This is a genomic window from Pseudochelatococcus sp. B33 (genome assembly GCF_053570585.1).
In genome coordinates, this window is the sequence record NZ_JBSEFH010000013.1 from 113,377 (window position 1) to 169,284 (window position 55,908).

The following is a 55,908-nucleotide window of genomic DNA, read 5'->3' on the forward strand; positions in this document are numbered from 1 at the left end:
GAGACGATCACCAGGATGATCACCAGGACGATCACCAGGACGATCACCATGAAACGAGCGAGGCCGCGCTGTGAAACTTCGTGAACTGACCAGGCCGTGGTCCGCCTTCAGCTACGGCTTTCTCGACGAATCCGCGAAACGGGAAATCCGCCGCCGTATCCTCAAGGCCATCGCGGTGCCGGGCTATCAGGTGCCCTATGCCAGCCGCGAGGTACCGATCGCGCGCGGGTGGGGGACCGGCGGGCTGCAGGTGACGCTGACGCTCCTGAAGCCGGGCGCGGTCGTCAAGGTGATCGACCAGGGCGCCGACGATTCCGTCAACGCCACCAGCATCCGCAAGTTCGTCAGCCGTGTCGGCGGGATTGTCGAAACCGAGGATACGACGCAGGCGACGCTCATCCAGTCGCGCCATCGCGTTCCCGAGGAAAAGCTGCACGAGGATCAGATCCTCGTGCTGCAGGTGCCTAATCCGGAGCCACTGCGCCCGGTCCAGCCGGATATGTCCGTGGCCCGCGAGATGCACGCTGACGCCGATTACGGCCAGCTATGGCTGATCCTGTACGAGCAGCTCGTCAGGTCGGGCAGGATCATGCAGGGCTCGAGCTATCCGAGCATGGTCAACGGCCGCCATGTCATGACGCCTTCGCCGATCCCGCGCTGGGACGTGCCGAAGCTCAACCGGGCGGATCACCTGACGATCCTGTCGGCGGGACGCGAAAAGCGCATCTACGCCGTGCCGCCCTATACCAGCGTCGAACCGCTGGTGTTCGACGACGTGCCCTATCGCGTCGAGGACCATCAGGACAAGACCTGCTGGCGCAGCGGCGTCAAGGGATACTTCATGAACGAACTGCCGCAGGAAGACGGCTCTTCCCTTTACGAGCTCTCCGACAGCCATTTCGGCATCAAGCATATCCGCAAGGCGGAAGGGGGGGAGATCGAGATCGGAGAGACCTGGTACAAGAACGGAAGGATGGCCCGATGACTGCTTTTGGTGTGGTTGCGCCGAGGGGTGTCGAGCGCCAGCCGCCGCGGCTGATGCAGACCAGACCGATCCTGACGATGCGCGCCGTCGCGCGGCGCTATGGCGATGTGCAGGCGCTCGCCGATGTCGACGTCACCGTCTATCCGGGGGAGGTTCTCGGTATCGTCGGTGAATCCGGTTCGGGCAAGTCCACCCTGCTCAGGATGATGAATCTGGAGGATACGCCGGACGCCGGCACCTACCATCTGGCGCTTGCCGGCCACGAGGGCTGCAACCTCTTCACCCTCGACCGCTTCCGGAGGCGGATGCTGCGTGCGATCCACATCGGCATCGTCTACCAGAATCCGCATCTCGGATTGAGGATGAGACATACCAGCAGCGGCAACGTCGCCGAGCGGCTGCTGATCGCCGGGAAACGCAATTTCGGCGAACTGCGCCAGCGCGCGCGCGAGGCGCTGGAGGCATCGGAATTTCCGATCGCACGCATGGACGCGCGGCCGACGACGCTCTCCGGCGGCATGCAGCAGCGTGTGCAGCTCGCCAAGGCCATCGCGCTCGAACCAGCGGTGTTGCTGCTCGACGAGCCGACCACCGGCCTCGACGTCAGCGTTCAGGCGCTCGTCCTCGACACGCTGAAACGGCTGCAGCGTGAACGCGCCATCACCATGGTCCTCGTGTCCCACGACCTCGGCGTCATACGCACGATGGCCGATCGCGTCATGGTGATGCGCCGCGGCGAGGTGGTCGAGGAAGGGCTTGCGGATCAGATCTTCCAGGACCCCCAGCACGAATACACGCAACAGCTCGTGCACGCCAAGCTCTGAGGGAGAGCGCCATGAACATCCACGCCTCCACGGGACGCCCGCCCGCACCGGTGCTGCGCGTCGAAGGGCTTTCCAAGCAGTTCGACATGCACCACCTGAAGCGCACCCTGTTTGCCTTCGACAATATCGATTTCCGGCTCGACGAGGGCGAGTTCATTCTGCTCACGGGTGAGAACGGTGCGGGCAAGTCGACGCTGTTGCGCACGCTCTATCGCTCCTACTTGCCGCAGGCCGGCCATGCCTATTATCATACGCACGAAGGCGTGATCGACCTCGCCGCGGCCGCCGACGTCGATATCGCCGTATTGCGCCGGCGCGAAATAGGCTTCGTGACGCAGTTCCTCAATGCCCGTCCGCGTGTGGCGGCCGAGGAGATCGTCGCCGAGCCGCTACGGCTCGCCGGCACGCCCCATGCCGAGGCCCTGACGCAGGCGCGCCGATGGCTGACGGCCTTCGGCGTCAAGCCGCAGCTCTGGCCGGCCTATCCTTCCACCTTTTCCGGCGGGGAGCAGCAAAAGGTCAATCTCGCCCGTGCCCTGATCCTACCGCAGCGTCTGCTGCTGCTCGACGAGCCGACGGCGTCGCTCGACCGCACCGCGCGCCGGGCGCTGGTCGCGCGGCTGGCGGAACTCAAGGCGTCCGGCGTGGCGATGATCGGCGTCTTTCACCATCCGGAAGACGTCGCCGGACTGATCGACCGGGAAATCAAGCTGGAAACCATAGGGATCGCAGATGAGGCGGACGATGTGGCTGAGTGACTTCGAAATCGTGCTGGCAGACCGCGTCATCAAGCGCGGCGCCGTGAGAATCGAGGACGGATGGATCGCCGAAATCCGGGAAGCGCCGGTGGCGGGCGCGGATTTCACCGGTGGCGGACGGCTGCTGCTGCCGGGCTTCATCGACATGCATGGCGACATGATCGAGAAGGAGGTCGAGCCGCGACCGAATGTCCGCATGCCGCTCGAACTCGGCATCTATGAACTCGACAAGCGGCTGGCGACCAGCGGCGTCACCACCGCCTACGCGGCGCTTTCCTTCAACGCCGGCAACATTCAGGGCCACATCCGCTCGGAAGACAATACGCGCTGGCTGATCGAGACCCTGACGGCGATGAAGGGCGAGCTGCTCGTGGACCATCGCGTCCACGCGCGTTTCGAGATCACGTTCCCCCGCGCGCGGGGGGTTGTCGAGACGCTCCTGAAGCAGGGCGCGCTCGATCTGATCTCGCTGATGGACCATACCCCCGGCCAGGGCCAGTATCGCGACATCGAAAAGCACATCGCCTATATAGCGGCGGCGCGGAAGATCAGCACGGCCGAGGCGGCCGAAATCGTCAGCAGGCGCATCGCCCAGCGGGAAGAGGCCGGTGACAGCCTGGAGGCAGTGCGCGGACTTGTCGGCCTCGCGCGCGAGCACGGCGTCGTCCTCGCGTCCCATGACGACGACAGCGCCGAGAAGGTCGCACTGCTGCATGGGCTGGGTGTTGCGATCAGCGAGTTTCCCGTGACGATCGAGGCGGCTGTCGAGGCGCGGCGCCTCGGCCTGGCGACCGCCATGGGGGCGCCGAACGCCCTGCGCGGCCTTTCGTATTCCGGCAATCTTTCGGCGCGTGAAGCCTTCGCCGCCGGCCTGCTCGACATTCTCGCCAGCGACTATCATCCGCCGGCGATCCTGCCGGCGGTGCTCGCCCTCGGCGAGACGGCTTCCGGTGGCCTGCCCGCGGCAGCGGCGCTGGCGAGCGCCAACCCGGCCGCGGCTCTCGGCCTTTCGGATCGCGGCCGGATCGGGGAGGGACTGAGAGCAGATCTCGTCATCGCCGAAAGGGGCCGCATACCCCGCGTGCGGGCAACCCTCAGGGAAGGGCGGCCCATCTGGTCGGACGGGGCCGTCGGCCCCCTGCCCACGGCACCCGCCTGACAATGGCGGGCGGGTACGGGCCGGCGCGATCCACCTCTGCCCCCTTTTTGCTGATTATTTATTCCGCAAATAATGTAAACATCCGCTTATAGCGAATGAATTTCTGTGAAATCCAATCATACTATTAGTAGTGACATAGTTTTAATAATTCTGTCATCGATCTCATATATATTTATCAGCAAATGAAAAATTTTAATTCCCAAATTAAATTTGGGAGGATGCGCCTTTTAATCAAATGAGGTCGAGTATATGCTTGAGCTGTGTTCCCTGAAGAAGACATTCGGGCATACGAATGCCGTTGATGACGTTACGCTGAAGGTCGAGGCCGGTCAGATGGTCGGCGTCATCGGACGCAGCGGGGCGGGAAAGTCGACGCTGCTCAGGCTGATCAACCGTCTGGTCGAGCCCTCGAACGGGAGCATCCTGTTCGGCGGGCGCGACGTCACCAGGCTCAGGGGGCGGGAGCTGCGCCTCTGGCGGGCGTCCTGCGCCATGATCTTCCAGCAGTTCAACCTCGTGGAGCGGCTGGACGTTCTCACCAATGTCCTGATCGGCCGCGTTGCCCATCAAAATCCCTTGTCGACGCTGGTGCGGCGCTTCGGCAAGGAGGAGACGGCCATGGCGGTGCAGGCGCTCGACCGCCTCGGCATGCTGCCCCAGGCGCTGCAAAGGGCAGGGACCCTCTCCGGCGGCCAGCAACAGCGCGTCGCCATCGCCAAGGCGCTGGTGCAGCAGCCGCAGATCATGCTCGCCGACGAACCGATTGCGTCGCTCGATCCGGCCAACGCGACCCGCGTCATGGAAGCGCTGCGCAAGATCAACCGCGAGGACGGCATCACCGTGCTCGTCAACCTGCACACGCTCGACACGGCCCGCGCCTATTGCGACCATATCGTCGGGATGCGTGCCGGCCGTCTCGTCTTCGAAGGCGCGCCCGAAGAACTGACGCAGGAACGGCTGAAGGACATCTACGGCATCGACGGCGCGCTGGACGAGTCCGTCACCTCGACGGCCATCGCGCCCCGGCCCGTCGCGTCCCAGCCCATGGCACCCTCTGGCATCGACCGCGGCTTGCAGACGGCGGTGGCCTGACCCGCTTCCGGCTCCGGCAATAGTACCGGCCGGGACTACAATCTGGAGACCTATGATGAAGAACGTCCTCTTGACCGTGGCCGTGACGGCCACGCTTGCCCTTGCCGGGCCCGCCCACGCGCAGGACTGGAAGGAGAACTACAAGACCATCCGCTTCGGCATCCTCTCGGGCGAGAACGAGAAGGACCGGATCAAACGGCATGAGAAATTCGAGGCCTATCTCGAAAAGCAGCTCGGTGTCGACGTTGAAATCTTCACCGCCGGCAATTACGACGGCGTCGTTCAAGCGATCGCCGCTGACCAGATCGAATTCGCCGAGTTCGGCTCGTCCTCCTATGCTGCGGCCTGGACTGAAACCCAGGGCGGCGTCGAGCCGATTCTCGCGGAAGTGAACGCAGAAGGCTCGAGCGGCTATTTTTCCGTCGTCACCGTACGCTGCGATTCCGGCTACAAGTCGATCGAAGACCTGAAAGGCAAGGTTCTCGCCTTCGCCGATCCGGACTCCACCTCGGGTTATGCCGTACCTTTCTTCAATCTGCTGCAGCAGGGCTACGATCCCAATACCTACTTTTCCGCCATCCCCTTCTCCGGCTCGCATGAAACGGGTGTGATGGGCGTCTACAACAAGCAGTATGACGCATCCGCCACCTCCATCCGCAGCCAGGCTGCCGGCACCCCGCAGAACATGGTGGAGAAAGGCATGGTCCCCGCCGATTCCATTTGCTGGATCTGGACTTCACCGGAAATCACCAACGGTCCGGTCACCGCCCGCAAGAACCTGCCGGCCGAGCTGATCGAAGCCGTCAAGATTGCCATCAGGGACCTGCCGAAGAACGACCCGGAAGCCTTCGAGGAAAAAATGGGTGGAAGGAGCGACGCCGTCGGCTATGTGGATGTCAATCACGATCGTTACCAGTGGATCGTCGACATGCGTGAATGGCTGCGCGAGCAGCGCCGCAAGGGCTGAGGCTCGATCGAGCGACGCCGGCTCTGCCCGGCGTCGCCTGTCTACCGGAATCAAGCGCCATGTCTTCGATCGCCCAAACAGCTGTTTTCGAGACGGAATATGCGCAGGCGCGCAAAAGCGCCCGCCGCGCTCAGGTCGTCGGCGTGCTCGCCGTTGCGGGCGCCACGCTCATATCGGCCTATATCGGCGGTTTCTTCGACTCCATGCCGGTCACGCTCGCTTCCGGCGAGCGTGTGTCCATGCCCAAATTGTGGGCGGGCTTGCCGCGGCTCGGTGAATATCTGGCCAAGACGATCCCGACGCTGCGTCTTGAAAGTCTCGGCTCCGACCTTGCCGCCTGGTTCTGGCGCTGGAAGCTGTGGTTCGCGCTGCTCGGCGAGACTGTGCTGATCGCCTATGCGGCGACCGTTCTTGCCGTCTTCGGTGGCTTCATCATGAGTTTTCTGGCCGCACGCAATCTCAGCCCCGATCCGTGGCTGTGCTTCCTTGTGCGCCGCTATCTCGAAATCATCCGCACCGTGCCGGATCTGGTCTGGGCGCTGATCTTCGTCTTCTGCCTCGGCGTCGGGCCGTTGGCCGGCGTGCTGGCGATCGCGCTCCATGCAACCGGTTCGCTCGGCAAGCTCTATTCGGAAGCCAACGAGAATATCGACATGCGGCCGCTGGAAGGCATCAAGGCATCGGGTGGCAGCTGGCTGCAGCAGATGCGCTACGGCGCCGTGCCGCAGGTCATTCCCAATATTATCAGCTATACCCTGCTGCGCTTCGAGATCAACGTCCGTTCCTCCTCGATCATCGGCTATGTCGGCGCCGGCGGTCTCGGCCAGGAAATCCGCACCGCCATGTCGTTGCAGGAGTATACGGACCTCTCGGCACTGTTCGTCATCATCCTCGCCACCGTGATGATCATAGACTTCGCCAGCGAGAAGCTGCGCCACTGGATCATCGGCCTTTCGGAGCACTGGACATGACCGACGTTTCTCCCGCCACCGGCAAGGATCCCGTCGATGCGGCAAGGCTGAAACTTCCGGCCGCCTTCCACAGGCCGCTCTCCGGGCGCATCATGCGCCTCGTCATCGTTGCCGGGCTGATCGCTCCGATGATCTATAGTCTCGTTGCCTTCGGCGTGACGCCGGAACGGATCGCCGTCGGCCTGTCGCGGCTTGGCAACATCCTCTCCTTCATGTTTCCGCCCTATGTGTGGACCACCTGGACGGAATGGCGCGAAATCCTCAAGGGCTTGCTGGAAACGGTAGCGATGGCCTTCCTCGGGACGTTGCTGGCGGCGGTCGTGTCACTGCCCCTCGCCCTGCTCGGCGCCAGGAACATCATGCCGTTGGGCTGGCTGCGGCTGACGTCGCGGCTTGGCTTCAACGCGCTGCGCGCCGTCGAGCAGGTCATTCTGGCGCTGATCTTCATCCGTGCCTTCGGGCTCGGCCCGCTTGCCGGCGTCCTCGCCATCGCGGTCTCGGAGATCGGCCTGTTCGCCAAGCTTTTCGCGGAAGCCATCGAGAACACCTCGCGCAAGCCCGTCGACGGCGTCAAGGCCTCCGGGGCCGGCCGCCTGCAAACGATCCGCTACGCGATCCTGCCGCAGTCGCTGCCGGTGATCCTGTCGATCGTCCTCTATGAATTCGAGTCCAACACCCGTTCCGGCACGATCCTCGGCATCGTCGGCGCCGGCGGCATCGGCTTCCTGCTGGCGGACCGGATGCACGCCTTCCGCTGGCCCGAGGCATGGTCGATCATCTTCCTCATCATCGCCACGGTCTATCTGATCGACACGATTTCGGCCCACCTCCGCAAACGCCTCATATGACTTCCACGATGGCGACAGAAGGAAGCGGCTTCATCGTTCGGACCAAACGATCATCTCCGAGCGGTGAGCGATTTTTTTCTCCTGCGCGGACATGATTTATGAGGCAGCTCCGGATTCGGGCGTGGCTGCCTTCCGTTCATCGAGGGCCGGGACGCGGAGACCGCGCTGAACGGCCGGCCGCGACCCGATTTCAGCAAACCAGCGGGCGATGTGCGGATATGGAGCAAGATCGACGCCGATCTTCGACGAGGCGGCGTTGATCCAGGGCCAGGTCATCACGTCGGCAATGCCGAACTGACCGCCAACGACATATGGCTCCGGTTCCAGTTGGCCGTCCAGCACCCGCAAGACGCGGGCCGTCTCGCGCTCGAAACGGGCGATGACCTGAGGGAGCGTTTCTGCCACGAAGACCTTGTAGTTCCAAAGCTGACCGAGTGCCGGCCCGACATGCGCCGCCTGAAACAGCATCCATTGCAGCGTGAGCCCGGCTTCGGTTTCGTTCCGCGGCTTCAGCACGCCTGAGCGATCGGCAAGGTACAGCAGGATCGCGCCGCTCTCGAACACTGTCCGGTGCCGGTCCGGGTCGACGATCACCGGAATCTTGTTGTTGGGATTGAGCACGAGGAATTCAGGCCGGAACTGATCGCCTTTCTCGATGTCCACGATGTGAACATCGTAGGGAAGCCCCGTTTCCTCGAGCATGATCGAGGCCTTGTGGCCGTTCGGGGTCTGGTAGCTGTAAAGTTGAATGGGCGTCATCTTGCAACCAATTTGCTGGCAATGGCCGCAGCTCATCCGCTGCTCCTGGCTATCTAGTGGTTTGCATGGAGGAAAGCACGTTGTGGTTCCACCAGCGGCGCTTGCAGAACCGCAAGCGGAGATCTGTCCCGATATGGCATGGACGATTGGAATGAACCTCGACTTGTGCCGGAGACCGGCATTGCATGCCTACCGCGCTCATGGCGCGGTGAAAGGACCAGAAACCAGGACAACGATGGCCGCCGTCAGGATGAGCGCTCCCACTGACGTCATACTCGTCCCGATAGGTCTTGCCGGCGATCCGCTCCAGTGATCGCGCGCTTGCAATTGGCAAGATATAAAATCCGATCTGATATCTGATCGATGGTGGCAAACTATGCTATTGTAAGCCGGGTCGGGAAGCAGAGACGGGATGGCCATGTTGAAAGAAAGTTCGGGACGTCGGCAAAGGGGGCCGGTGCGCAGGCCGGCACGCCTTGGGGACGAGGCCTATGACGCGATCTACGAATGGATCATGTCCCTGAAAATCCCCCCCGGCGGCCGGATTGCCGTGGACAGCCTCGCGCGGGAGCTTGGTATCTCGCAAACCCCGATCCGGGAGGCTCTCTCACGGCTTGAGGCCGAAGGACTTGTGGTGAAGACCCATCTGGTCGGCTACAGCGCTGCCGGGCAGATCGATCGCCGGCGCTTCGACGAACTCTATGAATTGCGCCTGCTGCTCGAGCCATTCGCCGCCGGCCGGGCGGTTGAATCGATGACCGATGAGGCCATGGGACGAATCGAGGCTCTCCATCATGCGCTGCAGGGCATGGACGCGCTCCAGTCGCGTCAGGCTTACAGCGAGTTCGCGAGGCTCGATGGTACGTTCCACCAGTTCATTGCATCGCTGGGGCGCAATTCGCTGGTGGAGGACGCGCTGAACCGGCTGCACACCCATATCCATCTGTTCCGCCTCGCTTTCCATGCGCGTGCCACCACGGATGCCAACGGGGAGCACGAACGCATCATCGCCGCCTTGCGGGCCGGTGACGGGCGCGGCGCCGAAGAGGCCATGCGCGAGCATCTGATACGGTCGCGCGACCGTTTCGTCACCGCCTTCATGCAGTGACAGGTGCATGGTCACGGTTCGACCTCCGCCGCGCCGGCCGCAGGGTTGCGGCTGCCCGATAGCGTCTTCCAGGTGACGATGACGGCCAGCGCGGAAATGGCGGTCGCGAGCGAGAACACCGTGTCGTAGCCGAGCATGTCGGCGAGGCGGCCTGCGAGCATCGAACCGATCAGATAGACGATGAGTTGTGCGCAGGCGAGGAGGGTGAAGTCGGTGCCCGGCTGGTCCGACGAGGTGACCGACATGAAGAGGCTGTAGAGCGCGACGATCTCCATGTAGCGGATCAGCGTCTGGAGGAACGAGGCCCCGAACAGCGCCCCGATGCCGGGGACGGCACCCAGCGCATGCAGGGCGAAGATGGCGAAGCAGACCGTGCGCACCCCTCCGAGCGCGGCCAGCACGCGCGCGGAGCCGTGGCGCCGCAGGAGCAGCGCGGCCAGCGCCGAACCGCCGAGCCCGACCGTCAGCGCGGCGCCGCCGGAGAGATAGCCGATGATATCGAGCGGCACACCGGCATCGACGAGATACGGCCCCTCCATCGATTTCACCATGCCCTCGCTTGCCCGGTAGACGAGGGCGATCCAGAGCACCTGCAGCGCACCCGGACGGCGCAGGAAGCGGCGGATCGACGGTCGGGCCACGGGCGCGCCTGCCGTGCCGGCATCGCCCTCCCGCATGAACAGGGCGGCGGCGAGCGGCACCGCCGAAAAGGCGGCCATGACGGTCACGGTCGTCACCCACCCGTGGCTGTCGTAGAGCAGCAGCCCGCCGCTCCCGCCGACGACGACGCCAAGCGCCACCGCCCCGCCCTGAATGGCGTTGCCGATCGGCCGGTCTTCCGGCGCGAGATATTTGGCGGCATAGCCGTCCGTGGCGATGTCCTGCGTCGACAGCAGCAGGCCGGCGACGAAGCCGAAGGCGAAGATCGCCCCGACATCCGTCGGCGCGATCATCGTCATGGCCAGGAAGGTGGCGACCATGCCGCACTGGGTGATGCACACCCATCCCGCCCGATGCGCCTTCGCGAACGGGCGGATGCGGTCGACCTGGGGCGCCCAGAGGAATTTCAGGATCAACGGCAGCATCAGCAGCGAGAGCATGCCGATGGCCGTGCGCGATACGCCCTGTTCGCGCAGGATGGCCGGCAGGGCGGCGGCGAAAAGATAGGTCGGGATGCCCTGGGCGAGATAAAGCCCGGCAAGCACGGCAAACAGCCGCCGGCGATCACGCTGCTGCCGCGCGGGATCGATATGAGCGGTCGCGCTCACCGGGCAGGCTCCCGCCCATCGTGGGCGGCCAGAAAGGTTTCAGCCTCACCGCGGTTCCTCGTCACCAGCAGGGGGAAAGTGTAGAGCTTCCCGAACGCGTCCTGCGTTCCGGCGTCCGCGTCCGGCCGGACGATGGCGCAGGCGCGGCAGGCGGCGTTGATGCGGTCTCGCGTCGCCTTGTACCAGAGGTTCTGCGCCTTCTTCTGCGCAGGCGTGAGTTCGATCTTCTCCTCGATGACGACCATCAGCAGATAGCCGTCGCCGATGGCGCCGATTTCCTCGAGCGCGGCAAGGTAGCGCTCGCCATCATCGCCGCTGCGGGGTCGGGCGCCCAACAGTATGACCCATCGTCCGTTTCGGGTGACGGATATGCCCATGCGCCGCCGCTCCTGGCGCAGCGCGCAGAAAAGTGGATACCACTTTTCGTCGACAAAGCTGCGCAAACTCAAGAATCTAGAACGTGGCCTTGTACGACACCGCGATCGTCCGCCCGAGGCCCGGCACTCTCGCGTCGCGCGTCGCGGTGGCGCTCGGGTTGATGTAGTCGTGATCGAGGAGATTGCGCACGGCGACATTGAACTCGTGATCGCTGATGAATTGATTGCCCTTGAATTTCTTGCCGATGGAGAGATTCACGAGTGCCGCGCCGTCGAGCTTCTTGTCGGGGATGCGGTCGCGCCCCGAGAAGAACTCCACCTCGCCGCGGACCGTCAGATCGTTCTCGAAACGCGTCACCAGATAGACGAGGCCGTTGTAATTGGAGGGAATGCGGTTGTTCGGCAGATATTCGTCGGAGCCGATACGGCCGTCGCCGTTCGCATCGTACTTGCCTTCCACATAGCCGAGCGAGGCGCCCACCGTGAACATGGCGTTGAGATCGGCCTCTCCGTTGAACTCGAACCCCCAGATGCGCTCCTTCTGCTGGGAGACGCGGTTGGCCGTGATATCGTAGTTGACGCCGTTGTCCGACGTCGACAGGAACGCGCTGGCGCTGCCGCGGAACTTGCCCCAGTCGCCGCGCAGTCCGGCCTCGAAAGTGTTCACGAGCTGGGGCTCGGGCGCGATATCCGCATAGCTGATCGTGAAGTCGCCCGGATTGGTGCAAGGCAGCAGCGGCCTGACCGTGGTGCCGTAGGCGTCGCAGATTTCCGCGTTGGAATTCAACCCGGCCCGCCGGGTGAAGCCGCCGATATCGGTGAGGCTGTAGCCTTGCGAGAAGTTGCCGAAAGCCTGCAACTCGCGGGTGACGTCGAAGACAGCGCCGGCGTTGAAGGTCCACTGGCTATAGTCGAAGGAGCCGCCCAGGACGTTGATCGCCGGGAGTGCCACCAGATTGGAGCCGAAGAGGGCTGCCGCCGCCGGCCGGCGGAAGTCGTCGACATCCAGATAGAACTTGTCGAAGCGCACCCCGCCCTGAAGCCGCAGCCGCTCGGTGACGGGAATCTCGGCCTGGGCGAAACCGGCGACGGCATTCTGCGTCATGGGAGAAATAACGTCCACGCCGTTGACGAGCTTCTGGGTGGTCTCGTCGAACACGTAGTCGAGACCCCAGGTCAGCTTGCTGCCGCTGGTGATGAAATCCATCGGCGAGTTGACCGTGAGGTTGACGCCGGCGCGCCGGGCTTCGAGCCGCGTCTGATTGAAACTCGCCGTCGGGTCCACCGTCAACGGCAGCAGCGTCGGCACCAGCGGGTTGATGGGAATGTAGACTTGCGAATTGACCCTGGAAAACTTGTTGAAGGGCGATTGCTTGGTGATGTCGTTGTAGAACGCCTTGATTTCCAGATTGCCGAGAGGGAAGTCTCTGTAGGTGTACTTTGCGGTCAGGTATGTTGAATCCTCGATCAGCGGCTTGCCGACATAGGGATCGAGGAAGTTCGGCGCGACGGGCGAGACATCATAGTTGGTGAACCAGTCCGGGTTCTGGCGGGCATAGGTCCAGTCCGCACTCAGCTCGAACCTGTGGGGGCCGTTTTCGTAACCCAGAACGCCGAACAGATTGCCGAAACCGGTGCGGTCGCCGCCGCCCTGGCCGAGCATGGCGTCGGATGCCATCTCCTTGCCGCGTCCGTCGTAGGTGCGCCGTTTCTGCGTTCCCGATGCCGACAGGAAGTAGTCGAAGTTGCCGGACCTGCCCTCCACCTGAACGCTGCCGGTCGGTGCGATCGACTGGCCGATGTTTTGCGTGAAAGCCGAAAAGCCCGTCCGTGCCGTCACCCTGGGCTTGGCGTCGTCACTCTCGCCGCGTCGGGTGATGAAATTGATGATGCCACCCGTGGCGCCGGCGCCGTAGAGGCTCGACGCACCGCCGACGACCTCGACGCGCTCGACGGTGTTGAGATCGATTGTGGCGAGGATGCGCGAGACATCGCGCAGCGGCGTGTTGCGCGGCACCCCGTCCACCATGATGAGAACGCTGCGGCCGCGATAGGTTTCCGAAGCGCCCGAGATGGTCTGGTTGCGCGGCGCGTAGCCCGGCACCACACGCGCGATGAGATCGGCGGCATCCTCGCTGCGGGCGATCGCGTCGTTGATCTGCTCCTGCCTGACAACCTGGACCGACTGCGCCACGCTGGAGAGCGAGCGCTCGTCGCGCCCGGTGACGATGATCTCGTCCAGCTCGAGCCCCGTATCGCCATCGCCGGGGGCAGCCTCTCCGGATAGGGCCGAAGCCTGTCCGCCGCCGACGATCGCGCCTTCGCCGGTCACCTGCCAGTCGATGCCGGTGCCGCTGAGAAGCCGTGACAGCGCCTGCTCCGCCGAGAACGTGCCGATGACTGCCGTCGAACGGACATTGGCGCCCACCTGCGCCGGGAACACCACCTGCAGGCCGGACTGGCGCCCGAACTGTCCGAGCGCGTTGGTCAGCGGCTGGGCGGGAATGTTGAACCTGTGCCGCGTTGCGGTATCGGCGCCTGACACCTGCACGGTCGACGCGGCAGGCATCTGGGCGAGGGCCTGGGCAGGCGCGACCGCAGCCAGGGCCGCAACCCCGAGAAGCAGCCGCGATAAATTCCCCGCCAGCCCGTTTCCTGAATTGGGATCGGCCTTGTTTCTTCCACTATGCGGACGCATCTGCCCCTTGGTCTCCACCCTGTACACGCATGCCAGGCCCTCCGGCATGCTTTTCCAGACGTAGAAACGAACAGGATTCGCGATTTTTCACGCGGCGGCGCGATTCATGGAAAAAAATGTAACCGACGCCTCGAACGGCGTTCACAAACGCGTGATCACGCGCATGTAAGGGGTGACGGACCGCACCTTGGCGCCGAAGGGCTTGACCAGCGCCGCCAAGGCGGCGTCGGGATCGTTGAGATCGAAAAGACCGCTGACGCGGATCGCCGCGAGAGAGCGGTCGGGCACCGAGATCCAGGCCGTGTGGTAGCGCTGGATCATCTCCACGACGGAGCCGAGGCTGACATCGGTCAGGAACACGCGGCCCTGCCGCCACGCGCCGATATTCTCCGCAGACACTGCGCCCACCGTCATGACGCCGCTGCCGCGGTCGATTTCCAGCTGCTCGCCCGGCGACAACCTGCGCGCGGGCTCTCCGGAAGCGGGGAGGACCTCGACCGACCCCCGCAGCAGCGCGACTGTCGTGTCCGTCGATGTCACGCGGACGTCGAACGCGGTGCCCAGCACCCGCAGTTCCAGCCCCTCGGCATTGACGACGAAGGCGCGCGCGGGATCCGGCGCGACATCGAAGAACGCTTCGCCGGCGAGGAGCGTGACAAGACGTTCCCGCCCCTCCACGTTGATCTTGATCGCGCTGTTTCCCCCGAGATCCACGAGCGTGCCGTCGACCAGCCGCACCCTTTCCGTCTCACCCGCAGCGGTGAGATGATCGGCACGCATCCTGACAAGCGCGTCCGGCGCGACGAAAGCCAGAAGCGCGGCGATCGCGAGCCCCGCACCGAGCGCGGCGACGGTGCGGGACCGCCGGCGTCCGGCGGCTCGTCCGGGCATGGCGCGATCCGTGGCCCGACCCATGGCCAGACCCATGGCCAGACCTACGGCCCGATCGGCTGTCGCGCGCCGTGACGGGCCGCGGCTCGGACGCATCGCCACGTCGTTTTCGGCAGCGTCGCGCTTCCTGCTGGCGCCGAGCAGGCCCCATGTCGCGTTCACCCGCTCCCAGGCGCGACGATGGTCAGCCGATGCGGCGAGCCAGACCTCGAACTCTCCGGAGACCGGCGATCCGTTCGGCGTGTCCTTCAAGGTCACCAGCCAGCCGGCTGCCTCTTCGACCAACGCCCGTTCCTCATCGGATCCTCTGTCATACACGAGTGGGTCCCCCGCGAATTCCCATGGCAACGTGCTGTCCCTGCCGTTCCGGATCGATGAGAAGAATTCTAATGGCGCGGTCATTCACAGTCGAGACCCAGCGTAATGGTCGCGAGCGCCGTTCTGATGAGCCGATGCACCGTGGCGGTTGAAACGCCGAGGTGCGCCGCAATCTCATCCAGCGTATAGTTGCCGAAGCGGTGCATTTCGAGCGCCACCCGCTGGTCCTCCGGCAGCTCCGCAACGAGGGCCATCGACCGTTGCACGCCTTCGCAGAACAAGAGTGCCTCCTCGGGAGTGGGCTCGGCTTGCGGCCGTGTCCATGACGGTGCGTTTTCGGCCGCTCCGGCGTTCTCGCGCTTCCTGCGCCGCAGGAAATCCAGCGCGAGGTTATGCACGATCCGGAACAGATAGCTTGCCGGACGCTGGTCTGCCGAACTGCCGGCCGAACCCGGAACGAACCGGATAAAGGCCTCCTGGACGACCTCTTCGGCAATATCGCGCGACCCGACCATGCGCGAGGCGTAGGCGACCAGCACCGCGCGCTGGTCGAGATAGAGGCTCACGCGCCGTTCAGGACCATCCTTCATCGTGCTCTCCCTGACACGACACGCGATATTCACCGCATCGAGAAATCGCTCGACCCGCCGGAACGGAAAACGGGGATCGGCAGTCCGGGATGGACCGCCGTCCTCTATGCCAATTCGTAACCTCTGATTGTCCCGTGCCTCATAGAGCCAGGCAGGCGATCCTGGTGGCCCGGGCAATGGCCGCCACAATATTCTGAAGCAATTTAACACGCAAGCTCAATGAGTTAGATCTATTCTACGTTGTCGATCCAACTCATTGACAAGCTTATCGATCGGGCATTGGAGGATCGCCGGTGAAAACGGCGATACGGATTCAGGCCGTCTCGCTTCAGCAGCCGGCGCTGGCTTCGCCCAAGGCGCTGGAACCTGAATACAGCATCCGGTACAGGCCGTTCGACGCCAGCAGGTCGGCGTGCCGGCCTTCCTCGACGATCCGGCCGTTGCGGACGACCGCGATGCGGTCGGCGTGGGCGATGGTGGCCAGTCTGTGGGCGATGACGAGCGTCGTGCGGCCCCGCGACAGCTCGCCCAGCGATTGCTGGATGGCCCGTTCGGTCTCCGTATCGAGCGCCGATGTCGCCTCGTCGAGGATCAGGATCGGCGGGTTCTTGAGGAATATCCGGGCGATGGCGAGACGCTGCTTCTGCCCGCCCGAAAGCTTGACGCCGCGCTCGCCGATCATCGTGTCGAGCCCGTCCGGCATCGTCGCCACGAGATCGTCCAGCCGTGCGCGGCGGATGGCTTCCCGGATCTCGTCCTCGCCCGCGTCGAGGCGGCCGTAGGCGACGTTCTCGCGGATCGTGCCGGCGAACAGGAAGACGTCCTGCTGGACGATGCCGATGTTCCGGCGCAGCGAGCGCAGGGTCATGTCGCGGATGTCGATGCCGTCGATGGTGATCGTGCCGGAATCGACTTCATAGAAGCGCGGCAGCAACGAGCAGATCGTCGTCTTGCCGGAGCCCGACGGTCCGACGAAGGCGACGGTCTCGCCCGGATTGACCGTCAGGCTGATGCCGTCGAGCACCGGCCTTCCGGGCTGATAGCCGAAGCGGACCTTGTCGTAGCGGATCGCGCCCCTGAGCGTCGCGACGTCGGCGGCGCCCTCCCTGTCGTCGATGTCCGGGCGGGTATCGAGAAAGCGCTCGTAGCGCTGAAAGCCCGCGAAGCCCTTGGGGTAGGTCTCGATGACCGCGTTGATCTTGTCGATGGGGCGGAAGAAGACATTGACGAGCAGCAGGAAGCCGACGAACCCGCCGGGGGTGAGTTCGCCCCGGATGACGAAGAAGCTCCCCGCCAGCATGACGACGATCTGCACCAGCCGCATGGAGAGGTAGCTCAGCGTCGTGGACGCCGCCATCACCTTGTAGGCCTGCAGCTTGGTGTTGCGGTAGGCGCGGTTGTCCTGCGCGAACAGGTGCCGCTCGTGGTCCTCGTTGGCGAAGGCCTGCACCACGCGGATGCCGCCGACGTTCTCCTCGATGCGCGCGTTGAAGCTCGCCACCCGGCCGTAGAGTGCATGCCATGTCGCCGTCATGCGGCTGCCGTAGCGCGTTGTCAGCCATGCGATCAGCGGCATGATCAGCGCCGTGATTACCGCGAGCGGCACATGGACCCAGAGCATCAGGATGAACGCCCCGATCAGGGTCATGATCGCGATGAAGACGTCTTCCGGCCCGTGGTGGGCGACCTCGCCGATCTCTTCCAGGTCCTTCGTCAGGCGGGCGACGAGATGCCCGGTCTTGTTGTTGTCGAAAAAGCCGAAGGAGAGCTTCTGGAGGTGGTCGAAAGCCCTGCGGCGCATCTCGGTCTCGATGTTGATGCCGAGCATGTGCCCCCAGTAGACGACGATCGCCTGCAACCCGCCGGTGATCAGATAGATCGTGAAAAGCCCCGCCATGGCCAGAACGATGAAACCCCATTGGCCCGTCGGCAGCAGATGGTCGATGAACAGCGTCACCGCCAGCGGGAACGCCAGTTCGAGCAGCCCGGCGACGACGGCGCAGCCGAAATCCAGCAGGAACAGCCGCGTATGCGGGCGGTAGTAGGCGGCGAAGCGTTTCAGAAGGTCGATCATGATGTCACGTCGGTCTGGCGTCCGGCGGGAGGCGGAGCCGGTGAACGAATTGCCGGATGAGGTTGCATAGCCGGCCAGCGGCTGCTGTCAATGGCAACTGATCAATCCTTGCGCGCGTCGTCACCGGCAACGCCCCGGCGCCAGTAGGCGACGGCGTGGCATTTTTCACGCGTCAGCCCCGCCTCCTTCAACGCGAACTGGCGGATCGTCCGCGCCTGCGTGTGCTCGCATCCGGCCCAGACGAGCGGCGCGTCCCCACCGTCGTTCAGCCAAGGGTGGCCGCGGATGATCCGCGCGAGACGATCGGTGCTGCCGGCCTCGGTGCCGTTGCGGTGCAGCCATTTGAGGTCGAGGCGGGCGGCGGAGGTGAGCGCCTGTTCCTCCGAAGCATCGGCCACCTCCACGAAAACCGCGGCTTCCACGGATGTCGGCATGGTCTCCAGCAGCCGCGCGATGGCGGGCAGGGCGGTTTCGTCGCCGAGCAGGATGTAGCGGCGGGCTTCACCGATGGAGCCGCCGCCGGGGCCGGTCATGCCGACGATGTCGCCCGGTCGCGCGTGCAGCGCGAAGCCCGCGCCGGGGGCGTGGTCGTCGTCCGGATCGCCGTGCAGCACCATGTCGATGGCGACTTCTCCCCTCTCCGTGTCGATATGGCGGATGGTATAGACGCGCGCCGCCGGTCTCGCTGCGCCCTGCGGCCATCGCGGCCGTCCGTCCTCGCCGTTGACGGGCCATTCCGGGGGCGCGATCCCGGGTGGCGGAAACAGCAGCCGCACGTGCAGGCCGCCGGTGGCGAATCGGCTGAGGTCGTGGCCCGCGAGCACCACGCGTCGCATCAGCGGCGTCACGTTGCCCACCGAGACGACGCGCATCTCGCGGAAATAGGGCAGCAGTTCCCCCACCTTGCCGTCGCCGCTCCAGCGGATCACGGGTTTCGGCTCGCCGGCGAAGGCCAGAACGTGCTCGGCCACGATCTGCTTGAGGAACGACAGCCCGGTGTCGTCGGCGCTCTCCAGCACGACGGCGAGCGCGCCCTCGGTGATCCCGGCGCGGGCCGTGCCGAAGTCGGAGACGAACCGCGCGCCGTCATCGAGGCGCTCCACCGGGACGTGTTCCGCGAGGTGACCGCACAGGCGGTCGAGCATGTCGCGCGGACGCTCCAGCGCGATGCGGGCCGAGGAGACGAGGCGGGGGGTGTTGGGCGTGTCGGTCATGAGCGCTCTCCGTTTCAATGTCCGGCGCCGGCGCGCCCGCGGCCGAGCAGCCAGATCAGGTAGGGGCCGCCGAGCAGGGCGGCGAACAGGCCGAGGGGCAGCTGATAGGGAAAGGCCACCATCCGCGACAGCCAGTCGGACAGGATCATCAGCCCGGCGCCGATCAGCACGCTGCCCGCCATGCAGGGCAGGGCGCGCGTGAGGCCGATGAGCCTTGCCAGATGGGGCGCGATCAGGCCGATGAAGCTCAGCGGGCCGACGAACAGCGCGGCGGTCGCCGTCAGCAGGCCGGCGAGCGCGATCAGCGCCGCATGGCTTTGCCGCACGGGCACGCCCAGCGCCCGCGCGGTGACGGTGCCGAGCGGCAGGATGTCGAGCCAGCGGCTCATGAAGGGAAGCGGCGCGAGCAGCGCCAGCGCGGCGAGCCCCGCCAGCAACGCCTGTTCCGGGGCGGCCATGTTGATTGAGCCGCTGATCCAGCGCAGCAGGGCGAACGCCTGCACGCCGCCGGTGGCGATCACGGCCGTCAGTACGGCCGAGCACAGCGCGCCCATGGCGACGCCGCCGAGCAGCAGGCGCTCCGGCCCGAAGCCGCTGCGGGCGGCGATCGCGAGCATCAGCACGAGGACGACGAGCGCACCCGATGCGGAGGCCGCGAACTGGATGCCGATGCCGGGATTGTCGACGAGATAGAGCGCCGCCGTCAGCCCCACGCCCGCGCCGGTGCCGACGCCGAGGATCTCGGGGCTGGCGAGAGGATTGACCGTCACCCGCTGCAACAGCATGCCGGCGCCCGCCAGCATCGCGCCGCTCGCGCCGGCGATCCCCATATGCGGCGCCCGCCACGCCAGCAGGTCGGCAAACAGCGTGCCGGTGGCGATCGTCCAGCCGTCCGGCCCGCGGCCCACCGTCAGGCCCGCCGCCGCCACGCACAGGCCGACGGCGACGATGACGGCGATGAGCCGCCACGGCCGCACGCTGCGCGCTGCCGCTGCGGACGCGGCCTGCAGCGACGGCCATTCGGCCATGCGGATGCGCGGCAGGAGCCACAGCAGCAGCGGGCCGCCGAGCAGCGCCGTCGCCGCGCCGGTGGGAATGCGTTCGCCCTCGGCGCCCGCCGTCAACTGGATGCACCCATCCGTCAGCCACAGCAGGATCGCGCCGATCAGCGGGGCGGCGATCATGCGCGCCCGCAGCGTGCGGGCGCCGCCGAGATGGGCGAGGGTGGGCGCGGCAAGGCCGACGAAGCCGATCACGCCCACCTGGGCGGTCACGGTCGACGCGAGCCATACGGCGAGCGCGATCACCATGAGCCGCATGGCGTTGAGGGCGAGCCCCAGGCTGCGGCTCGTTGCGTCGTCGAGCCCGAGGATGGCGAGCGGACGCAGCAGCAACGCGGCGCCCGCGGCCACGACGATCAGGCGGGAGGCGATGGCCGCCGTGGCGCCCCAGTCCTGCTGGGTGAGCGCGCCGCCGCCCCAGATGAACAGCGAGAACATGTAGTCGCCGTTGGCGAGGATGAGCGCCGCGCTGGCCGCGGTTGCCGTCAGCGCCGTCATCATGCCGGCGAGCACCACCGAAACGGGCTCGAGCCCCCGCTGCCACGTGAGCGCGAGGATGAGCGCCGCCGCACTGATGCCGCCCGCCAGCGCGACGCCCTCGCGCGAGATCGCCATCAGCCCCGGCGCGGCGATGGTGGCGGCGGCCATGGCGAATTGCGCGCCCGCCGCGATGCCGAGCGTCGAGGGTTCGGCCAGCGGATTGCGCAGCACCCGCTGCAGCAGCAGGCCGGCAAGGCCGAGCGCCGCTCCGGCCAGGAGCGCCACTGCGGCGCGGGGAAAGAGGCCGTGGGTGAGGATCACCCGGCCGATCTCCTGCATGGGCGGTGCCGCGAACGTGGGGTCCGACAGGTGCAGCGAGATCCGCGCCGCGAACAGGGCGGCCGCGAGCAGGGCCATCACCCCCCAGAACAGCCACGGACGCGCGGACGGGCGTGCGGCCGGCAGACGCCCGGTCATGAGATGCTCAGCCACGGGACGCACCCCCACGGGACGCACCCTTTGTGCCACGCAGGAGAGCGTCGAGGAGCCGCGCGAAGCGTTCCGCCGAGGGCAGCGCGCCGAAATGATTGACGGGTTCCATGAACGCCACGCGGTCCTCCCGCACCATCGGCAGCGACCGCCACAGGGCGCTCGTCGCCAGGGCTCGGCGCACCTCCGGGGGCGTCGGCTCCACGGCGATCAGCCGCGCTTCGGGCACGCGCGCCAGCGCCTCGATCCCCACCGGCGCGGCGGCGGAATAGCTCGACGCGCCCTCCCACGCATTGGCGAGGCCGAGCAGGCCGAGCACATTGCCGAACAGGCTGTCGTCGCCGAAGGCGCGGAAATGGCGCGCGTCCCCCAGGCTGGCGACGAAGATCGGGCGGCGCTCCACGCCGGCAAGCCGCTCACCGATCGCCGCGAGTTCACGGCGGGTGCCGTCGATGAGCGACCCCGCCTCGCGCGCCAGGCCGAGACGCTCGCCCAGCGCCGCCGTGGCCTGTTCGGCCCGCGGATAGGGCGGTTCGCCAGGCCGGAACACAGTGGCAGAGAACACCGGAGCGATGCGTTCGTAGATCGGCCGCAAATGCTCGTAGAAGTTCGAGATCAGGATAAGATCGGGTTGGACGATGCGCAGCAGCTCGAAGTTCGGCGTGCCGCGCAGCCCGAGATCGGTGACGCTTTCGGGCGTCGCCGGCACAACCACCTGCCTGCGGAACTGGATGAGCTCCGTCGCCGCCACCGGTGTCACGCCGAGTGCCAGCGCCGTTTCCAGCATCGCCCAGTCGATCGCCGCGATGCGCTGCGGCTGCGCGCCGGCAAGGGCCGGCCGCGCCAATGTCGCGCCTGCCAGAACCAGCGCCGCGCGGCGCGTTATCGCATGGCGGGGCACCGCGTGTCACTCCCCATAGCTGGTAATCACTCCCCATAGCCGATGGGCCGGCCGGATTGCGGATGGGGAAAGATCCCCATGCGGAAGCCGTAGAGTTTCTCCGGCACGGCCGTGCTCATGATCACCTCCGGCGCGCCGCGCGCCGGCGCGACGGAGAGCGTCAGGCCGGGAATGATCACGCGGGAACCGGCGGAAAAGCTGACCCCCCTCCAGTTCGTAGAGGGGGGCGGCCGGATCATCGGAGCTGTCGATGCGCAGCGTCATAAATCGATATGGGCCTTGAACTTGAACACGCGCCGCTCGGCATAGCCGCAGGCGAACTGGGTCTGGCAGCTCGCGACGTATTTCTTGTCGAAGAGATTGGTGACGTTGAGATCGACACCCCAGTTGTCGCGCTTGTAACCGACCCGCGCATCGAACACCGTGGCCGACGGAACCTTCAGGGTATTCTCGTTATCCACCCAGGACGAGCTGACATAGCGGACGCCGCCGCCCAGCACGAGACCCTTCAGCACGCCGCTGTCGAAGGTGTAGTCCACGCCCAGCGCCGCCTGCTGCTCGGGAATGATGAAGGGCGTGTTGCCGATGAGCGCCGCGTCGGCGTCGTCCGTGATTTCGAGGTCGAAGGCGGTGAACGAGGCGAGCACCCGCAGGTTGTCGGTGATGTTGACCTTGGCCTCCAGTTCCACGCCCTTGGAATTGACCTCGCCGATCTGGGTCTCCGCGAGGAACGGCCCGGTGACGACGTTCTGGCGCGTGAGATCGAAGAAGGACAGCGTGAACAGGCCGTCGACGAAGGTCGGCCGGTACTTGACGCCGACCTCGTACTGGTGCCCGCTCTCGGGCTTGAACATGTTGGTGGCGAGCGACGAGCCGACCGACGGCAGGAAGAAGGTCGCGACGCTGGCATAGGGCGTGATGCCGTTGTCGAACTCGTAGGCGAGGCCGGCGCGGCCCGAGAACTTGGCATCCTTGCCCTGGTAGGCCGGCTCGCCCGTCGCCTTGGTGTCGACGTAGTCGTAGCGCCCGTTCAGCGTCACGATCCAGCCGTCGCCGAAGCGCAGCTGGTCCTGCAGGTAGAGGCCGAACTGGTTCTGCTTGATGTTCTGGTCGATGTAAGGACTGCGCAGGCCCTGCAACGCGCCGTAGATGGGAAACACGGCGCTGATGGGGGTTGCCGTGCCCGTGGCCTGTATCTGGTTCATGTCGACATATTTGTAGTCGAACCCGAACAGCAGCCGGTGGCTGATCGGCCCGGTATCGACGGTGCCCTCGATCTGGTTGTCGATGGTGACGGTCGTCAGATCGGTCTTATGGCCGAAATTGATGCGCTCGAGCAGGAAGTCCGGGTCCGTGGGCACGGGGGAAAAGCCCAGGTAGCCATAAGGATAGGGCGCGACTTCCTCGACGTCGGCGTAGCCGAAGCGGAAGTTCTGCCGCACGGCCCAGTGGTCGTTGATGGCGTGCTCCAGCTCATAGCCGACGGTGACCTGCTGGCGTTTATAGAAATCGATGTCCGGCTCGGTGAAATTGGCGTCGCGGCGGATGCGGCCGAAGGGGGCGGGGCGCACGGTGCCGACGTAGGGCAGGAAGCCGCCGCCGCCGTGGTTCTGGTCGAAGAAGGTGTAGTTGCCGAGCACCGTCAGGGTGGTGTCGGCGGAGGGCCGCCAGGTGAAGCTCGGCGAGAAGGAGCCGCGCAGCTCCTCGGCGAAATCCGTATAGCCGTCGCCGCCGATGAAGATGCCGGAGAAGCGGTAGTCGAACGTGTCGGTCAGCCTGTCGCCGATGTCGACGCCGAGATAGGCGGTGCCCGCGTCGTTGATGCCGGTCTCGAAGTAGCGCTTGCGTTCGCCCGTGGGGCGCTTGCTGATGTAGTTGACGATGCCGCCCGGATTGCTGCCGCCGTAAAGCACAGAGGCCGGCCCGCGCAGCACCTCGATGCGCTCCAGGTTGAAGGTATCGACGAAGAAACCGCCGAAGGCGTAGCTGAACAGCGGCAGGCCGTCGAGATAGGTGCCGTGCTGCGTCGCCTGGAATCCGCGTATGAACATCCAGTTGGTGTCGCTGTCCGGCCCGAAGGGCTGCGCGAACACGCCGGCCGTGTAGCGCAGGGCCTCGTCCACCTTCTGCGCGCCCTGATCGTCGATCTGCTGGCGGCCGATGACCGAGACCGACTGCGGGATGGCCTCGATGGGCGTGCTGGTTTTCGAGCCGGTTGCAGTGTTTCTTGCGACATAGCCGTTCACGGGTCCGGTCGCCGATCCGTTGCCCGCCTCCGCCTCGACGATCACCGGTTCGAGCGTGACCTCGGAAGCAGCCTCCTGTCCGAACGCGGTCAAGGGCAGGCAGATCGTGAGCAGGGCAGTCGAGGATACAAGTATAAAACCTAAGCCGGAGCGTGTCGTCATTGGTGTTTTCCCGCACCTCGCCAGAAGCCGGGCACGCTCCCGCGCAACCGGTTCATGGCGGTCCATTTTGTCGCACGTGTCTAGCACCGACCGTGGGATACTGGATTGAACGTTCTTGTGGCGGATCGGACGATTTTGGCTTGTTGAAGGTATGGAGACCCGGCGTTCCGGAGGGCGAGAGAAAGGAAACCGGACAGGAGGCGACATGGTCGCGCTTCCACGCAGCCGGCGTCGTTCCGACCATGTTGCGGAAGATGCGGGTCAGATGCGCCTGATCCGCGAAGCCCGTCATGGCCGCGACATCGGGCAGCGACGCGTCCCGGTCTTCAAGCAGCTTCTTGACCTTCTCTATCCGTGCCCGCATCTGCCAGCGATGGGGCGGGAGGCCGGTCGACGCCTTGAACGCGTGGCTGAAATAGGACTGGGAAAGCCCCGTGAGTTCCGCCAGCTCCTCAAGCCGGATCCGGCGCAGGCAATTGTCCTCGATGTAGGCGACCGCGCGGCGCAACTGCCATTGCGACAGCCGGCTGCGCGTGCGTGGTTCCTTCTTCTCCAGCTGAAGGGCCGCCGCCAGCAGCGCGCCGATCAAACCGTCGCCGTACATGTCGTCGAGCCCGCTCGGCCGCACGCATTCCTCCGCGATCAGGCGGGCGAGCCGCAGGACACGATCGTCTCTGAACATCAGGCGCGGCGCTTCGAGGCACCGGCTGTCGACCTTCTCGCCCATCCGCGCCTCAAGGGTCCGTCTGTCGAAATGGATGTCGAGATGCTTCAGCCGGCGCAACGGTTCGGCGCGCGACCAGATGCGCAGGTCCGCCGGAATGAAGCAGATGGGGTTGCCGCCGCCGCTCGCCGCGCTGTGCACGGACCCGCCGGCAGAATCGACGATGTCGATGCCCGCATCCGGCGCATCGATGCCGGCGGCCTGTTCCAGAACGATGAACAGGCGCGGGTCCGGCGAAACGTATTCCCCCCATGCACCGCCCGGGCAGGCGACCTCCCAGACATCCGCGACGACGCCGCTCCACGAACGCCAGTTGAGGGGAGAGATGACCTCAACCCCGACATGAAAGCTCTGCATCCGGGGACGAAAAGACATGGCAAGAGTCCGCTTTGAGCACAGAATTTTATTTAGAGTAATTATATTTATGGACAGCATGATCCAATCAATGGCTATTCATTACCATAATGAGTGGCGATTGCAAATCTATATTGTACCTTGATTATAATTGATCTAACTACTGCCTTGTTTATTGTTGCAGGCTGGCGCATCACGCGGCTTAGGCGCGGGCAGATCCTCCGCCGCGATCGCCCCGCACCCCATATTGCGCACCGGGGGATCGACCCGTCGTCGCGTGAACGAACGCGTTCGGGAGTTGCCTTGCCGCGCCAGTGCATTATTGTTTATGGATTGAATGAAATCGGTCGCGAGATCTCGCCCTGGATCAGGCGCGTTTCCGGTCGTCTGAATGTCTGGGGTTGGTGAGCCATGAGCGGCTTGGTATCTATGCCCGCGCACGTGGAGCCCAAGGTGGCCGACGTGGCCGTCTACGCGGGCGCCCAATGTGTCAGTTTCATCGGTTCGTGGATGCAGAAGGCGGCCGTCGGCTGGCTGATGTGGGAACTCACCCATTCGCCGGGGTGGGTGGGCGCCATCGCGCTCACCGATCTCGTATCCGCGATCTGGGTTGCCCCGCTTGCCGGAACCGCGGCCGACCGCAGCAATCCCTACCGGCTGATCCTTCTCACCCAGTGGCTGAGCCTCGTCGCGGCTGCGCTGTTGTGGCTGATGATCGTCGGCGGCGCGGCGACGCCTGCCAGCCTGCTCCTGTGGGCGGTGATCGATTCCACGGTGCAGGGCTTCAACCAGCCGGTGCGCATGCTCGTGATTGCCCTGATCGCGCCGGGCAACCGGACATCGCAGGCAATAGCCGCCAACTCGATCGCGGCCAATCTGGCCCGCATCCTGGGGCCGGCAATCGGCGGTTTCGTCATGCTGCACAGGGGGGTGGACTGGGCGATCCTGCTCAACATCCTGTCGTTCGCGCCGTTTTTGGTGGCCATCGTCTATCTTCGGCGGTGGATAGACCGGGCGCCTCCGGCTGAGGAGCGTGCGTCGCTGCTCGAGGACATCGCGTCCGGCTTTTCATACGTTTACAAGACGCCCCGGATCGGGTTGCTGTTCGTGCTCACGGCGCTGTTCGCGCTCCTCGGACGCCCGTTCACGGAGCTGTTTCCGGCTATCGCGGGAGAGATTTTTGGGGGCGGCCCGGAGACACTCGCCCTGCTGATGAGTGCGCAGGGGGTGGGGGCGTTGTTTGGCGCCGGCTGGATGCTGCGGGCGCGCAGCCGGACGTCGCTCGTCGTCATCACCTTTGCAGCTGCTTTCAGCATCGCGGTGGTGCTCGTCGGCTTTTCCCTCTGGCGCGCGACGACATTCGGGCTGACGATGATGCTGTTTGCCGGTTTCTTCCATGTTGTCTGCAATATCGGCATGCAGTCGATGGCGCAGACCATGAGCGAGCTGGACATGCGCGGGCGCGTGCTGTCGCTCTACTGGCTGCTCTTCAAAAGCGGCCCTGCCGTCGGCGCCTTTCTGCTCGGTGTCGGGGCGCATTACGTCGGGCTGCAGACCCTTATCGGCCTCGCAGCCGCGCTGCTGGGCGTCGCGGTGATCGCCATGGCGCCGTCCGTGCGCCGCATCTATCTGCGCGACGACGGATAGGGCGGCGCCGCTCCAAGAGGGCCGGGAATGGCGGCCGACCGCCGCTTCGAGCCGTTGATTCTACATCTGCTTTTCTATGACGCAGAACGTGTTACCGTCCGGATCGGAAAGAACGACGTAGTCCGCGCCCTCGGGATAGCGCCACTCAACACGCCTTGCGCCAAGCGACAGAAGTCTCTCAACCTCAGATTTTTGACTGGATGCGTAGAGGTCGAGGTGGTGGCGCTGGTGGCTCTCGGCATCAGACGAAACAACCGTAATCGCCATCTGCTGGCCCTCGCCCTCGGCCGGAACGAGTATGGCCCAGTCCGGCGACGGCTCCCGTAATGGCTTGTAATTCAAGGCAGCACACCAGAATTGGATAGCGCGAGGGACATCTCTCACTCCCCAGACAATTGAACCGATCTTGAGCACTGGCAGCCTCCATCTCTGCGCTTCGGAGAACCGTGCTGCAATAATAACGCTAACAACGGGGCGAAACAGCGGGCCGTCTGCGTCGACCATGCTACGGCGATTTCGAAGCGGCGTTGCCGCGCCGCATGGCTGTTCCAGACCGATAGACAGATAGTGGCAAAGAAATTGTTTCCTTTTTGTTCTCTTCGGCTATACTGCCCGGCGTAGCTGTGCACAGGGGGAAACCATGTCGGAGCAGGAAGAGAAATTCGAACGCCTGAGAGCTTTGCACGACCGGGACGGAGCGTTCGTCATACCCAATCCGTGGGATGCGGGCTCGGCCCGTCTTCTGACCAGTCTGGGCTTCGAGGCGTTGGCGACCACGAGCGCGGGCTATGCGTTTTCGAAGGGAAAACGGGATTCCTTCGCCGGCCTTGGCAGGGGCGAGATACTCGACAACGCCGCCGAGATCGTGAATGCGACGCATCTTCCGGTCTCTGCCGATCTTGAAGACGGTTTCGGCGCTGCGCCGGCAACCTGCGCCGAGACCATCCGCATGGCCTGCAAAGTCGGCCTGGTCGGCGGATCGATCGAAGATGCAACGGGCGATCCCGATGCTCCGATCTACGATATTTCCCAAGCTGTTGAACGCATAGAGGCGGCTGCGGAAGCGGCACGCGGCCTGCCCTTCGTGCTGACCGCCAGGGCCGAGAACTACCTGTGGGACCGTCCCGATCTGGACGATACGATCAGGCGGCTTCAGGCGTTTTCCGAAGCGGGGGCGGATGTGCTCTATGCGCCGGGGCTCCCCGATATCGATGCGATCAGGACCGTATGCCGCGCCGTGGACAAGCCGGTGAACGTGGTCATGGGGCTTGGAGAGCGCAGCTACTCGGTGGCCGAACTGTCGGATGCGGGGGTGCGCCGCATCAGCGTCGGCGGGTCCTTCGCGCGGGCTGCGCTGGGTGCTTTGATGCGCGCGGCTGAGGAGGTGAAGTCATCCGGCACGTTCACCTATGCGGCAAGCGCGCTCCCTTCTGTTGTCATCACCTCGCTCATGTCGCAGGATAAACCTGCCGACAGGCAGTGACCGGATCGTCCTGCGCCCCGACATTCGCCAGCCGGCCGCGCTGTGCCGGCGCCTCGCTCGGCATGGCCAGGGAACAAAATCCTGCGGACGGCGTTGCCCCGTGATCCGGGCGAGCAGTCGACCGCGCGATACTTCTCGCGAGAGTTGATGCCCAGCCACGGCTGTTCCAGGCCAGTACACCGGGTGGAGGCGTACCGTGGCACCGAGAGCGAACTGGAAAGGATATCTGAAGCTTGTGGAAGTGATCTGCCCCGTGGCGCTCTATACCGCTGCCTCGACGTCCGATCGCATCGCTTTCCACACCCTCAACCGCGCGACCGGCAACCGGGTCCGGCGGCAGTTCGTCGACAGCGGCACCGGCCGGCCCGTCGAGAGGGACGAGCAGGTCAAGGGATACGAGGTCGGCGAAGGCGACTATGTCGTGCTGGAGCCCGAGGAGGTGGCCGCGGCTGTCCCCGACAGTGACAAGACGCTCTCGATCTCGGCCTTCATCGACTGCGGGGATATCGACGATGTCTATTTCGACAGGCCGTACTACCTGGCGCCGGCCGACAAGACGGCCGGGGAAGCGTTCGCGCTCATTCGCGAGGGCATGCGGTGGAAGAAGGTCGCGGCGATCGCGCAGACGGTCCTGTTCCGGCGCGTTCGCACCCTCCTCATCCGTGCCCACAATGACGGCATGATCGCCACCACGCTCAATTTCGACTACGAGGTGCGCCCGGCGGGGGAGGCCTTCAGGGACATTGCCGAGATGCGGATCGAGGGTGAGATGCTCGACCTCGCCGAGCATATCATCGACACCAAGATGGGGAAGTTCGACGCCTCGCGGTTCGATGACCGCTACGAGAAAGCGCTCGTGGATCTGGTGAAAGCCAAGCTCGAAGGCAGGAGGATCGAGCCGCGCAAGGAGCCGAAGCGCGAGAAGGTGGTCGATCTGATGGCGGCGCTGCGTGAGAGCGCGGGCGTCGCCGGCAGGAGGCCGGCGAGGAAGGCCGACGCGAGGAAAAAGGCCGCCCCGGCCGCGCCCCGTCCCCGCAGGAAGGCCGGCTGACCATGGCGCTGGAGACCTACCGGCGGAAGCGCGACTTCGCTTCGACCCCGGAGCCGAAAGGCGGAAGACCGCGCAAGAGCGGCAATAGTTTCGTCGTCCAGAAGCACGCCGCCACCAGTCTGCACTACGATTTCCGGCTGGAGATGGATGGCGTGCTGAAGAGCTGGGCCGTTCCCAAGGGGCCGAGCCTCGTTCCCGGCGAGAAGCGTCTCGCGGTCGCAGTCGAGGACCATCCCCTCGAATACGGCGATTTCGAGGGGACGATTCCGCAAGGCCAATATGGCGGCGGCACGGTCATCGTCTGGGACCGCGGCACCTGGTTGCCGATCGGGGACGCGCACAAGGCCTATGCCAAGGGCGATCTCCAATTCGAGCTCGACGGCGAGAAGCTCCGCGGCCGCTGGCACCTCGTCCGCATGCGCGCCAAGCCGCGCGAGAAACGTGAGAACTGGCTGCTGATCAAGGGGGATGACGAATTCGCCCGGCCGGACGGCGCCGCCGACATCCTCGATGAATGGCCGCAATCCGTGCAGACGGGGCGTGACATCGCCGAAGTTGCCGGCGAAGCGCCGGGCTGGTCCGCGCGGACGGGCCGGATCCGGAAGAGCGGCCGGGCGCGACAACCGGACGGGCCGGAGGCCGGGAAGGCGGCGGATGCGGCGGCTGTCCCCCCCGACCCCGCGACGGTCAAGGGCGCGAAGAAGAGCCCGATGCCGTCCTTCGTCGAGCCGATGCTCGCCTCGCTCGTTTCCGCCGCGCCCACCGGCGAGCGCTGGCTGCACGAGATCAAGTTCGACGGCTACAGGCTTCAGGCCCGCATCGAGGCGGGACGCGTGAAGCTGCTGACCCGCGGCGGGCTCGACTGGACCAGGAAGTTCGGAAAGGCGGTGGTGTCCGCGTTGCAGGAACTGCCGGTCGGGACGGCCATCATCGACGGCGAACTCGTGGTCGAAACCGATTCCGGCGCTTCCGACTTCTCCGCCCTGCAGGCCGATCTGAGCGAGGGGCGGACCGACCGTTCCGTCTTCTACGCCTTTGATCTGCTCTATCTCGATGGCTACGACTTGCGCGCGCTGCCGCTCGTCGAGCGTAAGGCGCTGCTCGAACGGGTGGTGGCGGACGACGGCGGCATGATCCGCTCCAGCGGCCATTTCGACGAAAGCGGGACCCTGGTGCTGCGCCATGCCTGCCGGTTGAGCCTCGAAGGCATCGTCTCGAAGCGCCGCGACGCGCCCTACCGGGCCGGCCGCGGCAAGAGCTGGGTGAAGTCCAAATGCTCCCCCCGGCAGGAATTCGTCGTCGCCGGCTATGTGCCGTCGACCGTCTCGCGCAAGGCGATCGGCTCGCTCGTGCTCGGTATCTACGACGGCGACGATCTCCACCATGTCGGCCGGGTGGGCACCGGCTTCAGCAGCGCGGTCGCCGAGGAACTCCTGCGCCGGCTGGAACGCATCCGTACGACATCGAGCCCCTTTGCCGGGCGCCTGACCGCCGACGAGGCGCGGCAGGTGAGGTTCGTGCGCCCCGAGCTCGTGGCGGAAGTCGAGTTCCGGGCGTGGACGGCCGACGGCAACCTCCGTCACGCCTCCTTCCGGGGGCTGCGTGAGGACAAGGCCGCGCGGGAGATCGTCCGCGAGATCCCGAAGTCCGGCGCGAAGGCGCCCGCGCCGCAGCGCCGAACCGTTCGGCTCACCCATCCCGATCGCCTCTACTGGCCGGACGAGGGCATCACCAAGGAAGGGCTTGCCGATTATTACGCGGAGGTCTGGCGCCACATTGCGCCCCATATCGTCGGCCGTCCGCTCGCGCTGCTGCGCTGCCCGAACGGCATCGCCGGGCAGAAATTCTTCCAGAAGCATGCATGGAAGGGCCTCAACCCCGCGATCGTGCCGGTGGAGGACCCGCAGAACCCTTCCGACGAGCCGCTGATCAGCATCAACGATCTGGACGGGCTCATGGGCCTCGTGCAGTCGGCCGCTCTTGAAATCCATCCCTGGGGCTCGACCGTGACCGACTGGGAGCGGCCCGACCTTCTCGTCCTCGACCTCGATCCCGGTGAGGGCGCGCCCTGGCAATTGGTGATCGATGCGGCGCATGAAGTGCGGCAGCGCCTGACGGACGCCGGTCTTGCCGCCTTCGTCAAGACGTCCGGCGGCAAGGGCCTCCATGTCGTCTCGCCGCTCGCGCCCGTGGCGCGCTGGCCGGCAGTGAAGGCGTTCACCAAGGCGCTCGCCGATGCCATGGCGTCCGACAGCCCCGACCGTTTCATCTCGACGATCACCAAGTCGAAGCGCCGGGGCAAGATCCTGATCGACTACCTGCGCAATCAGCGCGGCGCGACGGCGGTCGCGCCCTATTCGACGCGGGCGCGTCCGGGGGCGTCCGTCTCGGCCCCGCTGCGCTGGGACGAACTCGGCCCGGGGATCGGGCCGGGCTATTTCACGGTCGAGAACATGCCGATCCGGCTGGCGGCGGTCCCCGGCGATCCGTGGGACGGATTCCGTGCCGCCGCCGCGCCGCTGGAGCCCGTCCGGTCCCCCCGGCAATCGTCGGCATGAAGCTACCGCTTCCGCCGCCGGCCTTCGGCGGCGATGCTCTTCCTGAGAGCGTCCATGATATTGATGACATTGCCCGGCTGGGCCTCCGTCCGGCCCCTTGTCCTGGCGGGCCGTCTGCGGCCCTTCTTCTTGGCCGCGATGATATCGAGAAGCTTCGCCTGCACGGGGTCGCCGACCATGTCGGGATGCCATGAGGTTGTGCGCTCCTCGATGAGTTCGCTCACGAGCCTCATCAGGCCGGCGTCGACCTTGCCGTCGCCGATGTTGCCGAAGTACTCCTTCTCGTCCCGCACCTCGTCGCCGTAGCGAAGCGTCCAAAGCACGATCCCCTTGCCGCGCGGTTCGAGCATCACGGCGCGCTCGCGCCGGTAGAGCATCAGACGGGAAATCCCGACGGTCCCCGTCGACGCCATGGCATCGCGGATCACCGAGAAGGCTTCCTCCCCCACCGGGTCGTCCGGCACCAGGTAATGCGGCCGGTCGTACCAGATCCACTCGATCGTGTCGGAGGGCACGAACATATCGATGTCGATCGTGCGGGTGCTCTCGAGCGCGATCGTTTCGAGTTCGTCGTCCTCCAGCAGCACATGGTCGTCCTCGCCGCGCGGATAACCCTTGACCTCGTCGTCCTCGTCGACGGGCTCGCCGGTCCCGGCGTCGACGTAGCGGCTGACGACGCGGTTGCCGGTATCCGCATTGAGGGTGTGGAAGCGGACCTTCTCGTCCTCGCTCGTCGCCGGCATCATCGAGACCGGGCAGGTCACGAGCGACAGCTTCAGATAGCCTTTCCAGAACGATCGCGGCGCCATGCGGAATCCCTCGAAGCGGACGGGAGGAGAACGCCGCGCGGGCGGTTTCGTTCCAGCCATTGTCCCAGGCAAGGGCGCGGCGCGATCTGCCGCAACCGGGAACCGTTCCGGGACGGGCGCGTTATCGCCATGCCAACTTCGTAATGCCAACCGCGTAGCCGGACCGAACACAGGAAGCAGTTGAGGCCCCGCCCATCCTTACCTGGCAAGCTTACCTGGCAAGACCATCCCGTCACACCGGACAAGCAGGAGGTATTCATGAAACTCAATGGCAAGAGAGTAGCAATTCTGATCGCGCCGCGCGGAACCGAAGATTCCGAATTTGCGAAGCCGAAGGAGGCGCTGGAGGCGGCAGGCGCACAGGTCACGATCGTCGGGCTTGCGAAAGGCAAGGCCCGGACGGTGACGAACGATATCGATCCTGCCGGCGAATATGACGTCGGGAAGACCGTTGCAGAAGTCTCGGCGACCGACTTCGATGCGATCGTCATTCCCGGCGGCAGCGTCGGCGCGGACAAGCTGCGCGGCGACGAGAAGACGGTCGCGTTCGTGCGCGGCTTCTTCGAACAGGCCAAGCCCGTCGCCGCCATCTGCCACGCCCCGTGGGTGCTTGCCGAGGCGGACGTGATCGACGGCCGCAAGCTGACGTCGTTCAGGAGCATCCGGACGGATCTGGTCAACGCCGGGGCCGACTGGGTCGATGAAGAGGTTGTGGTCGATCAGGGACTTGTCACCAGCCGCACACCGGATGATCTGCCCGCCTTCGTCGGCAAGGTCGTCGAGGAAGTGGCCGAAGGCAGGCATGCGGAACAGGCCGGAAGCGTCTGAGGCCGGCGCTTCCGGTCAAGCAATCGCCCGTTGAGAAAGGAACATGTCATGGCCAAGGAAAAAACGCTGGAAGATCTCTTCCTCGCCACGTTGAAGGACATCTATTACGCTGAAAAGAAGATCGTCAAAGCGCTTCCGAAATTGAGGCGCGCGGCGCAGTCGGAAGACCTGAAGGCGGCGTTCGACAAGCACCACGAGGAAACCGAGGGGCACATCGAACGCCTGCAGCAGGTGTTCGAGATCGTCGGCAAGCAGCCGCGCGGCAAGACATGCGAGGCGATCGAGGGCATCGTCACGGAGGGCGAGGAGATCATCGAGGAATTCAAGGATACCCCGGCGCTCGACGCCGGCCTCATCGCCGCCGCCCAGGCCGTGGAGCACTACGAGATCACCCGCTACGGCACGCTGAAACGGTGGGCCGGGGAACTCGGCATCGCCGAGGCGGTCAAGCTGCTCGATGCGACGCTGAAGGAAGAGATCAAGACCGACGAGCACCTGACCGGGCTTGCGGATTCTTCCGCCAACGACAGGGCCAAGGCGCGCGAGACGGCCTGAGCCTCGACCGGCTTGCCGGGAAGGTCGGCGCCTCCCTCTGCGGGAGGCGTCGTCGCCGGCGCCGGCAAGGTGAAGCCGTAGCGGGACCAGCCGCCATGTCGACCGCGGAAGTGGAGGCTTTGTCACTGAAGGAGCTGGCTGAGGCCGAGGCCGGATGCATGCGCTGCGACCTCTATCGCAACGCCACGCAGGTGGTGCCCGGCGAGGGACACCGGCAGGCGCGCATGATGGTGGTCGGCGAGCAGCCGGGCGACAAGGAGGACATGGCCGGCCGCCCCTTCGTCGGACCCGCCGGGCGCATCCTCGACGCGGCGCTGGCGGAGGTGGGAATCCCGCGGCAGGCGGTCTTCGTGACGAATGCGGTCAAGCATTTCAAATTCGTGCCGCGCGGCAAGGTGCGGCTGCACAAGCGTCCCAATGCCGGGGAGATAGAACGCTGCAAATGGTGGCTCGGCCAGGAGCGCAAGCTGGTCTCTCCCGCCGTTCTGGTGGCGATGGGGGCAACCGCGGTGCGCAGCCTTCTCGGGCGCCCGGCGTCGATTGCCTCCCTGCGCGGCGAGGCCCGCCGGCTCGAAGACGGCACGCCGATGATCGCGACCGTCCATCCCTCATACCTGCTCCGCATCCGCGATCCGGCTGTGCGGGATGAGGAACGCACGCGCTTTGCCGCCGACCTCAGGCGCGGCTGGGAACTGGCGACGTGATTCATCCAGCGGTCCCGTTCCGGAAGCTGCGCGTCCCGCCGGGAGACGCCGAAAGTCAATGCATGATCGACCATCCGCCATCCGCCTTGCCCGGCGCCTTCATACAGCGGCTTCTCGCCGCTGGTGCCGTCGTGACCGCGGCGCTGGCGCTGTGGTATCTGCGCGATATCGTCCTTCTGGTCTTCGCCGCCATTCTCTTCGCCATTGCGCTGAGGGCGCTCGCCGCCGCGGTCATGCGGGTGACGGGCCTCAACAACGGCTTCTCCTTCTTCATCGCTGCAGTGGCGGTGGCGCTCGCCGTCGGTCTCTTCTTCGCCGTGCTCGGCACCCAGCTTCAGGCGCAACTCGCGCACCTGGGCGATCAGCTGCCCGAACTGCTCGCGCCGTTCGAAGGATGGCTCGGGGTGGGCGACATGGGAGAGTGGCTGGCGGAGCGGGCGGAGGCGGTGATCAACGAGACGACGCTGGTGAGCCGGATCGCGGGGCTGTCGGGGGCCGCGGCGACGCTGCTGGCGAATGTGGTGCTCGTGGTCGTGGCGGGCTTCTATATCGGCAACCGCCCCGGCCTCTACCTCGGCGGCTTCCTGCAGCTCTTTCCGCCGGCCATTCGCGGCCGGGCGGAGGAGACCCTCGGCGCGCTGGGCGCGGCGTTGCAGCGCTGGCTGACGGGCCAGATCGCAGCCATGCTGGCGGTCGGCACGCTGACCTTTCTCGGCCTGTGGGCGCTGGGAATAGAATCGGCGCTGGCGCTGGGCTTCATCGCCGGCGTCCTCGAATTCATCCCGTTCCTGGGGCCGATGCTGGCGGCGGTGCCGGCGCTCGCGCTCGCCCTTGCCGTCGACTCGATGACGGCGATCTGGGTTCTCGTGCTATATGTGGTCATCCAGCAGGTCGAAGGGAACGTTCTCAGCCCACTGATCCAACAGCGCGCCGTGTCGCTGCCGGCGGCCGTCACCCTGTTCGCGATCCTGGCTTTCGGTATCCTGTTCGGCCCGCTCGGCGTGCTGCTCGCCACGCCGCTTGCGGTGGTCTGCCTCGTGGCGGTCAAGCAGCTGTGGGTGCACGCCGCTCTCGGCGAAGAGGTGTCGCTGCCGGGAGATGCCGGCAAGGGGATGGAACGGGTCGGCGCGGAGCGAGTTTCGATGGAAAAGGAGGATTGATCATGAGCACACCTCAGCCGTGGCCCGAGCCGGAGCCCGGACCCGTACCACCACCTGCGCCGGAGCCGTTTCCGCCGGAGCCCGTGCGTGAGCCCGATCCTCCTCCCAGGCTTCCCGACGAAGATCCCCTGCCCAACCCGGACGAGAACGAAAACCCGCCGCAGCACAGCGCCGCGGCGGGGCGGGCGGCGCCCGTCGACGGACGTTCCCTCCCGCTGCTTCGATCGTGAAAGGGCGGCCGCTGTCTTGAAAAACTTGAAAAACAGGTCAAGGGCGTTGATACAGACAGGGAAGGAATCGAAAGAGTCGAGGCGCGCTCGATGCGTGATCAGGACTGCCCGGAAGACCACGACGCCCGTGTGCCCGAAACGGCGCCCGGCGAGTTCGATCGCCTGCTGCGCGAGATCGAGAAGGAAGCGGTGCCGGCGCGGCTTCTGGAACTCGCGCTGGAGCTGCAGGCGGCGCTCGCGGCACGGCGCAGGCGGCGGGAGGGCGAGGAACGCCCCTGAGCCGTTCGACGGCCTTCCGGCGGCAGCGGCCCGGCGGCCACGGCGCCTCCCTCCGGACATAAATCCCGGAACTTCCTGTCCGAGCCCGCATTAAGCCTCTAGAAGCGTGCCCGGCGCGCAATGAGGAGGCCAGTCCGGTGGATGGACTGAAAGATCACCAATCCTCTCCCTCGCAAGCGGAGATCGTCCAGCTCATCCCCGCGTTGCGCGCCTTCGCCCGAACCTTCTACCGCGATCCGCACGAAGCCGACGATCTGGTCCAGGAGACCCTTACCCGCGCCTTGTCGAGCATCTGCCAGTTCCGGCCGGGCACCAGCATGAAGTCGTGGCTGTTCACGATCATGCGCAACGCCTTCTACACGAAGATCAAGGTCGAGAGGCGGGAGGCGCCCGGAGCGACCGACTGCGTCTCGCTGCGGCCGGCGTCCGACCCGACGCAGGAATGGTCGGCACGGGGACGCGAGATCGCCGACGCGATCCAGCGCCTGCCCGAGCAGCAGCGCGAGGTACTGGTGCTGATCGGCGTGCTGGGCGTTTCCTACGAAGAGGCAGCCATCATATGCGGCTGCGCCATGGGCACGGTCAAGAGCAGGCTGAATCGGGCACGGTTGAGGCTGCTGAAGGAGATGGGCGAGGCTTCCAGCGCTTCCTCGCTGGAGCATGACGAGAACCATCCCGTCGGCTCGATCCAGCGGACGTCGTGGCGGTAGCCCAATGCCGATCTTCGCGGACGGCTCTGGAACAAATGCGTCTCCTCCCTGTTCGGGTGGTCGTGAACCTATGGAGGAGGCAAATGAAGCAGATACTCGCCGCCTTGGGCCTGGTGGCCCTCATTACCGGCTGCACCGCGACAGAGCGGGGCGCCGTCATCGGTGGAGCCACGGGTGCGGCGGTCGGCGGCGCGGTTTCCCGCGACGTCACGGGCGCGGCCGTCGGGGGTGCGGTCGGGGCGACAGTCGGCGCGCTGATCGGCCAGGCAAGCGAGCCCGGCTATTGCGTGTATGAGGACGAGTTCGGTTCCCGCTACACCGCTCGCTGTCCCTAAAGCAATTCCAGCAAAGGCGGGAACCGGTTTTGCGGTCGGAATTGCGTAAAAACAAAGAGATAGAGCATTTCTCCGTTTCAACGAAAAGGAGAAATGCTCCAGGGCGGAATCGGCAGAGGCGCGTTCGTCGCGCCTCTGCTCCCCGTCCCTGGCTAGACACTCCCTATTCGTAGGGGAGCTTGCCGAGGGAGGAATAGCGCTCGTTGAGACCGTTCAGTCTCTCCATATCGTCCTTTGAGATCTTGATGTCGAAGACATCGAGATTTTCCTTCATATGGTCCCGTTTGTTGGCCTTGGGGAGCGGCACCGTACCGTGCTGAATGCTCCAGCGGATCGATATCTGCGCCGGGGTCTTGCCGTATCTGTCGGCGAGCGCCCGCAGCGTCGCGTCGTGGAGGCGCCGCGTGCGGGTGAGCGGGCTGTAGGCCTGAATGACGATGCCGTTGTCGGCGGCGTAGCGCAGCATGGCGTCGCTATGGCCGAACGGGCTCCACTCGATCTGGTTGACGGCGGGCGTCTCACCCGTCGCCGCCACCAGCGCGTCGATCAGCTCGGCCGAATAGTTGCTGACGCCGATGTCGGTCGCAAAACCTTCATCTCTGGCGCGTATCAGGCCGCGCCACAGATCCGCGCCGCTGCCCGCTTTCGGCGGCCGGTGGATCAGGATGAGATCGGCGTGCTCCAGGCCGAGTTCGTTCAGGTTCCGGCGGGTCGCTTCGTAGGCGTCCTCCGTTTCCTCCACTTTGGTGACGAGATAGAAATCGGAGCGGGCGACGCCGCTGCGCCGGATGCCCTCGCCGATCCCCGGCTGCGTCCCGTAGTCGCCTGATGTGTCTATGAGACGATAGCCGAGTTCCAGCGCGGTCCGGATCGCCTCTGCCGTATTCTCGGTCAGCTGCCATGTGCCGAGGCCCATGACCGGCATGGCATTGCCGGTGCGCAGCCGCGTCTCGCTCGTGCCGCCGATCGCCGGCGCGCCGTTCTTCGTGGTGCTCATCGCAGTCTCCCTGTGTTTCGTGACTGCTGTCCAAACCGCGTGCGGCGACCGGTGTTCCCGGCGCCAGTCCACTTCTTCACCGCCGGCCGGCGATCTCGTCGTCGGTCAGGGAGCTGAAGAACTGGAAGAGCTGCCAGACGGCCGACAGTCCGGCCAGGACATAGACGAGGCGGGCAGGCCCCGCGTCCTGCCCGCCGAAGACGGCAGCGCCGAGGTCGATCTGGAACAGGCCGACGAACAGCCAGTTCAGCCCGCCGACGATGATGAGAAGCAAGGTGATCATATTCAGGGTGTACATGGGCTCTTGTCCTCCCGAGCAGTGGGTGATGCATGTCCGGCCGGTCATGAATCGGGCTTCGGTCCGACGACGCGCCGGATATCCTCCGGCAGGGAATCGCGGACTTTCGTGATCACCCCTTCGTCGACGTGCCGCGCAACGACCGAGCAGACGACACGCAGCGCGTCCCGTGTGTTGACCGGCCGCGTGAACTTCAGTTCGTCGGCGATCTTCTCCAGGCAGGCGTCGAGGGACCGCGACCGGTCCGGGGTCGCAGCAGGCTTGTACTGGTCGTAGTAGGTTCCGCGCACGATCAGCGGCAGCTGCGCGCCGAGATGGGCGGCGAGGTCCGGAGGCAGCCTGTCGCGGACGGCCCGAAGCACCGCGCCCAGCATGTGCCAGGCGACGTGTCTGTCAGGCCCCATCTCCTCCATGATCTCGTTGAGCCATATGTTCGTCGTCTGGATCGTCTTGTCGAAAACGTCGAGGCCGGTGGCACTCATGGCGGTCTCCTTTCTGCGGTCTCCCTGTCTGTTGGAGCCCAACGAACAGCGAACGGCCGGACTTGTTCCAATCTGTCGCAGCACGCCATGGAACACTGGATCCGCGACGGAGTTCGGTTCAGCAGAGGACGGTGCGAGATGACGCAGGAGAAGGACGGGAAATGGTCGGGCGAGGTCACGCGCCACAGCGACGCGCTCGACCTCGAGGAAGGCATCTTCCAATCGGACGATCCCGAACGCATCGCCGCCTCGCTCAAGCGCTCGGCCGAGCAAAGCGGGCGCAGGAAGGCGGAGCCGTTCCGGTCGGCGATGTCGATGCTGACCTTCTACATCAACCGTGCCGGCAGCAACCTGTCCGAAGGACGCAGGAAGGTGCTGGAAAAGGCGAAGAATGCCCTGCGCAGACAATTCGGGCGCGACCCGCGCTGAGGGCGCAGGGAGGCAGCCGGCGGAACCATCCAGCCGCATCCGCCGTTCCCCTTACGTTGCACGGCCGCGTCCGGCGCGACGGCTGCGACCTTGCCGGGCTGCAGAAGCGAGCGAATAGGACGGACGGACCTCAACGTGGCGTCAGACAACCTCCTCACCCGCATTCCGGTCAGCCTTCGGCTCCTGCCCTGCGTGCTGACCCTCGCGGCCTGCGAGGGCCGGCAGTCGGCGCTGCATCCCGCGGGGCAGGACGCCTCGCAGATCCATGTCCTGTTCATCGTCATGCTCGCCGGTGCCGTGGTGCTCTGGGCGGCGCTGAACGGCCTTTTCTTCTATGTCACGCGCATTCACCGCGGCTCGCTGCCGGTCCGCCGGGCGAATCTGCTCATCGTCGCCGGCGGCGTCCTGCTGCCCACGGTGATGCTCGGCGCGCTGCTCGGCTGGGCGCTGTCGATGATGCCGGCGCAACGGGCGCCGGGCGCCGGGCTGGTGATCCGGATCACGGCCGAGGAATGGTGGTGGCGCGTCGAATACTGGCCTCGGGGCGCGACGGAACCCGTGGTGACGGCCAACGAGATCCGGCTGCCGGCCGGCGAGCGCAGCGAACTGCGCCTGACCGCGGGCCGTTACATCCATTCGTTCTGGATACCGGCGCTCGGCGGCAAGATGGACGCGATCCCCGGCCGCGAAACCGTTCTCACGCTCCATCCGGAGCGCGAGGGCCGCTACCGGGGGCAATGCGCCGAATTCTGCGGCGCCTCGCATGCGTTCATGGCGTTCGAGGCGGTGGTGCTGTCCCCGGACCGTTTCGAGGAATGGCTTGCCCGCGAAGCCGCGCCCGCCCGCCCGCCGGCCGGTCCGGAGGCGCAGCGCGGCGCGGCGCTGTTCCGCGATGAGGGATGCGGCGCCTGCCACACGATCCGGGGCACCGATTTCGCGGGCCCGATCGGGCCCGATCTGACCCATCTCGGTTCGCGCGCCTCGCTTGCCGCCGGCACGCTCAAGGTTGAACGGGCGGATCTGGCGAGGTGGATCGCCCGCAGCCGCGACATCAAGCCGGGTGTCGCCATGCCCGCCTACGACTGGCTGGAACCCGAGGCGCTCCAGGCCCTTGCCGCATATCTGGAGGGTCTCGAATGACCGACCTCAGCCCTCGCGGCCCCTATCCGCCGACCGCAGACATGCTGGCGGAGCCGGTTCCGCCGGAGGTTCGGCGTGAACAGGAACAGCGCCTTGCCGCGGCCTGGCGCACGAAAACGGGTCCGGGCTACCTGTCCTCCGTCAACAACACCGAGGTCGGCAAGTGGTATGCGCTCACCGCCTTCGGCTTCATGCTGGCGGCGGGCGTGCTGGCGCTGCTGATGCGGGTTCAGCTCGCCTTTCCGGGCATGACGTTCCTCGACGCCGATCGCTTCAACCAGTTCTTCACCATGCATGGCTCGGCGATGATGTTTCTGTTCGCCGTGCCGCTTTTCGAGGCGATCGCGATACAGATTCTGCCGGCGTTCCTCGGCGCGCGGGACATGCCGTTTCCGAGGCTCTCGGCCTACAGCTACTGGTGCTTCCTGATCGGCGGGGTTTTCGTCTTCGGCTCGGTGCTGTTCGACGCCGCGCCGAAATCGGGCTGGTTCATGTATCCGCCCCTTGCCACCGAGGACGCGGGCATCGGGTCGGACATCTGGCTGCTGGGGCTGTCGTTCATCGAGATCGCCTCGATCGCGGCCGCCGTCGAACTGATCGTCGGCGTCCTGAAATGCCGGGCGCCGGGCATGCGCATCAACCTGATGCCGCTCTACGCCTGGTATGTGCTGGTGGTGGGCGGGATGGTGCTCTTCGCCTTTCCGCCGCTCATCGCGGGCGATCTGCTGTTCGAGCTCGAACGCGCGCTGGACTGGCCGTTCTTCGATCCCTCGCGCGGCGGCGATCCCCTGCTGTGGCAGCATCTGTTCTGGATTTTCGGCCACCCCGAGGTCTATATCGTCTTTCTCCCCTCGATCGCCATCGCCGCCATGATCGTGCCGACGGCCGCCCAGCGGCCGATGCTCGGCTATTCGTGGATCGTGCTTTCCGCCATCGGCACGGGCTTCCTGAGCTTCGGGCTGTGGGTCCACCACATGTTCACCACGGGCCTGCCGAACCTGTCGCTCGGCTTCTTCTCGGCGGCGTCCGAGGCGGTGGTGATCCCGACCGGAATCCAGCTTTTCGTCTTCGTGGCGACGCTCATGGTCGGGCGCGTGAAGATGAGCCTGCCGCTGCTCTGGATCGCGGGGGCGCTGGCGATCTTCACGGCGGGCGGGCTCACCGGCGTGATGCTCGCCATCGTGCCCTTCGACTGGCAGGTGCACGATACCTATTTCATCGTGGCGCACCTTCATTACACGCTCTTCGGCGGGATGGTGCTGCCCGTGATCGGCGGCATCTATTATTTCTACCCGTTCATCGCCAAGCGGGTGCTCTCGGAGCGGCTGGGGCGATGGGCTTTCTGGCTGATCTTCATCGGCTTCAACATCTGCTTTCTGCCGATGCATCTCACCGGCCTTCTGGGCATGCCGCGCCGGGTCTTCACCTATCCGGGCGATCTCGGCTGGAACAGCCTGAACCTGATCTCGACCGTCGGCGCCTTCATCATCGCGGCCGGCTTCCTCGTGTTCACCTGGGATCTGCTGCGGCCCGGCAAGCCGAAGCTTGCCGTGCGCAATCCGTGGAAGGCCGGCACGCTCGAATGGACCGATACGCTCGGCCAGCCGTCATGGTGGGGGGCGCGTTCGATCCCCTACATCACCGCGCGCTATCCGCTCTGGGACCAGCCCGGCCTGACCGAGCGGATGGATGCCGGGCGCTACTACCTGCCCGACGCCGAGGAGGGGCGGCGCGAGACGATGATCACCTCGGTCATCGACGCAAGGCCCGTGCAGGTGCAGCGCCTGCCCGGCGATACCTGGATAACGCTGTGGGCTGCGGCCTTCACCGGCGCCGCTTTCATCCTGCCCGTGTTCCATGTCTATACGCTTGCCGTCGTCTGCGGCGCCCTGGCGGTGGTCTGCATCTTAGGGTGGCTGTGGACCGGGACCGCGCGCATTCCCGCCGAGGCGATGAAGGACGTGGGGCTCGGCCTGTCGCTGCCGACCCATGCCGCGGGGCCGGCGGCGATCGGCTGGTGGGCGACGGCGATCACCATGCTGGCGGACGCGACCGCGTTCGCCTCCGTCGTCTTCGGCTTCTTCTTCTACTGGACCGCCCGGCCGGACTTTCCGCCCCAGGACGCCGCCCATGCCGACCCGGTGCTGGTCGCGCTGGCCGGGCTGGCCACCGTGCTGTCATGGGGTTCGACGGTCGGCGCACACATGCTGAACCGGGGCCGCCGCCCCGCCGCCGCGCGGGCGGCGCTCGCCGTCGCGGCGGCGTTCACGCTCGCGGGGGGCGGGGCGTTGGCGCTCGCGGTCGCCGATCTGGCGCCCTCGACGCATGTCTACCCGGCGATCGTCTGCGCGCTCGTGCTTTGGACGTGCGCGCATGCGGCCCTGGGCCTCGTCATGCAGCTCTACTGCCTCGCGGGGAGCCTGTGGGGCAAGATCGACAGCGACCACGACGCCGACCTCTCGAACGTCACGCTGTTCTGGCATTTCCACGGGCTGGCGGCGCTGGTGACCGCCGCGGTGATCGGCGCCGCGCCCCGGCTTCTGTGAGGGAGGCATCGATGAGCGGCATCGACAACCGGGAAGACGAGGTCGAGATCGCCGCCGAACGGGGCAGCCTGTGGCGCATCACCTTGCCGCCCCTGGTCTGGGCCGGGCACTTCCTGCTCTGCTACGTGGCCGCGGCGATCTGGTGCGCGAAGGTCGGGGATGCCGGGGGGCTGACCTTCCTGCGGCTCGGCATCGGCGCGGCCACGCTTGCCGCGCTCGGCCTCATCGTCGGGCTGGGCTTGCGCTCGGCCCGGCAGTGGGGACCCGACGACTCCGTGTCAGGCAACGTCCATCGCCCCGAAAGCCGACACCGCTTCCTCGGTCACGCCGCGCTTCTGCTGTCGATCATCTCCTTCGTGGCGGTGGTCTATGTCGCCATGCCGGCCGTCTTCATCGAGAGCTGCCGATGAGAAATCTGCCGATGAAAACTCCGTCGATGAGCGCTCGCCGCGTCGCCGCCTCAGGGGGCCTCCTGCTCCTCGCCGCGATCTGGCTTCTGCCTCTCGACGCCTGGGCGGAGCGCTTTCCCCTGCACATGCTGCGCCACATGCTGCTTGTCGCGGTGATCGCGCCGCTTCTGGTCATCGGCTTTCCCGCGCTTCGCTCCGTCGTCGCGATCTCGCCCCTGGTCGCCGCCGCGCTCGAATTCGGGCTCGTCTGGGCCTGGCACCTTCCGGGCGCGCACGGGCTGGCCTATCGCGCTCCTGCCGTCTTCGCGCTCGAGCAGGCGAGCTTCCTGTTCGCGGGGCTCCTTGTCTGGGGGAGCTGCCTGCGCGCGGGCGATGCCGGTTCATCGCTCGCCGGGGCGGGCGGGCTGCTGCTCACCTCGATGCACATGACGCTGCTCGGCACCCTGCTCGTGCTCGCGCCGCGCGATCTCTACGCCGAGATCTGCGGCGTGGCGCCCGATCTTTCGGCGCAGCAATCCGGGGGAGTGCTGATGCTCGCCATCGGCACGCCCGTCTACCTGCTCGCCGGCGTCGCGCTGGCGTCGCGCGCCCTTTCAGACAACCGGGGGACGCCATGACACGGTTGCGCATCGTCCTCGCCACCCTTGCGGCTGTCGCCGCCCTCGGCCTTGTCGGCGCCGGCGCCGTGGTTACTTTCGGGCTGTTCGATACCTCCGCCCGCGCCGGGCACTGGCGGATCACCGAGTGGGTCCTGCACACCACGTTCAGGAACGATATCAAGCGGCGCGCGCCGCCCGCCTCCGCCGTGCCCGATCTCGCGGATCCGGGGTTGATCGCGCTGGGCGCCCGCCACTACGACAGCGCCTGCCGCCTGTGCCACGCGCGTCCCGGCGAGACCGCGGGAGCGACGATCGCCGCCATGGAGCCGCCGCCGCCGCAGATCGAAGAAGCGGTCCGGTCGTGGGCTCCGGCGGAACTGCACCGGATCGTCGAGCACGGGGCCAAGATGACGGGCATGCCCGGCTGGCCCGCCGGGGGACGCGAAGACGAGGTCTGGGCGGTGGTCGCCTTCCTGATGGCGGTGAAGGGCGGGATGGACGGCGACGGCTACGATCGGCTCACCGCGCCCCATCAAGGCGGATACTGCGCGGGCTGCCACGGCGGCGAACTGGCGCACGTTCCCCGGCTCGATATTCTGAGCGGGGAATATATCGCGTCCGCGCTCGCCGCCTATCGTTCCGGGGCGCGCCCGAGCGGCATCATGGCGCACGCGGCGACACGGCTGCCGGCCTTCGCCGACGCACGGCTCGCAAGGACGTTCGCCGGTCAGGAAGCGGCCGTCCCCGCGCCGGCGTCCGGCCCGGCGCCGGAGGCGGCGGAAACCGGCGCCCGGATCGCGCGCGAGGGCAGGGGGAAGGTGCCCGCCTGCGTCGCCTGCCACGGACCGGCGAACGCCAATCCGCTGATCCCGTCGCTCGACGGGCAGCGCGAGCCTTATCTCGTGGCGCAACTGCGCCTGTGGCGCGACGGGCGTCGCGGCGGCGCAGACCGCGCGCCGCTGATGGCGCAAGCCGCACACGCGCTCGAAGAGCAGGAGATCGAGGCGCTGGCCGCCTATTTCTCCCGGCTCTCCCGTTGAGCTGCCCTGAATTATTTCTGAAGCGGGCGGCGCGGCAAGTCACGGGCTGGTGTGTCACGGGCTGGCGTGTCATGGGTTGGCGTATCATGGGCTGGCGTGTCGTGGAAACGCGCCGGATCGCCTTGCGGAACACGTGCGCGAGGCGTTCGTGCCGGAGATCCTTCAGCTCAGTCGCCCGGGCCGGCGGTGATCGCGCGGACAGGCTCCGGGCCACGTCTTCCGCCATGACCGGACGATTCGAAAGCAGTGGCGCAAAGGCGCGCTGGTCGATCTCGTAGGCGGTCACGCGGGTCAGCGCTTCCAGCGTGCCGGGCTCGCCCATTCCGGCGAGCAGCCCGGTCTCGCCGAAGAAGTCGCCGGGTGCGAGCCGCCCCGTCTCCCGGCCGTCGCGGTGCATGACGACGACGCCCGCCCGGATGCCGGATCGGCGAGATGAACGATCCACCGCGCCATGACGCCGGGTCCTCACGGCCGCGGGGCGTGCTGACGCATTGCCTTGTCTGTCAGCGGACCTTTCAGCGCCGCTCAGCTGCGCCGCAGGATGCTCCAAACGCCATTGGCCCTGGCGATGATGTCGCCCTCGCTTGTCAGCGTCCCTTCGATAAAAGCCAGTTTCCGGGTTTCGCGGATCACCCGCGTCTCGATCTCGATCGGGACGCCGATCCTTGCCGGGCGGATGAAATGCACGTCGAGTTGCACCGTCGCCTGCACGCGGCCGGGGTCATCCTTTCGGGCCGTCGCCCCCATGGCCCGGTCCGCGAAAGTCATGAGCATGCCGCCCTGGACATAACCGCCGCGGTTGCGGTGCTTGTCCTCGGACAGAAAGCCGAACCGGCCGGTCTCCGACGCACCGTTCCATTCATAGATCGGGCCGACGAGGCCAACGAAACCGTCGTCTTCCATCCGCGTCCACAGGCCGGTCTGGAACGTCGTCACGGCCGGAACGGTCTCAGTCATCGCTGCCTCCGTCATCATTCGCCATGACGACGGCCAGCATCTTGACCGCATTGCTCGCCGCATTCCGGATATGATCCCAGGACTTCTGGAATGCGGCCTCCCCGTCACGCGCGGTAATGGCGGCGAGGATCGCTTCGATTTCCTTCATTGTATCCGGGCTGCGCTCGGGCGACGACAGCGACATGCGGCGCAGCATCCGGATGCGCGCCTTCATGCTGCGCAGGATCGTGGCGATCAGCGGGTTCCCCGACCCGTTGGCAAGGATCGAATAGAACCGATCCTTCTCCTCCATGGTCTGGTCGATGTCATTGTTCGCCAGCGCCTCGCGAAGCGAGGCGACCGCGCGTTGCAGCTCGGCGATTTGCGCATCGCTCGCGTTTTCGGCGAACAGCCGCGCCGACAGGCCCTCCAGCGCGCCGCGGACCTGATAGATGTGCACCACGTCCTCACGCGAAAGCTCGGCGACGATCGGTCCGCGCTTGGGCAGCGAAACGACGAGCCCCTCGCTTTCCAGATGCCGCAACGCCTCGCGCACCGGCGGCCGGCTGACGCCCATGAGCTCGCAGAGGTCCTTTTCGATCAGCCTTTGGCCCGGACGCAGAGCCCCGGTGCTGATGGCATCGTAAAGTGCCTTGATCACCTGACGGCGAATCGGAGCGGTGACTACTTCGACGTTCAGGTTTGCGTTTTTCAGGGCTGAGTTCGCCATCGTTTCTCCTCAGAGGCCGCAGAGCGCGGACTGTGCCTCTTTACCCTGCCATACGGTATGCTTGTGTGACAAGGCTACACTGGCTAAAGTCGCAAATTATGTCGCGGTGCAAATCATACCCCGCATGCCGCATCTCTGCGCCGAACTTCCCGGCGACTGTCATTACCCTTGCATTCGGATCGTGACCACACGGGATTCAACCCGAAATGGACCAGATGAAACCTGAAGCACTTTCCTCGGCGCGGGCGAGGAGACGCATCCTGACTTTGGTCTGCTGCTACGCCTTTGCGGGCGTTGCCGGCTGGGTATTCGATCGGCTGGGCGTTCCCCTGCCGTGGATGATCGGTCCCATAGCCAGTACCGCCCTTCTGGGCTTGACCGGTCTGCTCTGGGTGGAGGTTCCCGTCCAGACCCGGCCCTTCGGCCAGATGACAGTCGCGACACAGGTCGGGCTCGGCTTCTCGCCCGCCGCCCTGGCGATGCTGATCGAACTCGCGCCGCTCATGATCGGCGTGGCGTTGGCCACCGCGCTCTGCGCCTTTCTGAGCGCGGTTCTGTTGAGCCGGGCGACGGACCGGGGCCTCGCGCCGGCGATCCTCGCGCTGATGCCCACGAGCCCCGTCGAGGCCGCCACTGTCGCCATGCGTCTTGGCTACGATCCCATACCCGTCGTCATCGCACAGACGATGCGCGTCGCGGCCGTCGTGATACTCGTCCCGATCGGTCTCTACATTGCCGACGGCTGGCCCGACCGCTCCGTGTCGGCCCAGGCCGGCGCCGATATCGATCTCGTGCGGCTGGTGGTCACCGCCGCTGTCGCGGTGTGTGGCGCCCTGCTTTGCCGCAGGCTCCGGTTGCCCAATGCGTTTTTCCTGGGGCCGCTGTTCGCGACGGCGGCCATGACATCCTCGGGGATCGAGCTGCAGTCCGTGCCCTATCCGCTCCTCGTCGTCGCGCAGTTGATCCTGGGCACGTGGCTCGGTTCGATGTTCCGGCGCGATCTCTTCGTCTCCGCCGGGAGGAAAGTCGTTGCCCCTGCCATGGCAAGCCTGCTGCTGATCGCACTGTGCGCCGGATCCGCAATCCTGTTCGCCGCCGTCACCTCGCAGCATTGGGAGGCGCTCGTGCTGGGAGCGGCGCCCGGAGGCGTGACCGAAATGGCCTTGACCGCCAAGTTCCTCGGAGAGGACGCGGCGCTCATCACCGCATTTCAGCTGGTCCGCATCTTCGTGATCCTGCCGAACATTCCCTGGATCGTCGGCCTCGTTCACAGGCTCGAAGCGCGGCGCTGAGGCGCCAGCGGGGTTTCCCACGGTTGCAGGTGAAACTAACAGGCTTGCGCGACGTCTTGTAATACAGTATGCTCAGCTTATCGTGTGATGTGGGGAGGACAGAGCATGATCGCTGGAACGGCCGCAAAGCGGGCCTCGGGCAGCTGGGCTGAAAATGGGGCTCGGCCGGACGGCTGATCTCCATGGATCGGTAGCCATTCGAATCGGCGGCAATTCACCGTGCGCATTCAGCACAGCACCACCACGCCGGGCGCGTCGCCGCGCGCCGGCTCAAGTGCGACCTCGCCGGCAATCACGCGCTGACATCAGAACAAGATACGGGGAGCCCATGGCGGACGACGAGAACTTGGTAACCTACGAGCGCAGGGGCCGGATCGGTTACATAACGCTCAACCGGCCCGACAAGCTGAACGCTTTCAGCGATGACGCGGTCATCGCTCTCAAGGATCGGCTGTGGGAGTTCGACCGCGACGAGGAGGCCTGGGTCGGCATCCTGAGCGGCAACGGGCGGGCCTTTTCGAGCGGGGCGGACGTGCGGCAGCGGCAGCTCAGGGAGCGGGCCGAGTTCCTGAAGCTCGGCGGACCTTCGGGCCGGGGCGCGACCCATCACCCGATCATGTTCGAGGGGCACCTTCACTGGAAACCCGTGATCGCCGCCGTGCACGGCTATGTCTTCGGCATGGCGGTCGGCATCACCCTTCGCTGCGACTACGTGATTGCCGACTGCGACACGGCGTTCGAGGTCACCGAAACACGGCGCGGCCTCTACGCCGGCCAGTACTGGTCGATCATGCAGTTCCGGGGTGCGGGGACCTTCGCCGACGAGGTGTTCCTGTCGGGGCGGCGATTCACCGGCGCCGAAGCGGCCGAGAAGGGGGTCATCAACAGGTCGGTCGAGCCCGGCACCCGCATGGCCGCGGCCGAGGCGTTCGCGGGGGAGATCCTGAAGAACCCGCCGCTTTCCGTGCGGGCGATGGTGCGTGCGCGCCGCTGGCACCTGCAGCAGCACGAGCGCCAGCACACGCTGTTCTACGAGGCGGCCAAGCTGCACCTGACCGAAGACTTCGAGGAAAGCGCGCGCGCCTTCGCCGAAAAGCGCCCTCCGAAGGAATATGTCGGCCGGTAAGAGGACCGGCCGGGATCGTTGTTCAAAGAAAAGACGGGGCCGCCCGTCGGCACCGGACAAGAAAACCGGGAGGAAACAACATGACTTGCCTGAATCTCAAGGCGCTCTTCGGGGCTGTCGGCCTCACCGGGGCGCTGGCCACCATGGCGTTCGCGCAATCCGATGCCAGGATGGAAGAGCTCATTGCCGCCGCCAAGCAGGAAGGCCAACTCGTCTATTACTCGTCCGAGGTCGACGCCATCAACCAGGCGATCGTCAAGGCTTTCACCGACAAGTACGGCATCCGGGTCGAATGGTTGCGTCTTGCCAGCGGCCCCCTGGCGTCACGGTTCGCCGAGGAACAGAACGCCGGCGGAAGCCCCGCGGACATCCTGCGGACCGCCGACGGCGGCGCTTTCGTGGGCAACCCCGAGTGGTTCGTCCAACTGACGCCGGAACTCATTCCCGCGCTGGCGCAATATCCCGATTCGGCCTATTTCGCCGACGGGCGGTCGGTGCTCACCCAGTACAGCACCTATGTCTTCACCTATAACAAGAACGTGGTCAAGGAAGCCGACCTGCCGCAGACCTGGAAGGACATCCTCGACCCGAAGTGGAAGGGCCGCGTCGTCCTGTCCGATCCCCGCACGTCGATCAGTTGGCTCGGCTGGGTCGATGCAATGGTCGAAGCCCACGGGATCGAATTCGCCGAGGGTATCCGGGCGCAGGGATGGAACGTGATAGCCTCCGCCGCCCCCGGAGCGCAGCAGGTCGCCGCCGGCGCCTATGCCGCCAGCACGCCGGCCTTCACCGGCCATGCGACGCCGGTCGTTCAGCAGGGCGCGCCGGTGGGCTTCGTCACGCCGACCGATCCGGCCCCGCTGAAGCGCGACCATATCGGTATCGTCGCGGGCAGCCGCAATCCCAACGCGGCACGGCTTTTCATGAACTTCAGGCTGTCGCCGGAGGCTCTCGAGATCGCCTGCGCCCTCAACGAGGTCGGCGCGCCGCTGCCGGATATTCCCGGCTGCCTCGAAATCCCTCCCAACCCGGTAACGGTGAAGGACGTCTGGACCGCCGAGGAAATGCGGCCGCTTCTGCAGGCGCTCGGGCTTCCGCAGGGCTGAACGGGAGCGGTACCGGCTCCCGCGGACTCCGCAGCATGCCATGGAGGATGGGTCAGTGGCTCTCAGCCTGAAATCAGACTTTGCAAGCCCGGACACCGCGGTGAATCCCGGCGGCCGGACACCCGACATCCGTCTCTGGGCCACCGGTCTCAAGAAGACGTTCACCCGCTCGAACGGCGAGGTCGTGCGCGCCGTCGATGACGTGTCCATCGCGGTTCCTGCAGGCAAGATGCTGATCCTGCTCGGGCCTTCGGGCTGCGGCAAGACGACGCTCCTGCGGTGCATCGCCGGCCTCGAACGTCCGGATAGCGGCGAGCTCTGGGCGAATGACCAAGTGATGTTCTCGCGGTCGAAAGGCGTGGACGTCGCCCCCGAGGACCGGGGCCTGTCGATGATGTTCCAGTCCTACGCGGTCTGGCCGCATATGACGGTTGCCGAGAACGTCGCCTTCCCGCTGATCTCCCGCGGGTGCCCGAAGCGCGACATCGCCGGCAAGGTCGCGACGGCCCTCAAGCGGGTCGGCATCCCGACGCTCGGCGATCAATACCCCAATCGCCTGTCGGGCGGACAGCAGCAGCGGGTCGCGCTTGCGCGCAGCCTCGTGGTCGATCCGAAGGTCGTGCTGTTCGACGAGCCGCTGTCGAATGTCGACGCGAAGGTGCGCGAGGATCTGCGGGTCGAGCTCGCCGCCCAGCAGCAGGAGGTCGGCTTCGCCGGCATCTATGTCACCCACGATCAGGTCGAGGCGCTGCAGCTCGCCGATACGGTGGCGGTCATGCGCGAGGGCCGCTGCGAGCAGCTCGGCCCGCCCGAGGAGGTCTACCATCGTCCGGCCACCCGCTATGTCGCGAACTTCGTCGGACGGGTGAACGAACTGGAAGCGACCGTGCTGTCCGGCGGGAACGGCGAGGGGATCGTCGTCGAGACCCCGCTCGGCACGTTCCGCGGCACCGCCATGGCGAAAGGGCTGGCGCCCGGAACCCGCGCCATCGCCGTGTTCCGTCCCGAGGTCGTGACGCACGACAAGCACGGCCGCAATCAGAACGCGTTCCGGGGAACCAGCATCCGCACCCAGTTCGCCGGCGCGTACCGGGATCACATCGTCCGGGCAGGCGACGGACTTCGCATCCTGGTGTCGGAGATGGGCAGCCGCCCCGGCGAGCGCATGGCCGAGGGGGCCGAACTCATGCTCGGCGTCGATGCCGCGAATGTCCTGCTCTATCCACGCTGAGGCACAGCGATGTCCATCGTCAGCAACGATGCAATCGGCAGGCAATTCAGCCTGAAATCCCTGCGCAACCTGCTGTTTGAAGGCGCAAACGGCTTGCTCGCGCTCGCCATGCTGCTTCTCGTGGTCTATCCGATCGGGGCGATGTTCGTCCGCGAGCTGCTGCCCGGCGGAACCGTCAACGTCACCGCCTTCTCCAATGTCCTGGGCTCGGAGGCATTCTGGGACGCAGCCGCGAACACGGCGATCGTGCTCGTGGCATCGGGGGTGATCTCGATCCTCATCGGCACCGTCTTCGCGTGGCTGAACGAGCGCACGGACGCGCAGATGGGGTTCGTCTCGAATTTCCTGCCGGTTCTGCCGCTGCTGATTCCGTCGGTCGCCATGTCGATCGGATGGGTCTTCCTCGCCCAGGAGACGAGCGGCTTCCTGAACGTGTTCCTCCGCTGGGTCGCATCCTTCTTCGGTGCCGAGATGATGCGGGGCCCTCTCAACATCTCGACCTGGGCCGGCCTGATCTTCGTCTACACGCTGCACCTCGTGCCGTTCTCCTACCTCATCGTGTCGGTCGCCTTCAGGAATCTCGATCCGGCATTCGAGGAAGCCGCGCGCATCTGCGGCGCCCACAAGGCGCGGGTCTTCTTCAGGATATCGGCGGCGAGCATCCTGCCCGCGATTCTGAACTCGGCCCTGCTCGTGACGATCGTCGGCATCGCGATGTATTCGGTGCCGGTCGTCATCGGCTCGATCGCCCGCATCGACGTGCTGTCGGTGCTGACGGTGCACCTGGTGCGGGGTGTCTATCCGCCGCGCATCGCGGAGGGGGCGGTCATCAGCCTCGTCCTCACCGTCGTGGTGCTGACCGTCTGGGCCATGCAGAGATACCTGTCCACCCAGCAGCGGCACGCGACGATCGGCGGTAAGGCCGGCGGTTCCTCGATGGTCGCCCTTGGACCCTGGAAGTGGGTTGCGCGGTTCTTCCTCTTCGCCTTCGTGGCCGCCTCGACGCTTCTGCCGTTCGGCGCCCTGCTTCTGGTCGCCCTGCAGCCGTTCTGGTCGCCGATGGTGGACGTGTCCATGCTGTCGCTGCAGCACTTCGAGTCGCTGTTCGGCGGCGGGATCATCACGCGGTCACTCGTCAACTCGCTGAAGCTCGGGCTGATCGGCGCCACGCTCGGCATGCTCGTCGCCGCCGTCCTGATGGAATACGTGCGCGACCGCGGCGGCGTCCGGGGCAATGTCGTGCTCGGCATCCTCCGCCTTCCCGGCGCCATCATCAACGTGGTGCTGGGCGTCGGCTTCCTCATCGTGCTCGGCGCGCCGCCGTTCAGCCTCCAGGGCACCACGCTGATCCTGCTCCTGGCCTATATCGTCATCTACATGCCGCAAGCCGCCACGGCGGCGGGCTCGGCGATCGAGCAGGTCGGGGGCGAACTCATCGAAAGCGGCCGGATGGCCGGCGCCGGCAAGGGCCGCGTCTTCGCGCGGATCACCCTGCCGCTGATCCTGCCGGGCCTTGCGGCGGGATGGGCGATGATCTTCGTCGTCATGGTCGGCGACCTCACCGCGTCCGCCCTGCTGGCGGGCACCTCCAATCCGGTCGTCGGCTTCGTCATCCTCGATATCTGGGAGAACGGCCTCTATTCGCAGCTCGCGGCGTTGGCGGCCCTCATCAGCATCATCTGCTCGGTCGCGGTGATGTTCGTCCTCTATGTCGGCCGGTCCGGAAAGCTGGCCGGGGCCGGGCTGTTCTCCGGAAAACTGGCGAGCTGACATGTGCGCCGACCACAAGGGAACGAATTGCATGGGAGCGAATGGAATGAACCTGGGAACCATGCTGGCGCCGAACTCGATCGCCGTGATCGGCGCGTCGGCGGATCCGAAGCGGATGAGCGGCATGATCATCAGCCAGATCCGCGACTTCGGATTCAAGGGAAGCGTGTTCCCCATCAATCCCAAGTATGACCAGCTTGCCGGTTTCCCCTGTTTCGCGTCGATCCGCGATCTCAAGGACAATCCGCCCGATGTCGCTGTCGTCTTCGTGAATGCGGACGCCGCGCTCCAGGCCGCGCAGGACTGCGCCGACATCGGCGTCGGCTCGCTGATCGTGCTGACGGCCGGCTTCGCCGAGGTGGGCACCGAAGGGGCCGCCAACCAGCGCAGGCTCGCCGATATCTGCCGCGAGGCCGGGATGCCGCTGTGCGGCCCGAACACCGCCGGCCTTGCGAACTTCAACAGGGGTTTCGTCGCCTTCGGCGCAAGCGGCTTTCTGGGTCTGTCGCAGGGGCAGCCGGGCAATGTCGGGGTGATCTCGTCCTCCGGCGGCGTGGCCACGACCATCCTCGGACATTGCCGGCAGCGGGGTGTCGGGGTCAGCCATCTGATCGGTATCGGGAACGAGGCGGTGACCACCGCCGCCGACTATCTCGCCTATCTGGTCGACGATCCCGAGGTCGCCTGCGTCGTCTGCCTGCTGGAGGCGATCCGCGATCCCGGCGCCTTCTTCGCCGCCGCCGAGCGCGCGGCCGACAAGGGCAAGCAGATCGTCGTCATGAAACAGGGGCGCAGCAAGGTCGGCCTGCGCGCGATCCAGACGCATACGGCGGCGATGGGGGGTGCGGCGGTCGACTTCGAGGCGGCCTGCCGGGCCCACGGCATCATCACCGTCCGCGAGCTGACCGCGCTGGCCGACCAGGCGCTGCTGGCCACCAGACTGCCTGTGCTGTCGTCATACGACATCGGCGTTCTCAGCCTGCCGGGCGGCGGCACCAGCCTGCTGGCCGATGCGGCCAGCGAACAGGGCTTCACCCTGCCCGAGGTCTCGGATCCCGTGCGGGAGGCGCTGCTCCCGATCGTGCCCAGGATCGCGACCGTGGCAAACCCGCTCGATCCCACCGCGGGGTTCGGGCGCGACAGGCCGCGCCTCCAGGCGGCCATCGACACATTCGCGTCGGAACCCGCCTTCGACATCTTCTTCTTCTTTCAGTCCCAGGCCGAGCCCGCGTACTGCAAGATGATCGCCGAGGTGCTGGTGGAAAGCGCGCAGCGGGCGAAGAAGCCCTTCGCCGTTGTCTGGGAAGCCGGCGAGGGTCTTGAGGACGGCGCCTGGAAGACGCTCCGCGAGGCCGGGATCCCGCTTTTCCCGTGCACGCGGGATGCCTTCACGTCGCTCGCCCGCCATCGCGACTACGCGCGCTATCTGACGGGGCGCCGGTCGGCACCGCCGGCAGACTTCGGCCCGCTCGCCGGCCGGGAGCCGGAACTGCCGCTCCGCGACGCCTTCGACACGGCGGACGCGTGGCTGCGTGCGGTCCTCGACGCCGCCGGCGTTCCGGTCCCGCGCTCCCGGGTCGTCGCCACCGAGGACGTCGCCACCGAGGACGAAGCCGCCACGGCCGCCGACAGCATCGGCTATCCGGTGGCGGTGAAGCTCGTGTCGGACCGGATCACGCACAAGTCCGACGTCGGCGGCGTGCATCTGCGCCTGAATGACCCGCAGGCCGTCCGTGCCGCGGTCCGCGCCATCCGCGAAGCGGTTCGCCGGGAAGACATGGACGGCATACTCGTGCAGCAGATGGTCGAGGACGGGACCGAATGGCTGGTCGGCATCCATACGGACGAGCAGATCGGACCCATGGTGACGGTCGGCTTCGGCGGCGTGCTGACGGAACTCGTCCAGGATGTCGCGCGCCGGCCGGTCCCCGTTACCCGCACAGAGGTGCGCGACATGATCGACGAACTCAGGACCGGCCCCCTGCTCTTCGGCTATCGGGGCAGGGCGCCCGGCGAGGTCGACGGTTTTATCGATCTCGTTCAACGGGTTGCCTGGGTCGGGCATCTGCTTCGCGCCGATCGGCCGGAGTTCGAACTCAATCCGGTGAT

General features: G+C 66.1%; 54 protein-coding genes and 1 pseudogene (2 of these 55 cut by a window edge). 34 read left to right on the plus strand and 21 right to left on the minus strand.

The window, feature by feature from the left end:
* The 9 genes from ACUSIJ_RS15825 to phnE (ACUSIJ_RS15865) form a co-directional block, all read left to right on the plus strand.
* On the plus strand, positions 1-74 hold the end of the coding sequence (locus tag ACUSIJ_RS15825) for a carbon-phosphorus lyase complex subunit PhnI (protein ID WP_449309374.1). It extends 1,057 nt beyond the left edge of the window; the window shows 74 of its 1,131 coding nt (coding positions 1,058-1,131); its start codon lies off the left edge, out of view; the stop codon is at positions 72-74.
* Entirely contained in the window at positions 71-985 is a 915-nt protein-coding gene (locus tag ACUSIJ_RS15830; protein WP_449309375.1) for an alpha-D-ribose 1-methylphosphonate 5-phosphate C-P-lyase PhnJ, read from the plus strand. Before ACUSIJ_RS15825 ends, ACUSIJ_RS15830 begins: the two co-directional genes overlap by 4 nt.
* Positions 982-1,809, plus strand: coding sequence for an ATP-binding cassette domain-containing protein (locus ACUSIJ_RS15835; protein WP_449309376.1), 828 nt, complete (start codon positions 982-984; stop codon positions 1,807-1,809). The genes ACUSIJ_RS15830 and ACUSIJ_RS15835 overlap by 4 nt, the downstream gene beginning before the upstream one ends.
* Positions 1,810-1,820: 11 nt before the next feature.
* Positions 1,821-2,567 carry a phosphonate C-P lyase system protein PhnL gene (locus tag ACUSIJ_RS15840; RefSeq protein WP_449309377.1) on the plus strand — a complete coding sequence of 249 codons (747 nt, stop codon included), beginning with the start codon at positions 1,821-1,823 and terminating at the stop codon, positions 2,565-2,567.
* Positions 2,554-3,726: an alpha-D-ribose 1-methylphosphonate 5-triphosphate diphosphatase gene (locus ACUSIJ_RS15845; RefSeq protein WP_449309378.1), complete on the plus strand. Its 1,173-nt coding sequence runs from the start codon at positions 2,554-2,556 to the stop codon at positions 3,724-3,726. The genes ACUSIJ_RS15840 and ACUSIJ_RS15845 overlap by 14 nt, the downstream gene beginning before the upstream one ends.
* A 249-nt stretch (positions 3,727-3,975) precedes the next feature.
* Positions 3,976-4,818: a phosphonate ABC transporter ATP-binding protein gene (gene phnC, locus ACUSIJ_RS15850; protein WP_449309379.1), complete on the plus strand. Its 843-nt coding sequence runs from the start codon at positions 3,976-3,978 to the stop codon at positions 4,816-4,818.
* A gap of 52 nt (positions 4,819-4,870) precedes the next feature.
* Complete coding sequence (gene phnD / locus ACUSIJ_RS15855; RefSeq protein ID WP_449309380.1) at positions 4,871-5,785, plus strand: phosphonate ABC transporter substrate-binding protein; 915 nt, start codon at positions 4,871-4,873, stop codon at positions 5,783-5,785.
* A gap of 59 nt (positions 5,786-5,844) precedes the next feature.
* Positions 5,845-6,756: a phosphonate ABC transporter, permease protein PhnE gene (gene phnE / locus ACUSIJ_RS15860; RefSeq protein ID WP_449309381.1), complete on the plus strand. Its 912-nt coding sequence runs from the start codon at positions 5,845-5,847 to the stop codon at positions 6,754-6,756.
* On the plus strand, positions 6,753-7,604 hold the full coding sequence (gene phnE, locus ACUSIJ_RS15865; protein WP_449309382.1) for a phosphonate ABC transporter, permease protein PhnE: 852 nt from the start codon (positions 6,753-6,755) through the stop codon (positions 7,602-7,604). Before phnE (ACUSIJ_RS15860) ends, phnE (ACUSIJ_RS15865) begins: the two co-directional genes overlap by 4 nt.
* Positions 7,605-7,700: 96 nt before the next feature.
* On the opposite strand, the gene ACUSIJ_RS15870 is transcribed toward phnE (ACUSIJ_RS15865), so the two are convergent.
* The gene (locus ACUSIJ_RS15870) at positions 7,701-8,399 is read right to left on the minus strand and encodes a glutathione S-transferase family protein (protein WP_449309383.1); all 699 of its coding nucleotides are present in this window, start codon (positions 8,397-8,399) and stop codon (positions 7,701-7,703) included.
* A gap of 376 nt (positions 8,400-8,775) precedes the next feature.
* Between ACUSIJ_RS15870 and ACUSIJ_RS15875 the strand changes: the two genes are divergently transcribed.
* Complete coding sequence (locus ACUSIJ_RS15875; RefSeq protein WP_449309384.1) at positions 8,776-9,471, plus strand: GntR family transcriptional regulator; 696 nt, start codon at positions 8,776-8,778, stop codon at positions 9,469-9,471.
* An 11-nt stretch (positions 9,472-9,482) separates the two neighbouring features.
* Here the strand turns inward: ACUSIJ_RS15875 and ACUSIJ_RS15880 are convergent, their stop codons facing one another.
* The 12 genes from ACUSIJ_RS15880 to ACUSIJ_RS15935 form a co-directional block, all read right to left on the minus strand.
* Positions 9,483-10,739 (minus strand): RhtX/FptX family siderophore transporter, encoded by a 1,257-nt coding sequence (locus ACUSIJ_RS15880; protein WP_449309385.1) that lies wholly within the window; start codon positions 10,737-10,739, stop codon positions 9,483-9,485.
* Positions 10,736-11,074 carry a hypothetical protein gene (locus tag ACUSIJ_RS15885; protein WP_449309386.1) on the minus strand — a complete coding sequence of 113 codons (339 nt, stop codon included), beginning with the start codon at positions 11,072-11,074 and terminating at the stop codon, positions 10,736-10,738. Before ACUSIJ_RS15885 ends, ACUSIJ_RS15880 begins: the two co-directional genes overlap by 4 nt.
* Positions 11,075-11,192: 118 nt before the next feature.
* Positions 11,193-13,862 carry a TonB-dependent receptor domain-containing protein gene (locus tag ACUSIJ_RS15890; RefSeq protein ID WP_449309387.1) on the minus strand — a complete coding sequence of 890 codons (2,670 nt, stop codon included), beginning with the start codon at positions 13,860-13,862 and terminating at the stop codon, positions 11,193-11,195.
* A 93-nt stretch (positions 13,863-13,955) separates the two neighbouring features.
* Positions 13,956-14,990 (minus strand): FecR family protein, encoded by a 1,035-nt coding sequence (locus ACUSIJ_RS15895; RefSeq protein WP_449309388.1) that lies wholly within the window; start codon positions 14,988-14,990, stop codon positions 13,956-13,958.
* 113 nt (positions 14,991-15,103) lie between these two features.
* Positions 15,104-15,613, minus strand: a complete 510-nt coding sequence (locus ACUSIJ_RS15900; protein ID WP_449309389.1) for an RNA polymerase sigma factor — start codon at positions 15,611-15,613, stop codon at positions 15,104-15,106.
* Between the two features lie 328 nt (positions 15,614-15,941).
* On the minus strand, positions 15,942-17,687 hold the full coding sequence (locus tag ACUSIJ_RS15905) for an ABC transporter ATP-binding protein (protein ID WP_449309390.1): 1,746 nt from the start codon (positions 17,685-17,687) through the stop codon (positions 15,942-15,944).
* Between the two features lie 101 nt (positions 17,688-17,788).
* Complete coding sequence (locus ACUSIJ_RS15910; RefSeq protein WP_449309391.1) at positions 17,789-18,901, minus strand: DUF2218 domain-containing protein; 1,113 nt, start codon at positions 18,899-18,901, stop codon at positions 17,789-17,791.
* Positions 18,902-18,915: 14 nt separating this feature from the next.
* Positions 18,916-20,919, minus strand: a complete 2,004-nt coding sequence (gene fhuB, locus ACUSIJ_RS15915) for a Fe(3+)-hydroxamate ABC transporter permease FhuB (RefSeq protein WP_449309392.1) — start codon at positions 20,917-20,919, stop codon at positions 18,916-18,918.
* Positions 20,920-20,926: 7 nt separating this feature from the next.
* Positions 20,927-21,832 (minus strand): ABC transporter substrate-binding protein, encoded by a 906-nt coding sequence (locus ACUSIJ_RS15920; RefSeq protein WP_449309393.1) that lies wholly within the window; start codon positions 21,830-21,832, stop codon positions 20,927-20,929.
* A 26-nt stretch (positions 21,833-21,858) separates the two neighbouring features.
* Positions 21,859-22,071 (minus strand): hypothetical protein, encoded by a 213-nt coding sequence (locus ACUSIJ_RS15925; RefSeq protein ID WP_449309394.1) that lies wholly within the window; start codon positions 22,069-22,071, stop codon positions 21,859-21,861.
* Positions 22,072-22,092: 21 nt separating this feature from the next.
* Complete coding sequence (locus ACUSIJ_RS15930) at positions 22,093-24,240, minus strand: TonB-dependent siderophore receptor (RefSeq protein ID WP_449309395.1); 2,148 nt, start codon at positions 24,238-24,240, stop codon at positions 22,093-22,095.
* Positions 24,241-24,292: 52 nt separating this feature from the next.
* On the minus strand, positions 24,293-25,339 hold the full coding sequence (locus ACUSIJ_RS15935; RefSeq protein ID WP_449309396.1) for a helix-turn-helix domain-containing protein: 1,047 nt from the start codon (positions 25,337-25,339) through the stop codon (positions 24,293-24,295).
* A gap of 390 nt (positions 25,340-25,729) precedes the next feature.
* On the opposite strand from ACUSIJ_RS15935, the gene ACUSIJ_RS15940 reads away from it, so the two are divergent.
* Positions 25,730-26,965, plus strand: coding sequence for an MFS transporter (locus ACUSIJ_RS15940; RefSeq protein ID WP_449309397.1), 1,236 nt, complete (start codon positions 25,730-25,732; stop codon positions 26,963-26,965).
* 60 nt (positions 26,966-27,025) lie between these two features.
* Here the strand turns inward: ACUSIJ_RS15940 and ACUSIJ_RS15945 are convergent, their stop codons facing one another.
* Entirely contained in the window at positions 27,026-27,469 is a 444-nt protein-coding gene (locus ACUSIJ_RS15945; protein WP_449309398.1) for a VOC family protein, read from the minus strand.
* A gap of 136 nt (positions 27,470-27,605) precedes the next feature.
* Between ACUSIJ_RS15945 and ACUSIJ_RS15950 the strand changes: the two genes are divergently transcribed.
* From ACUSIJ_RS15950 to ligD, 3 genes are all read left to right on the plus strand, one after another.
* Positions 27,606-28,448, plus strand: coding sequence for an isocitrate lyase/PEP mutase family protein (locus ACUSIJ_RS15950; RefSeq protein WP_449309399.1), 843 nt, complete (start codon positions 27,606-27,608; stop codon positions 28,446-28,448).
* Positions 28,449-28,644: 196 nt separating this feature from the next.
* Positions 28,645-29,499, plus strand: a complete 855-nt coding sequence (gene ku, locus ACUSIJ_RS15955) for a non-homologous end joining protein Ku (RefSeq protein ID WP_449309400.1) — start codon at positions 28,645-28,647, stop codon at positions 29,497-29,499.
* 2 nt (positions 29,500-29,501) lie between these two features.
* On the plus strand, positions 29,502-32,057 hold the full coding sequence (gene ligD, locus ACUSIJ_RS15960) for a DNA ligase D (RefSeq protein ID WP_449309401.1): 2,556 nt from the start codon (positions 29,502-29,504) through the stop codon (positions 32,055-32,057).
* Between the two features lie 2 nt (positions 32,058-32,059).
* Here the strand turns inward: ligD and ku (ACUSIJ_RS15965) are convergent, their stop codons facing one another.
* A complete protein-coding gene (gene ku, locus ACUSIJ_RS15965; RefSeq protein ID WP_449309402.1) occupies positions 32,060-32,866 on the minus strand; it encodes a non-homologous end joining protein Ku in 807 nt (268 codons plus the stop codon).
* Between the two features lie 258 nt (positions 32,867-33,124).
* On the opposite strand from ku (ACUSIJ_RS15965), the gene ACUSIJ_RS15970 reads away from it, so the two are divergent.
* From ACUSIJ_RS15970 to ACUSIJ_RS16005, 8 genes are all read left to right on the plus strand, one after another.
* Complete coding sequence (locus ACUSIJ_RS15970) at positions 33,125-33,694, plus strand: type 1 glutamine amidotransferase domain-containing protein (RefSeq protein WP_449309403.1); 570 nt, start codon at positions 33,125-33,127, stop codon at positions 33,692-33,694.
* 48 nt (positions 33,695-33,742) lie between these two features.
* Positions 33,743-34,249 carry a YciE/YciF ferroxidase family protein gene (locus tag ACUSIJ_RS15975; RefSeq protein WP_449309404.1) on the plus strand — a complete coding sequence of 169 codons (507 nt, stop codon included), beginning with the start codon at positions 33,743-33,745 and terminating at the stop codon, positions 34,247-34,249.
* A gap of 95 nt (positions 34,250-34,344) precedes the next feature.
* Positions 34,345-34,953: a UdgX family uracil-DNA binding protein gene (locus tag ACUSIJ_RS15980; RefSeq protein ID WP_449309405.1), complete on the plus strand. Its 609-nt coding sequence runs from the start codon at positions 34,345-34,347 to the stop codon at positions 34,951-34,953.
* A gap of 62 nt (positions 34,954-35,015) precedes the next feature.
* Complete coding sequence (locus tag ACUSIJ_RS15985; protein WP_449309406.1) at positions 35,016-36,113, plus strand: AI-2E family transporter; 1,098 nt, start codon at positions 35,016-35,018, stop codon at positions 36,111-36,113.
* Positions 36,114-36,115: 2 nt separating this feature from the next.
* Positions 36,116-36,343, plus strand: coding sequence for a hypothetical protein (locus ACUSIJ_RS15990; RefSeq protein WP_449309407.1), 228 nt, complete (start codon positions 36,116-36,118; stop codon positions 36,341-36,343).
* Between the two features lie 90 nt (positions 36,344-36,433).
* Positions 36,434-36,622 carry a hypothetical protein gene (locus ACUSIJ_RS15995; RefSeq protein WP_449309408.1) on the plus strand — a complete coding sequence of 63 codons (189 nt, stop codon included), beginning with the start codon at positions 36,434-36,436 and terminating at the stop codon, positions 36,620-36,622.
* Between the two features lie 146 nt (positions 36,623-36,768).
* Positions 36,769-37,332, plus strand: a complete 564-nt coding sequence (locus tag ACUSIJ_RS16000; RefSeq protein ID WP_449309458.1) for a sigma-70 family RNA polymerase sigma factor — start codon at positions 36,769-36,771, stop codon at positions 37,330-37,332.
* An 83-nt stretch (positions 37,333-37,415) separates the two neighbouring features.
* The gene (locus ACUSIJ_RS16005; RefSeq protein WP_449309409.1) at positions 37,416-37,667 is read left to right on the plus strand and encodes a glycine zipper domain-containing protein; all 252 of its coding nucleotides are present in this window, start codon (positions 37,416-37,418) and stop codon (positions 37,665-37,667) included.
* 163 nt (positions 37,668-37,830) lie between these two features.
* On the opposite strand, the gene ACUSIJ_RS16010 is transcribed toward ACUSIJ_RS16005, so the two are convergent.
* The 3 genes from ACUSIJ_RS16010 to ACUSIJ_RS16020 form a co-directional block, all read right to left on the minus strand.
* On the minus strand, positions 37,831-38,592 hold the full coding sequence (locus tag ACUSIJ_RS16010; RefSeq protein ID WP_449309459.1) for an aldo/keto reductase: 762 nt from the start codon (positions 38,590-38,592) through the stop codon (positions 37,831-37,833).
* Between the two features lie 148 nt (positions 38,593-38,740).
* Positions 38,741-38,962: a DUF378 domain-containing protein gene (locus ACUSIJ_RS16015; RefSeq protein ID WP_449309410.1), complete on the minus strand. Its 222-nt coding sequence runs from the start codon at positions 38,960-38,962 to the stop codon at positions 38,741-38,743.
* Positions 38,963-39,006: 44 nt separating this feature from the next.
* Positions 39,007-39,444 carry a DUF2267 domain-containing protein gene (locus ACUSIJ_RS16020; RefSeq protein WP_449309411.1) on the minus strand — a complete coding sequence of 146 codons (438 nt, stop codon included), beginning with the start codon at positions 39,442-39,444 and terminating at the stop codon, positions 39,007-39,009.
* A gap of 138 nt (positions 39,445-39,582) precedes the next feature.
* Between ACUSIJ_RS16020 and ACUSIJ_RS16025 the strand changes: the two genes are divergently transcribed.
* The 6 genes from ACUSIJ_RS16025 (at position 39,583) to ACUSIJ_RS16050 (ending at position 45,608) form a co-directional block, all read left to right on the plus strand.
* Positions 39,583-39,873: a DUF3175 domain-containing protein gene (locus tag ACUSIJ_RS16025; protein WP_449309412.1), complete on the plus strand. Its 291-nt coding sequence runs from the start codon at positions 39,583-39,585 to the stop codon at positions 39,871-39,873.
* Positions 39,874-40,008: 135 nt separating this feature from the next.
* Positions 40,009-41,013, plus strand: coding sequence for a cytochrome c oxidase subunit II (locus tag ACUSIJ_RS16030; protein ID WP_449309413.1), 1,005 nt, complete (start codon positions 40,009-40,011; stop codon positions 41,011-41,013).
* 41 nt (positions 41,014-41,054) lie between these two features.
* Positions 41,055-43,559: a cytochrome c oxidase subunit I gene (gene ctaD, locus ACUSIJ_RS16035; RefSeq protein WP_449309460.1), complete on the plus strand. Its 2,505-nt coding sequence runs from the start codon at positions 41,055-41,057 to the stop codon at positions 43,557-43,559.
* An 11-nt stretch (positions 43,560-43,570) separates the two neighbouring features.
* Positions 43,571-43,969, plus strand: coding sequence for a hypothetical protein (locus tag ACUSIJ_RS16040; RefSeq protein WP_449309414.1), 399 nt, complete (start codon positions 43,571-43,573; stop codon positions 43,967-43,969).
* 26 nt (positions 43,970-43,995) lie between these two features.
* Positions 43,996-44,586 (plus strand): cytochrome c oxidase assembly protein, encoded by a 591-nt coding sequence (locus ACUSIJ_RS16045; protein ID WP_449309415.1) that lies wholly within the window; start codon positions 43,996-43,998, stop codon positions 44,584-44,586.
* Entirely contained in the window at positions 44,583-45,608 is a 1,026-nt protein-coding gene (locus ACUSIJ_RS16050; protein WP_449309416.1) for a c-type cytochrome, read from the plus strand. The genes ACUSIJ_RS16045 and ACUSIJ_RS16050 overlap by 4 nt, the downstream gene beginning before the upstream one ends.
* Before the next feature lie 247 nt (positions 45,609-45,855).
* Here ACUSIJ_RS16050 and ACUSIJ_RS16055 read toward each other — a convergent pair.
* From ACUSIJ_RS16055 to ACUSIJ_RS16065, 3 genes and pseudogenes are all read right to left on the minus strand, one after another.
* Positions 45,856-46,077: pseudogene (locus ACUSIJ_RS16055) on the minus strand (cyclic nucleotide-binding domain-containing protein); the annotation flags it as partial.
* 56 nt (positions 46,078-46,133) lie between these two features.
* Positions 46,134-46,565, minus strand: coding sequence for a PaaI family thioesterase (locus ACUSIJ_RS16060; RefSeq protein ID WP_449309417.1), 432 nt, complete (start codon positions 46,563-46,565; stop codon positions 46,134-46,136).
* The gene (locus ACUSIJ_RS16065; RefSeq protein ID WP_449309418.1) at positions 46,558-47,274 is read right to left on the minus strand and encodes a GntR family transcriptional regulator; all 717 of its coding nucleotides are present in this window, start codon (positions 47,272-47,274) and stop codon (positions 46,558-46,560) included. Before ACUSIJ_RS16065 ends, ACUSIJ_RS16060 begins: the two co-directional genes overlap by 8 nt.
* Before the next feature lie 215 nt (positions 47,275-47,489).
* Here ACUSIJ_RS16065 and ACUSIJ_RS16070 point away from each other — a divergent pair, with 215 nt between their 5' ends.
* The 6 genes from ACUSIJ_RS16070 to ACUSIJ_RS16095 all read left to right on the plus strand — a co-directional run.
* On the plus strand, positions 47,490-48,566 hold the full coding sequence (locus ACUSIJ_RS16070) for an AbrB family transcriptional regulator (RefSeq protein WP_449309419.1): 1,077 nt from the start codon (positions 47,490-47,492) through the stop codon (positions 48,564-48,566).
* Positions 48,567-48,894: 328 nt separating this feature from the next.
* Entirely contained in the window at positions 48,895-49,692 is a 798-nt protein-coding gene (locus ACUSIJ_RS16075; protein ID WP_449309420.1) for an enoyl-CoA hydratase/isomerase family protein, read from the plus strand.
* An 80-nt stretch (positions 49,693-49,772) separates the two neighbouring features.
* Positions 49,773-50,798 carry an ABC transporter substrate-binding protein gene (locus tag ACUSIJ_RS16080; protein WP_449309421.1) on the plus strand — a complete coding sequence of 342 codons (1,026 nt, stop codon included), beginning with the start codon at positions 49,773-49,775 and terminating at the stop codon, positions 50,796-50,798.
* Between the two features lie 55 nt (positions 50,799-50,853).
* Positions 50,854-52,029, plus strand: coding sequence for an ABC transporter ATP-binding protein (locus ACUSIJ_RS16085; protein WP_449309422.1), 1,176 nt, complete (start codon positions 50,854-50,856; stop codon positions 52,027-52,029).
* A gap of 9 nt (positions 52,030-52,038) precedes the next feature.
* A complete protein-coding gene (locus ACUSIJ_RS16090; protein ID WP_449309423.1) occupies positions 52,039-53,799 on the plus strand; it encodes an ABC transporter permease in 1,761 nt (586 codons plus the stop codon).
* A 46-nt stretch (positions 53,800-53,845) separates the two neighbouring features.
* On the plus strand, positions 53,846-55,908 hold the 5' portion of the coding sequence (locus tag ACUSIJ_RS16095) for an acetate--CoA ligase family protein (RefSeq protein WP_449309424.1). The gene runs 52 nt beyond the window's last position; only the first 2,063 of its 2,115 coding nucleotides appear in the window; the start codon lies at positions 53,846-53,848; its stop codon lies off the right edge, out of view.

Bases quoted from the DNA above. Each gene is read 5' to 3' on its own strand.
- phnD (WP_449309380.1), top strand. From the start codon at position 4,871: ATGATGAAGAACGTCCTCTTGACCGTGGCCGTGACGGCCACGCTTGCC.
- ACUSIJ_RS16070 (WP_449309419.1), top strand. From the start codon at position 47,490: ATGAAACCTGAAGCACTTTCCTCGGCGCGGGCGAGGAGACGCATCCTG.
- ACUSIJ_RS16020 (WP_449309411.1), bottom strand. From the start codon at position 39,444: ATGAGTGCCACCGGCCTCGACGTTTTCGACAAGACGATCCAGACGACG.
- ACUSIJ_RS16075 (WP_449309420.1), top strand. From the start codon at position 48,895: ATGGCGGACGACGAGAACTTGGTAACCTACGAGCGCAGGGGCCGGATC.
- phnE (WP_449309381.1), top strand. From the start codon at position 5,845: ATGTCTTCGATCGCCCAAACAGCTGTTTTCGAGACGGAATATGCGCAG.
- ACUSIJ_RS15905 (WP_449309390.1), bottom strand. From the start codon at position 17,687: ATGATCGACCTTCTGAAACGCTTCGCCGCCTACTACCGCCCGCATACG.
- ACUSIJ_RS15910 (WP_449309391.1), bottom strand. From the start codon at position 18,901: ATGACCGACACGCCCAACACCCCCCGCCTCGTCTCCTCGGCCCGCATC.
- ACUSIJ_RS15840 (WP_449309377.1), top strand. From the start codon at position 1,821: ATGAACATCCACGCCTCCACGGGACGCCCGCCCGCACCGGTGCTGCGC.
- phnE (WP_449309382.1), top strand. From the start codon at position 6,753: ATGACCGACGTTTCTCCCGCCACCGGCAAGGATCCCGTCGATGCGGCA.
- ACUSIJ_RS16045 (WP_449309415.1), top strand. From the start codon at position 43,996: ATGAGCGCTCGCCGCGTCGCCGCCTCAGGGGGCCTCCTGCTCCTCGCC.
- ACUSIJ_RS15935 (WP_449309396.1), bottom strand. From the start codon at position 25,339: ATGTCTTTTCGTCCCCGGATGCAGAGCTTTCATGTCGGGGTTGAGGTC.
- ACUSIJ_RS15875 (WP_449309384.1), top strand. From the start codon at position 8,776: ATGGCCATGTTGAAAGAAAGTTCGGGACGTCGGCAAAGGGGGCCGGTG.
- ku (WP_449309402.1), bottom strand. From the start codon at position 32,866: ATGGCGCCGCGATCGTTCTGGAAAGGCTATCTGAAGCTGTCGCTCGTG.
- ACUSIJ_RS16080 (WP_449309421.1), top strand. From the start codon at position 49,773: ATGACTTGCCTGAATCTCAAGGCGCTCTTCGGGGCTGTCGGCCTCACC.
- ACUSIJ_RS15940 (WP_449309397.1), top strand. From the start codon at position 25,730: ATGAGCGGCTTGGTATCTATGCCCGCGCACGTGGAGCCCAAGGTGGCC.
- ctaD (WP_449309460.1), top strand. From the start codon at position 41,055: ATGCTGGCGGAGCCGGTTCCGCCGGAGGTTCGGCGTGAACAGGAACAG.
- ACUSIJ_RS15995 (WP_449309408.1), top strand. From the start codon at position 36,434: ATGCGTGATCAGGACTGCCCGGAAGACCACGACGCCCGTGTGCCCGAA.
- ACUSIJ_RS15980 (WP_449309405.1), top strand. From the start codon at position 34,345: ATGTCGACCGCGGAAGTGGAGGCTTTGTCACTGAAGGAGCTGGCTGAG.
- ACUSIJ_RS15950 (WP_449309399.1), top strand. From the start codon at position 27,606: ATGTCGGAGCAGGAAGAGAAATTCGAACGCCTGAGAGCTTTGCACGAC.
- ACUSIJ_RS16005 (WP_449309409.1), top strand. From the start codon at position 37,416: ATGAAGCAGATACTCGCCGCCTTGGGCCTGGTGGCCCTCATTACCGGC.
- ACUSIJ_RS15835 (WP_449309376.1), top strand. From the start codon at position 982: ATGACTGCTTTTGGTGTGGTTGCGCCGAGGGGTGTCGAGCGCCAGCCG.
- ACUSIJ_RS16040 (WP_449309414.1), top strand. From the start codon at position 43,571: ATGAGCGGCATCGACAACCGGGAAGACGAGGTCGAGATCGCCGCCGAA.
- ligD (WP_449309401.1), top strand. From the start codon at position 29,502: ATGGCGCTGGAGACCTACCGGCGGAAGCGCGACTTCGCTTCGACCCCG.
- ACUSIJ_RS15870 (WP_449309383.1), bottom strand. From the start codon at position 8,399: ATGAGCTGCGGCCATTGCCAGCAAATTGGTTGCAAGATGACGCCCATT.
- phnC (WP_449309379.1), top strand. From the start codon at position 3,976: ATGCTTGAGCTGTGTTCCCTGAAGAAGACATTCGGGCATACGAATGCC.
- ACUSIJ_RS16060 (WP_449309417.1), bottom strand. From the start codon at position 46,565: ATGACTGAGACCGTTCCGGCCGTGACGACGTTCCAGACCGGCCTGTGG.
- ACUSIJ_RS15975 (WP_449309404.1), top strand. From the start codon at position 33,743: ATGGCCAAGGAAAAAACGCTGGAAGATCTCTTCCTCGCCACGTTGAAG.
- ACUSIJ_RS15990 (WP_449309407.1), top strand. From the start codon at position 36,116: ATGAGCACACCTCAGCCGTGGCCCGAGCCGGAGCCCGGACCCGTACCA.
- ACUSIJ_RS15945 (WP_449309398.1), bottom strand. From the start codon at position 27,469: ATGGTCGACGCAGACGGCCCGCTGTTTCGCCCCGTTGTTAGCGTTATT.
- ACUSIJ_RS16010 (WP_449309459.1), bottom strand. From the start codon at position 38,592: ATGCCGGTCATGGGCCTCGGCACATGGCAGCTGACCGAGAATACGGCA.
- ACUSIJ_RS16090 (WP_449309423.1), top strand. From the start codon at position 52,039: ATGTCCATCGTCAGCAACGATGCAATCGGCAGGCAATTCAGCCTGAAA.
- ACUSIJ_RS15890 (WP_449309387.1), bottom strand. From the start codon at position 13,862: ATGCCGGAGGGCCTGGCATGCGTGTACAGGGTGGAGACCAAGGGGCAG.
- ACUSIJ_RS15925 (WP_449309394.1), bottom strand. From the start codon at position 22,071: ATGATCCGGCCGCCCCCCTCTACGAACTGGAGGGGGGTCAGCTTTTCC.
- ACUSIJ_RS16065 (WP_449309418.1), bottom strand. From the start codon at position 47,274: ATGGCGAACTCAGCCCTGAAAAACGCAAACCTGAACGTCGAAGTAGTC.
- ACUSIJ_RS15930 (WP_449309395.1), bottom strand. From the start codon at position 24,240: ATGACGACACGCTCCGGCTTAGGTTTTATACTTGTATCCTCGACTGCC.
- fhuB (WP_449309392.1), bottom strand. From the start codon at position 20,919: ATGACCGGGCGTCTGCCGGCCGCACGCCCGTCCGCGCGTCCGTGGCTG.
- ACUSIJ_RS16025 (WP_449309412.1), top strand. From the start codon at position 39,583: ATGACGCAGGAGAAGGACGGGAAATGGTCGGGCGAGGTCACGCGCCAC.
- ACUSIJ_RS15985 (WP_449309406.1), top strand. From the start codon at position 35,016: ATGATCGACCATCCGCCATCCGCCTTGCCCGGCGCCTTCATACAGCGG.
- ACUSIJ_RS15900 (WP_449309389.1), bottom strand. From the start codon at position 15,613: ATGAAGGATGGTCCTGAACGGCGCGTGAGCCTCTATCTCGACCAGCGC.
- ACUSIJ_RS15970 (WP_449309403.1), top strand. From the start codon at position 33,125: ATGAAACTCAATGGCAAGAGAGTAGCAATTCTGATCGCGCCGCGCGGA.
- ACUSIJ_RS15845 (WP_449309378.1), top strand. From the start codon at position 2,554: ATGTGGCTGAGTGACTTCGAAATCGTGCTGGCAGACCGCGTCATCAAG.
- ACUSIJ_RS16015 (WP_449309410.1), bottom strand. From the start codon at position 38,962: ATGTACACCCTGAATATGATCACCTTGCTTCTCATCATCGTCGGCGGG.
- ACUSIJ_RS16050 (WP_449309416.1), top strand. From the start codon at position 44,583: ATGACACGGTTGCGCATCGTCCTCGCCACCCTTGCGGCTGTCGCCGCC.